Genomic DNA, 57,237 nt, shown 5'->3' with positions numbered 1-57,237 from the left:
CATTGTATAGGCTATAAGTAGCGCTATAATCTCCAGATCCTGTTAGAGAATGTGTTCCCACAGTAACATCTATTGGAAAAACAATTTCTATTTCTTCATCTTCATTACTTGCTTTGATAAAAATAGAAGGATTGTTTACTCCAAATGGAATTGCATCGTGATCATCTGTGACCATTTGGATACCATTTATTTTAGCAATAAGAGATGCATTAAGAAGACATGGGTTTATCAAAGGATCTTCTTCTTCAACGTTTATGATAATTTCTTCTTCTACTTCTTCTTCCTCTTCTGGTTCAGGAACAAAATTCTCTATAGGTAGTCTGTAAAACCATCCATTTTTGAAGCTCATCGATTTTCCGTTACTACCTTTTAAGTCTTCAAAATAGAAATTACCGGAAACACTATTATTATAAATTTCTGTAATAACTATCTGTCCGTTACTTACTCCATCTTCCGAGATGAATTTTACATCATCATCTTCAAAACTAACTTTATTAATAGCTTGTTGTTCTAACCTATAGGTTCCGATATTAGTAGAGGATGTTGTAAAGTTTATTGATTCTGTGCCGGTATTTCCAACAATTACTAATGTGCCATCATCATGAATAATTGCTTTTCTGATATCAGGTCTAAATAATTTTCCGTCGATTGTAGCTTGTAATCCTGGTGTGTTAAATTCCACATCATCTGTGCAAGAATTAAAAATTAAGCAGATTACTGCCAGTAGTGGGGTAATTTTTTTAATCATACGCTTGGGGCTTTAAAAATCTAATTATGGAAAAACCATAATCAAATGTTCGTGTACAAACATATAATGAAAATCTTAAGAAAACAATTTTTTTCTGATAAAAAACACATTTTTTGACGATTAATGATTAAAAACATCGATGAAATACACAAAAAATGAATTTACACTCATTTAAAGTAAGTTTTTACACTTGTTTTCATGTGGTTAAATTTCATAGATTACTACTTCGTTTTAGGATGTCAATCTTTAAAGATTTTATAATAGATAATTAAAGCAAATCATTTTAGCTCTAATTTGCTAAAAATGATTACATTTGCGCACTTAATTATAATCGGGGTCGAGTACCCAAAAATTAATTCATATGTCTGTTAAAATAAGATTACAGAGACACGGTAAAAAAGGAAAACCTTTTTACTGGATCGTAGCAGCGGATGCTAGAGCAAAAAGAGATGGTAGATTTTTAGAAAAAATCGGTACGTACAATCCAAACACTAACCCAGCAACTATAGATTTAAATGTAGATGGTGCTGTAAAATGGTTACAAAATGGAGCGCAGCCTACTGATACTGCTAGAGCTATCCTTTCTTATAAAGGAGCGATGCTAAAAAATCACCTTGCCGGAGGTGTAAGAAAAGGAGCTTTAACTGAAGAACAAGCTGAGGAAAAATTCAATGCTTGGGTACAGGAAAAAGAAGGATCTGTAGATGCTAAGAAAGATTCTTTAGCTAAAGCAGAGGCTGATGCTAAAGCAAAAGCACTTGCTGCAGAAAAAGAAGTAAATGCTAAGCGTGAAGCTGATGCTGCAGAAGCAGAAGCTGCTGCCAAAGCAGAAGAAGCTGCGGCTAATGCTACAGAAGCAGAAGCAACTGAAGAAGCTAGCAACGAGGAAGAATAGTTGCATTACTGACGATGAAGAAAGAAGATTGCTTCTATCTAGGCAAAATCGTAAGCAAATTTAGTTTTAAGGGCGAGGTGTTGATAAAACTTGACACTGACGAACCTGAAAGTTATGTGAAAATGGAATCAGTTTTTATTAATTATAATAAAAACTTGGTTCCATTTTTTATTGAAAAAAGTTCACTTCATAAAAGTGATTTGCTTCGCGTGAAATTTGAAGATGTAGATTCAGAAGAAGATGCGGATGATCTGATGAAAGCAGAAATATATCTGCCAATGGATCTTTTACCTAAACTTGAAGGAGATAAATTTTATTTTCACGAAGTGATAGGTTTTAAAATTATAGACAGTACTTTTGGAGAAGTAGGTGTTATTAAGAGTATCAATGATAGTACAGCTCAGGCACTTTTCGAGATTGATCGTAATGGTATTGAGATTTTAATACCAATGAATGACGAATTTATCGATAAAGTAGATAGAGAGAATAATACCGTTTTTGTAAATACTCCAGAAGGATTGATAGATCTTTACCTTTAGTACATGTCTAAACCATTCCAGTTTAAGCAGTTTACAATACATCAGGACCGTTGTGCTATGAAGATAGGTACCGATGGTGTTTTACTGGGGTCTTGGGTTCCAGTATCTGATGATGTAAATTCAATCTTAGATATAGGTACAGGAACTGGGGTTATCGCATTAATGATGGCTCAGCGATCTTATGTAGAAACTATAGATGCTATAGAAATTGACGATGATGCATATGAGCAAGCCGTGGAAAATTTTGAATCCTCGGATTGGGGAGATCGATTGTTTTGCTACCACGCTTCTTTTCAGGAGTTTTTTCAGGAGATAGATGATGAGTATGACTTATTAATTAGTAATCCTCCGTTTTATACAGATGATTATAAAACAACTGACAAGAGTCGTGATGCAGCTAGGTTTGAAGATGCGCTACCTTTTGAACATCTTTTCGTAGGAGTTTCTCACTTACTATCAGAAAAAGGAAAATTTGCGGTTATACTTCCTTACAAAGAAGAAAAGAATGTCATAGATATAGCAAAACAAGTAGGGTTACATCCTCAAAAAATTACCAGGGTTAAAGGAAACCCTTCTTCCGTAGTTAAAAGGAGTATGATGTTATTCGGATTTGATCAATTTGATTTTGAACCCGAAGAACTGATTATAGAAAAAGCCAGGCATCAATATACTAAAGAGTATATCGAATTGACCAAGGAGTTTTACCTTAAGATGTAAGAAGAGCTAATAAAAAAAGGAGCATTACTACAATGCTCCTTTTCTCCAAATTCAATCACTCTACGAAGTCTAATTTATATTTCTATAAATTAACACTCTTAAGATTTTTGCAGTACTTAGTCTTTAGCGACCCAATTTCCATCGGCATCACAATGAACTTCTACTGTTTCTCCGTCTTCTTTGGTAAGTTCTAATTTAAACTCAGACGCATCTTCTTTAGCTGCAGCTTTACTAATAGTCGCTCCAGCAAAATCTTTTGCTACAGCATCAAGTATAGGTTGTGGTAAGTTTTCAACAGCTAATTCAATATATTTTTCCTGAGCAGTAACTTCTATAGTTTCATCAGAAGACGTCTCTTGTGCACTAATACTTTGTGTTCCTAATAAAAGTCCAAAAGCTACTACTGGCAATACAAATAAATTTTTCATTTTGTTCTTAGGTTTTAATTATTCTTTATTTCGTTGTTTAAATAAAAGGAATAATTATGCCATAGGGTTTTTGGCAGAACAAATACACTTAACTATTTGAAAATCAATTTTTTAAACAAAATATTAATAATGTTAAGGGTATCTAAAATGTGTGGAAATCAGATGTAGAATGCGGAATTTGTACACAATTAGATGCCTTATAGAGTATCATAAAAAGAGGATTAAACTTAATTTGAAGATATTGAAGACGATCTTACATTTTCTTATTTAACTAAGTATGATATTATCTAAATTCTCCATGCAGATTTTATTTAATATTCATAAAGAATGCTATCATCAGAATTAGAGACATTTAGCACAACTTGATTTCCTTCTACCTTTAGGTTAGAGATGTCAAAAGATAACTCTTGCGTAATAAATGCATCACATAGCTCTTCGTTTTTTAAGGATAGCCTTAAGTTTCTTTGTGGTGGATCAGATTCTAATATGACATTAGAGTCGATTAGCTTTAACTCCCAGGTATCACCACTGCAACCACTCGAACCGAAATTAATTGTCAAACAATTATCATTTATTACTAAGTTGTTTATTGTTAGTTGATCACTAGGTGCGTCGATAAACTGTTCTGAACTAATTAAGGTTTCGAATTCACAACTACTTGGGTTTATGTTTTCGTCATCGTTATTGCAGGACAAAAATCCAAACGATACAATTAGAATAATGAAAATAGTATGTTTCATAATATTACCTTTTATTTATAGATATAGAAAATTGTGTTTAGTTGCGTAAATTATTCTATATTTTTCATCCTTCGCACTGAATTATGTGATTAAGTATATAATTCTGAATTTATGCTGGATAACTACGATCAATAAAGATAAAAGTCAAATTTGTTTTGTTTGTGAAGCTTAAAACATTAGTTGACACTTTTTCTAGTAATAAGAAATAATCGAATGTGTTTTTTGATTATTTTTTAATTAATCTCACTATTTTTGAAAATATCATAAAAATTAATTGCATATCACTATGAAACCCGATCTTTTTGAAGCACCCGATTATTATAATTTAGATGAACTTTTAACGGATGAGCATAAGTTAGTACGTGACGCTGCTCGTAGTTGGGTAAAACGAGATGTATCTCCAATTATAGAAGAATATGCTCAACGTGCAGAGTTTCCAAATCAAATTATTAAGGGATTAGCAGAAATAGGTGCATTTGGACCCTATATTCCGGAGAAGTATGGAGGAGCAGGATTAGATCAGATTAGTTACGGATTGATTATGCAGGAAATAGAAAGAGGAGATTCCGGAGTTCGTTCTACAGCTTCAGTACAATCCTCGTTGGTTATGTATCCAATTTGGAAATACGGTACAGAAGAACAACGAAATAAATACCTTCCTAAGTTAGCGTCAGGAGAGTTTATGGGATGTTTTGGTCTAACTGAGCCAGATCATGGATCAAACCCAGGTGGTATGACTACTAATTTTAAGGATAAGGGTGATCATTATTTGCTTAATGGAGCTAAGTTATGGATATCCAACGCTCCTTTTGCTGATATAGCAGTGGTTTGGGCAAAAAATGAAGAAGGAAGGATCCATGGGCTTGTCGTAGAGCGAGGTATGGAAGGTTTCTCTACACCAGAAACTCATAATAAATGGTCACTTCGTGCTTCCGCAACGGGAGAACTTATTTTTGATAATGTGAAAGTACCTAAAGAAAATCTATTGCCAGGAAAAAGTGGATTAGGAGCTCCTTTAGGATGTTTAGATTCTGCTCGTTTTGGAATTGCTTGGGGTGCTATTGGAGCAGCTATGGATTGTTATGATACAGCGTTACGCTACTCTAAAGAACGAATTCAATTTGATAAACCTATTGGAGGAACGCAGCTTCAGCAAAAGAAACTAGCAGAAATGATTACTGAAATTACCAAAGCACAATTACTTGCTTGGCGATTAGGAGTTTTAAGAGAAGAAGGAAAGGCTACTACAGCACAAATCTCTATGGCAAAACGTAATAATGTAGATATGGCGATAAAAATTGCCAGAGAAGCTAGACAAATTCTTGGGGGAATGGGAATTACTGGAGAATATAGTATTATGAGGCATATGATGAATCTGGAAAGTGTAATTACCTATGAAGGAACACACGATATTCATCTTTTGATTACAGGAATGGATATTACAGGAATTGCTGCTTTTAAATAAGATTGAATCTTTAAAATAATGACGTCTTAGTTTTTCTAAGACGTTTTTTTATGGATATTTGCCGCTTTAAAAAAATCAATCAATGAAAAAAGTAGTTTTTATTATCGTGTGTGTTTTATGTATGTGTTCATCTTTTGCTCAAGATGTGGCAAAGGTAGAACCAGTACAATTTCGAATAAATTTTTTAGCTCCAGGAGCAGAAGTTGAGTTTGGTGTTACTAAAAGTTCTACTATATTATTAAATGCAGGTTTTTTGTGGGGTATTGGATCAAGCGAAGATTTTAACGGAAATGTAGAAACTAATTTTGCGATTCTTCCTATAGTTGATGGACAATACCGATACTATTACAACTTGAAACGAAGAGAAGAAAAAGGTAAGAATATTTCCAAAAACAGTGGTAATTTTATAGCTCTAAAAGGGACTTATTATTTTACAGAGAGTTTTCTTGAGAATCTGGAAGGTAATGAAGAGGATCTTTTTACAGACGAAAGTGATCTGTCTGTGATTGGATTAGCATATGGAATACAACGAACATACTTCGATTGGCTTCATATAGGTTTTGAAGGAGGTATAGGTTATGGACAAACTCGTACGGATAACGTAATATTACCTATCTTGTCATTCACTATTGGATATGCTTTCTGATTAATTTATAAGGGATTAAAAATATTTAGATATATGAAAATATTTGGACATCGTGGAGCAGCCGGATTGGTTGCCGAAAACACATTAGAATCTATAGCCGAAGCTTTAAAATATAATGTAGACGGAATAGAAATCGACGTTCATAAATGTAAATCAGGAGAACTAGTAGTCATCCATGATGAAACATTACAGAGAACAACTAATAGTAAAGGAAAGGTTTCAGAATTCACTTTACAAGAATTAAAAAAATGTAGAACTAGAGAAGGATATAGGATTCCAACGCTTGATGAGGTACTGGATTTTGTGAATGCAACATGTACTCTTAATATAGAACTAAAAGGAATTGGCACTGCTGTTCCTGTAGTAGAGCTTCTGGAAAAAAGGATCAAAGATTCAAAATGGGATTATGATCATTTTATCTTATCTAGTTTTGATCATTCTCAGTTATTTCAAATAAAATCTAGAACTTCTGCATTTAAATTAGGAGTGTTAACGGAAAAAAATATCCCTTCAATATTAAAAGTAACGGAAACGTTAGAAGCATTTTCTGTACATCCACCGATTTATTCTTTACAAAAAGAAGAAGTCACGTTGGCTAATGATAAAGGTTATAAAGTGTATACCTGGACTGTAAATGATCCATCTAAGATAGAATCATCAAAAATCTGGAAGGTCGATGGTATCATTACAGATTTTCCTAATTTTGCTTAATGCAATATGATCTCTTAGTAATTGGTGGCGGAGCAGCTGGTTTTTTTACTGCAATTAATGTAGCAGAAAAAGATCCAAGTCTAAAAATAGCTATTCTCGAAAGAGGAAAAGAAGTGCTGTCCAAAGTTCGGATTTCTGGAGGAGGACGATGCAATGTGACACACGCAGAGTTTATTCCTGATGCTTTAACTAAGAACTACCCAAGAGGAGAGAAAGAACTAAAAGGGCCTTTTCATACTTTTATGACAGGGGATACTATGGAATGGTTCGATCATCGTGGTGTGGAATTGAAAATAGAAGATGACGGAAGAATCTTTCCGGTTTCCGATTCTTCGCAAACGATTATCGATTGTTTTTTATCAGAAACTAAACGCCTAGATATCGAGATTCTGAAGAATCATTCCGTAAAAGATTTTTATCAGGAAAAGGGAATCTGGAAAGTAAGTACTAGTCAAGGTAGTTTTGAAACGGCAAAACTGATGATCGCTACAGGAAGTAATCCTAAAATTTGGACAAAACTTAATTCTTTAGATCATCAAACCATCGATGCAGTTCCATCATTATTTACTTTTAATATAAAAGATAATAGAATTAAAGGTTTACCGGGAATAGCAACGAATGCTTCCGTTCAGGTAAGGAATTCTAAATTATCCAGTGGGGGCCCGTTGCTTATTACTCATTGGGGGATGAGTGGCCCGGCGATTCTTAAACTTTCTGCTTGGGGAGCAATAGAATTAAATTCAAATCAATATAATTTTGAAATCATTGTTAATTGGATGCAGGATTATTCTCAAGAAGAAGCATTGGAGATGCTCAAAGTGCTAAAAAATAAAAACCCAAAACAACAAGTGTCTAAATATGCCCAATTTGAACTGCCTAAAAGACTTTGGCGAAGTTTAGTTGACGCTTCGGGTATTGAGAGTGCAACTAGATGGGCAGATACCAATAAATCTCAACTAAGCAGGCTTTCTGAAGAATTGACTAAAGGTGTTTTTAAGGTAAATGGGAAAAGTACATTTAAGGAAGAATTTGTTACTGCGGGAGGAATTGATCTGAAAGAGATTAACTTTAAAACTTTTGAAAGTAAAAAACATAAGAATTTGTATTTTGCTGGAGAGGTATTAAATATAGACGCTATAACCGGAGGGTTTAATTTTCAGAATGCGTGGACAGGTGGTTATATTGCTGCTCAGGCTATTATATCAAAATAAATGAATACATATATCGCTTTACTTCGTGGAATTAATGTAGGTGGCCATAAAAAGATAAAGATGGCTGATCTGAAAGAGATGCTGGAAAACTTAGGGTTTAGCGCTGTAGTAACATATATCCAAAGTGGGAATGTTGTCTTTAGAGATGCTTCGGAAAATATAGATGTGTTAGAGGCTAAAATTCAGAATGCCATCAAGAAACGTTTTGATTTTGATGTCCCTGTATTAATAATTACTCAAGATACTCTTAGTGGAATTCTTAATAAAAACCCTTATACAAAAAGACTGGAAAACGGTAATATTGATGATAAAAAAATGTATTTCATGCTCCTGTGTGATGAGCCTGATCCTTTTGCTGTAGAAGAACTTTCTAAAGTATCATTTGACCCTGAAGAATTTATGATTACTAAAAATGTAATTTACTTATTTGCTGCTAATGGTTATGGAAAAACAAAACTTCATAACAACTTTTTTGAAAAAAAACTAAAATGCAAAACTACCACTAGAAACCTCAGGACATTGAGTAAGTTATTGGAATTAAGTTTTTTAAAAAATTAAGTTGTTTTAATACTTCTCGGAAATCTGTGTAAAATTTTGTATCTTAAAAAGGTTTAACCATTACCTTATTAACTATGAAAAAAATTACACTAGCACTTATTATTATTTTCATTTGCAATAGCACTTTTGTTGCTCATGCTAGCATAGAAGAGCCTATTAAAAAGCTATTGATGGATTATATTAATAAAATTAACGATCTAGAAAGAGGGGCTAAAAAAAACGATGTTTTGTATTTATTTGATGAAAAATATAGCGGTAATACTGTTTATGTTAATTTATCAGGTGCTTTAGTTAGGAAAAACTATGATAAGAAAAATATTTCTTCGCAATTAGATGATATTATAAATGATGATAATTATAGTTTTAAACTCACTTTGGATAAAATTGTTTTTCAGAGTCAGAAAGAAAATGCTGGAATCATCTCGGCTGTGGTTAGTTTTGAATCATTTATTAATAAAAAACTTGCTGAAAAGGGAACTATGTTGATGGATATGGTTGGCATTCAGGTTGATGAAAGATGGCGAATAGTACAAAACAATATGGTAAGAGTTTCTGAAGCTAAAGATATCGGAGAATGTGTTTGCTACATGTATGGAAATGGAGATACTAAGTTTGTTACTGAGGTCTATTTTCCTGCAGGATTGGAGTATGATCAAAAATTAGAGTCTTTTCAGATTACAAGGAAAGATGGAGTTAGGCTTATAAAATCTCATAGTGAAGAGTTTTCCTGGAAAGGAAATGGAAGTTTGTATTATAAAGGAAAATCTGTTGGTAAGACAAAAGATCCAAAACTAGCGATACAAGCAGCCGTTAAGAATTTGTATAAGGATTCGTGTATTAATGTGGTATTCAACTAAACTGTTATCCATATTTTTTAAAAAACTAGTAATCAATATCTCCTGTCCAATAATTATTCGACAGGAGATATTTAAATTTTAAAGATCAACGAAAAATCAATCTCTTAAGAATCCCTTCCAAGAGATTTCTATAGCTTGATTAATGTGTTTATCTAGTAGTTTTACTTTTTCATTTTCGTGAATTTTTACAATGGATACCACGTTACCAAAAAATAATTCTTCCATCACCATAGAATTATATGATTTAAAAACTTTTTGGCGGATACCAGTTTTAAAATAATTCTCGATATCACCATAATATTGTCTTGCCTTATCTTTTAAGGATTGAGGAATCTCTGGTGATCGGGCTATTTGTTCTGAAAAAACAAAAGCAAGAGGATTGTTCACGAAATAATGAAATAAATTCAGCCACATAATTGAAAACTGCTTTTTTATATCATCTTCAGGGATGTTACGCATCACAACAGTTCCAAAATCTTGAGTAAGCATTAAATAAAGCTCTGTGATAATTTCTTCTTTATTCTTAAAATGATGATATACAGTTCCATTAGCAACACCAGATTCTTTAATAATTTGCGAAAGAGAAGTTGCCTGTATTCCTTGTTTTGTAATTAATTCTAAAGTTGTCTGTAAGACGATTGACTTTTTGTTCATAAAAATTTTATTCCTTCATTCTTGGTTTAGTTAAGTTGCCATATACTAAAATTTAATGCAGTTGCAAAAGCAACCCAAATCAAGTAAGGGATAAGTAGGTAAGCGGCTGTAGAGTTTACAACTTTAAACCACTTGATTGTAAACAATAACAGGATAAACAGGGCAAGTATATCCACAAGTGCAATCAATGGATTGCGCATTCCAAAGAAAAAAATGGACCACGCAGCATTGAGTAAAAGTTGAAACCCAAAATGATATAACGCAGTTTTTACCCATTTATGATAAAAACCTTTACTCCAAACAATTCCTGCTGCAATTCCCATCAAGATATAAAGGATTGTCCATACAGGACCAAAAATCCAATTAGGAGGAGTAAAAGATGGTTTTTCTAAAGCTACATACCAGGTGCTAATGGATGTTTGAGTAGCAATATTGCCTAAAAAGCCTATTAACAGGCATAATAATACAGCAACACCTATGCGTAGTAACTTTTTTTTCATTAGGATTAGTTAGTTAAATACTAAAATAACAATTTATTTTTACTAGCTTACTCTTAAAACCACTTAACAGCTTATCTTTGCCAAAATAATTTTGCATTATGGGCAATTATAGCCAATTTGTCTCTAAAATATCTTCAGTAAAACTGGATAAAGGATCTATTTCTTGTTCGTCACCTAGTAATATAGCTTTAGTTAAATATTGGGGAAAGCGACCAGTGCAGTTACCGGAAAACCCCTCGATAAGTTTTACTCTGGATGTTTGTAAAACAGAGACTACATTGAAGTATGAAAAGTTAGAGAACGCTTCTGAAGATTTTCAGTTTGAACTTCTTTTTGAAGGTAAGCCAAAACCGGATTTTAAGCCAAAAATCCAAAGTTTTTTTCAAAGAATTTCTGAATATGTCCCTTTCTTAAAGCATTATAAATTTATTATAGATACGAGTAATACTTTTCCTCATAGTAGTGGAATAGCTTCTTCTGCGAGCGGTATGAGTGCCTTAGCGTATTGTTTGATGCAATTAGATAAACAAATAAATCCGTCGATGACTGATGAGGAATGTATACAAAAAACTTCTTTTTTGTCTAGATTAGGATCAGGAAGTGCCAGTAGGAGTATAGAAGGACCTATAACTGTATGGGGAAAGCATAACGAAGTTCCAAAAAGCAGCGATGCATATGCAATTAGATTTCCATATGATGTACATCCAAACTTTACTAATTATCAGGATACCATTCTTCTTGTAGACAAGGGTGAGAAACAGGTGAGCAGTTCTGTTGGCCATGATTTAATGCATGGTCATCCTTTTTCATCAGAACGATTTATGCAGGCAAATAAAAATATCATAAGATTAAAAGATATTTTGATGTCAGGAGATTTAGATGGATTTATTGAAGTGGTCGAAAGTGAAGCATTAACGCTACATGCGATGATGATGACTTCTCTGCCCTACTTTATATTAATGAAACCAAATACATTGTCCGTAATTAACAAAATTTGGGAATATCGAAAAGAAACGGGATCTAAGATTTGTTTTACATTAGATGCTGGAGCAAATGTACACGTATTGTATCCAGATTCTGAGAGAGAGGAAGTGATGAATTTCATTAAGAGTGAGTTAGTTGTATATTGTCAGAAAGGGCAGTATATTTGCGACAAAATAGGATTAGGTGCTAAATTGTTGTAACTTTATCCTAATTAGTTAGACAAATTGGATATAAGGAAAGCAAACTGATGAAGGGACCACTATTTTACTCGAAAATACTTTTGTTCGGCGAATACGGAATAATTAAAGATTCTAAAGGACTCTCTATTCCTTACAATTTCTTCAAAGGAGCTTTGAAGGTAACCGATAATCCAGATGAGCAAGCTGTTAAATCCAACAAAAGTTTATGTGATTTTACAAACTACTTAGAGACAATTCAGAATAAAGGTGTTGTGAAATTCGATCTACAGAGATTGAAAGAAGATGTTGAGTCTGGAATGTATTTCGATAGTAGTATTCCTCAAGGATATGGAGTAGGTAGTAGCGGGGCACTAGTGGCCGCGATTTATGATAAGTATGCAGATGATAAAATTACGGTTTTAGAAAACCTTACTCGTGATAAACTCCTGAAACTTAAAGAGATTTTTGGGTTAATGGAATCATTTTTCCATGGTAGTAGCTCAGGTTTAGATCCTTTGAATAGTTATTTGAGTCTTCCGATCCTTATTAATTCTAAAGATAATATAGAGCCAGCAGGAATTCCTTCACAAAGTGTTGATAATAAAAAAGGAGCTGTGTTTTTATTGGACAGTGGAATTGTTGGAGAAACTGCTCCTATGGTCAGTATCTTTATGGAAAATATGAAACAAGAAGGTTTCCGTACAATGCTTAAAAACCAGTTTGTAAAACATACAGATGCTTGTGTTGATGATTTTCTTCAAGGAGATATCAAATCATTATTCTCAAACATCAAACAATTATCTAATGTTGTTTTAGATAATTTTAAGCCTATGATTCCTAAACAATTCCATGCATTATGGAAAAATGGAATTGAAACTAACGACTACTATCTTAAATTATGTGGTTCTGGTGGTGGAGGTTATATTCTAGGATTTACTCAAGACTTAGATAAAGCTCAATCTGCTCTTAAAGATTATAAATTAGAGGTGGTTTACAACTTTTAATAGGTACATATTAGGATGCTTTCCAGAAAAAATAAACTCATTCTTCTAAAGTTATTGAGTCTATTTTCTATTGTTAGAGGTTATAATATTCTTGTAATTGTCTTGGCGCAATACCTCACTTCTGTATTTATTCTTGCTCCCCATATACCATTAAGAAATGTTCTTTTTGATACTAATTTGTTTGTCATTGTATTAGCATCTGCTGGAGTAATAGCTGCAGGATACATTATCAATAACTTTTATGACCGAGAAAAAGATCTTATAAATAGACCTCAGAAAACTATGCTAGATCGTTTAGTAAGTCAGCGAACCAAATTAACCGGGTACTTTGTGCTTAACTTTCTTTCGGTAATACTTGCTAGTTATGTTTCGTTTAGAGCAGTTATGTTTTTCTCCTTGTACGTTTTCGGGATATGGTTCTATTCCCATAAACTTAAAAAAATGCCTTTTTTAGGAAATTTTGTAGCTTCGACATTATCAATAACACCGTTTTTTGCTGTATTTATCTACTATAAGAATTTTGATGAAGTTGTTTTTGTTCACGCTACCTTTTTATTCCTGATGTTGGTAATGAGAGAAATGGTTAAAGATCTGGGAAACCTTAGAGGTGATGTAGCTCAAAATTACAAAACTATTCCTATTATATATGGAGAGATGACTTCTAAAAGGTTGATTAGTTTACTTGTACTTGCTTCTTGCTTTCCTATTTATTTGCTATTAACAAGATATGAAATAGGCTTTATGTACCTTTATTTTTATATATGCTTAGCATTGTTGTTATTATTTCTGATTGCTCTATGGAAATCAAACAAAAGAACGCATTACGTTTGGTTGCATAATATTCTTAAACTGATTATTGTATCTGGTGTGTTTAGTATCGTATTAATCGATGTAAATATGATTTTAGATAGGATATTTTGGTGAAATTCATAGAGATCTATCATATATCGTACGAATTCAGGATAAACTTTGCACAATAATGATGTGGGCGTGACCACAAGGGTCTGGCTTTCTGTTACAATTCCTCGTACTTCGCCAGAAAAAGGCTCAGGCTGCAGGATTTTCATTACAATCCATCACGCAAAAAGAGACATTTGTAGTAGGTTTTCTTATGCATAAAACGGATTAAAATATCGTTCTGTAAATCACTGAAATGTTTCTTATTCGTTTCATTATATGTGTTATAATATTTATTTTAAAATAAGGGTATTTTCCCCTATATAAGATGTTTTCTTTTTAGGGTAGTTTTAGGGAAATTATAGAAGATAAATACAAGGTTTATTTTCTTTAATTAAATATCATTTATAACCTTAAAACTTATTTAAAAATGAAATCAAATTCGAAATTATTAAATTACGTATCTCATCTATTATCAGATGATGATGCGTTAAAAACTTTTTTAGTAGATCCTATAACCGAAGCGGAAGGAATTCACGGGATTACTAAAGCAGAACGTGCAGTTTTACGAAGAACTATAGCGCATTTAAGTAATAATTCTGCCAATGGATATACTGTAAGTCGTCATTTGGGGTCATATAGGAGATCTTTGCGACTTTTACAAAATGTACTACATAATGTAGGATCAAAAATGGTACAAGATGTATTAACTGATCCGCAGTCCGAAAATGCAACGGCATTATATCCATTCTCAGTAGTTTACAATCTTCCTTCCGGGTCTAATGGCCCCGTAGATTTTACTTGTAAAGGGAATGATTTTGTGGATCAAAATTATGGAGGTCCTTATGCCATTTCTACTCCGGCATACACAGTACAATTAAGTAATCAAAATCCAACAATTAAGGAGGTAATGGATGAGGTAAATAAACAGTATTTTTCATCTCCTGTGATGCCTTATACTACAGTAACAATTGATGGTGACTTATATGTAAAATCATTTACACCGTTATCCGTATATGAATTAACTGCTGATCTTAGCAATTCTTGTTATGATCTAACAACGAATCCTAGTGCAGATTATGTTTTCTGGTTTTATTCTATTAATGGAAGGGCAAATCCAAATACTTCGGGATCAATAGGGACCTCTTTTGCATATCAAAACTTAAACCCGGGAGATACTGTTTTTTGGCAATTGATTGCTCCTGATGCTACTTATGGATTTCAACCTTGCGCTATAACAAGCGGGAATAAATATGTAAAGAAATAAGCTACAATACGAATAAAAAAAAGAAAGAGCGCTTTTATTAAAAGCGCTCTTTTGAATTATAGATTTTACTAAAGAAGTTTAAGCTTCAGGATTCAATACTTTTAATTTTAATTTGAATACTTTGTTTCCTGTTCTAGTGATATCAGCATCTACTTTTTTGTAGTTTAATCTGGTTTTTACATAGTCATCTATTGCCTCTTTGTCCGAATCAACACTTAAGATTACAATTTCACCTTTAGCATTTAAGATAAACTCTATACTAGCGTTAATTTCGTTACGTTCTAATTTAATCTGCGGCTTTTCTAATAAAACAGCGATTTCACTTCTTAATTTTTCCTTGTTTGTTTCTTTTGTGTTTTTGTCATTTGCAAAAACTTGAGTTGATACTAAAACGGCTACTACTAATACGATTAATTTTTTCATTTTACGTGTTTTTGATTTGAGTTTTAAGATATTGTTTGTCTTAATTTTACAAGACAAATGTAGATTCAATGAATAGCTTTTTTTGAGTTTACATTTTATTAGAATGTGTTCCTAAGTTTACGATTATGTAAAAAAGCATGGGTTTTAACATAAATTGAACTTTGAATAATATATACTTTTTATAAGTTTACTTTAGGAGTATGAAGGTGTATTGATTTTTTTGGTATTAAATTCTTAAACCTTGATGTTATTGAAGTGCGAATAATTAAATTTTTGCAGCTACGCTAATGTTAACTTAACGTTATCAAAGGGTTTAACCGTAATGTCAATGTTTGAATTTAAGTAGTTGAAAGTCAATTTTTTAAATGTTAATTATTCGTTAACTAAATCCTTAAACTTTGTGAATCTTAATAGCAAACCTGAATTTATAAACGATAAAATAGCAGATTCTTTATGAAAGATCAATTACTTACTGTTGCTTTGGCACAGATATCTCCAGTATGGTTGGATAAAGCAGCCACTATAGAAAAAATAAAGAAATCAATTACCGAAGCTGCTTCTAAAAATGCTGAACTTGTTGTGTTTGGAGAGACCTTATTACCAGGATATCCGTTTTGGGTTTCGCTAACAGACGGTGCTCAATTTGATAATACCATCCAGAAGGAAATCCATGCCCATTATGCTCAGAACTCGGTAGTAATAGAACAAGGTGATCTGGATACAATTTGTAGTTTAGCAAAAGAGCACAAAATAGCAGTTTATTTAGGTATCATAGAACGACCACTAGATAGAGGAGGTCATAGTTTATATGCTTCATTAGTATATATAGATCAACAAGGAGATATTCAATCTGTACATCGTAAGTTGCAACCAACATACGAGGAACGATTGACTTGGGCACCTGGAGATGGAAATGGACTTCGTGTACATTCGCTCAAAGCGTTTACTGTAGGAGGTTTAAATTGTTGGGAAAACTGGATGCCATTACCAAGAGTTGCGCTATATGGACAAGGAGAAAATTTACATGTTGCTGTTTGGCCAGGAAGTGATTATAATACCAAAGACATTACTCGTTTTATAGCTAGAGAATCTAGGTCTTATGTAATTTCAGTTTCAAGTTTAATGCGCAAAGAAGATTTTCCTTTGACTACACCACATTTAGACAAAATTCTGAAAAAATCTCCTGATGTTTTAGGTAATGGAGGCTCATGTATTGCAGGACCGGACGGAGAGTGGATTTTAGAACCTGTACTAAATAAAGAGGGGTTGTTAATAGAAACCCTGGATTTTAATCGCGTATTACAAGAACGTCAGAATTTTGACCCAGTCGGGCACTATTCTAGACCAGATGTTACACAATTGAGTGTGAATAGAGAACGTCAAAGTACTGTTTGGTTTGGTGAAGAATAGTTGTTATTTCTAACAACTAAACAGCTATCTTTGCAAAAAATGTAAGATATGAGTCGTGGAGACAATTCCAATAGAGGAAAAGGAAGTGGAAGACAAGGAGGAAATCCAAAAAAGAAATCATATACTAGAGGTAATGCTCCTGTAAAAAAAGCAAATAACTCACCAAAGAAGATTTCGAATTCTGATGAAATTCGATTAAATAAATTTGTGGCTAATTCTGGAGTTTGCTCCAGAAGAGATGCAGATCTGTATATTAAGACGGGTAGTGTTTGGGTAAACGGGAAGCCTATTACCGAAATGGGTTATAAAGTAAAGCTTACTGATGAGGTTAAATTCGATGGACGTCTTATAACTCCAGAGAAAAAAGAATATGTATTGCTTAATAAACCTAAAGGTTTTGTAACCTCTACTAGCCCAGAGAAAACCAGAACAGTAATGGATTTAGTAGCTAATGCTTCTAGAGCACGACTAAAACCTGTAGGTAGGTTAGAACGTAATACAACTGGATTACTTTTGTTTACGAACGATGTAGATTTAGAAAAAAAACTAACGCATCATAAAACAGGAGTTCGTAAAATCTTTCATGTAGAGTTAGATCGCAATCTTAAGTTCGAAGATTTTCAGAAAATAGAAAAAGGGATCAAATTAGAGGAAGGTTATATCCAGGTGGATGAGATTTCTTATATAGAAGGGGCTGCTAAAAGTGAAATTGGAATTCAATTGATGTCTTCAAAAAACGGAATTGTAACAAAACTTTTTGAACACCTTAATTATGGTGTAGTGAAATTAGACAGAGTTATTTTTGCAGGATTAACTAAAAAAGATCTTCCCAGAGGTCATTGGCGAATACTTACCGAACAGGAAGTTATTAATTTGAGGATGATGTAAAACATATTTATAAATAGTAAAAAGAAAAATGAGCAAGATTATTAGTCTTGCTCATTTCTTTTGTTTAATACCTACTCAACAATTCCTGTAGCTCATCATAATACTGCTTAGAAAGGTAAATACCATTATGCCCGGCACCTTTAATGAGTGTAAGTTCGATTTTATCGGGATATAGTTTTTTTAATCGTTTAGAATGTTCCTCTGGCTTAATCAGAAAATCTTTAGAACCATGAAAAACACGAATTGGGCACTTGACTTCTCCTAAAAACTTGTAGGATGGAATTTCATAATTGATTAATGCTTGCGGAACAGGAGCGATATTAGCTATAAATTCGTTCCAAGCATAATACGGAGCTTCTAAAATAAGAAGTTTAGGATTATTCTTTGCTGCAGTATATGATGCAAATCCTGTTCCTATTGAATACCCTAATATAATAACATCTTTTTCTTCATAACGAGTAAGCACATAATCATATATTTTTTGTGCGTCATTATATAATTCAGATTCTTCCTCGTAGAAGCTATCACTTTTACCATATCCTCTATAATCTACAAATAAGACATCAAAGCTATTTTCTGTGTATAAATATGCTCGCTCTCCCCATTCATGAATTGCTCCGGCATTACCATGAAAGTATAAGATTATACCTTTACTAATGGAATCAGTTTTGAATAATAAAGCATTTAGATTCACATCATCTTCTACAGCAATATTAACTTCTTCAAAGGGCTGATCAAAAGAATATGTATAATCCTTTGGTAATATTTTAGGGTTAAAAAAGAAGCGTTCTTGTTTTATATATAGAAATATATATCCGCAAAGAATTAAAACAATAATAAATACTATAAATCGTAATAATCGTCTTCCTATTTTTCTGAAATTAATTTTCAAAATGTCGTTATAATTTTTTTAATACAAATAAGTTTGCTGGAGACTCCGTATGGAGTATAAAACCTTTTTCTTTTTCGTCAAAAAGCTTAATAGTTTCAGACCCTAATAATTTCAAAATTTTATTAGTAAACGTAGAACTGAAACTTATTAAAAAAGAATTATCATATTCATGTTGGATTTCGAAATCTCCTTCATCAATTTTTTCTGAATCTTCTAGTAAGATAAATTGATTTTTAATAAACTTAATTTTGTAATTACAGTACAATCTATTAGAGTTAGATTCACAATAATGTTTATTAGTCATATATTCACATAGATCCCAATCGTTTTCTAACGATGCTATTATAGCAACAGAAGTGTCTTGAGAAAATAAAAAACTACTTATAAATAATGTTATGAGTAGATAGCATATTTTACTATGTAATGTAAATCTCAATTATAAACAGATTTTAAAGAAGTTATTTTTGTGTTTTTAAACACTTCGAAAATAAAAATACCAAATACCACACTATATTCTAGAGCAACAAACCATAAATTTTCTTTAAAATCAGGATGTATATACGCGGTATAGCTAAATATAATAACAAAAGACCACCAAATAGGAAACTTATATTTTGTAAAAACACAAAGCGCTAAAGGGACTGCGAGATACCAGGGATGTACAGTAGTTGATAAAAAATAATAGCTGCAAATACCAATCACCATTACCGTAATTAATTCTGTTGTGCTTTTATTTTTCCTTAAAAAAGTAAGCATTAATAAGATTCCAATTATAATTAACGGTAAAATCTTACCAACTGTACCAATGATATTCCAGCCAATAGTTTGATAGCCTATCCAGCGAATGATGTAATAAATACTAGCATTGAATTCAAAATTCTGAAACCAAAGACTAATCGTTTTACCGAAATTTGCAATAAATTCAGAAGATAAGAAAGGAGCAAAAAGAAGTACAGTTGTGATAATAACGATACTATAAAATCCAATAAGTTTTAAAAAACCATCCGTGAGACAGAGCTTGTCAAAGCCTTTTCGTTTTCCCAAGATAAATGTTTGAAAGAATAATGGTAAAAATAATAATGGAATCAACTTTACCGATACAGAAAGTGCCAAAGAAATTGCAGCCCAATACCAATATCCTTTTTGCAATAGATACAAAGACCAGATGATAAAAAATATCATAACTGCTTCGAAATGGAGATTGCCGGTAAGTTCTATAATTACGAAAGGATTTAACAGGTACCAAAAGATTCTGTTATCAGGAATATGAAGTATTTGTAATAATTTCCTTCCAAAGAAAAAAGTGCCAACATCTGCTAGAATAATAAGTAATCGCATAACAATTGCTGAGCCCAGAATACTTTTTCCAGCAAAAACACCTGCAATCAGATAACAAAATTGACTGATTGGAGGATAATTAGTAAAATGACTACCATTAAGCGAGCCCATACCTTCATAAAGCTCTTTAGCTTGGGTAATTGGTGCATTACCTTGTGCAATCCATGTTTCGGGTAGTGATAAGTATGGATTAAACCCTTCTAATAACATGCGACCATCCCAGATAAATCGATAAAAATCTTGAGATAGATTAGGTATGGCGAATAGAAATAGTATTCTAAATCCTAAAGCTATACCAGCTAAGAATTTAAAGTTTTTAGGATTGGTTTTAATAATTTTGTAGGAAAGAAAGAATAATCCAACCCACAAACTAAACATTTTTAAAAAGTCAATACGTTCTAGTTGATATGCAAAACTCCAATAAAATAAGGCACAAACTAAAGTAAAGATGATGGAAAACTTATGGTATTTCCAAAGTGTAACCATTATATTTTAGAAGTAACGGATTTAAAGAATACAAATCCAAATCCGAGGAATAGCATGATATGAAATAAAAACAATCCAAAATCCTGAAGCTTAAAAGCACTATATAAAGCAAATGCAAAATAGCACATAAGGAATGCTTCTATGATTGTATTTCCCGAAATGTTTTTATTCACGTATTTATTTCCCTTCCAGGAATCTTTAAGTGTGTTTATATTAAATTTTGGCGTTCTGACAAATTCACTTTTCTTTCCGAAATGACCCTCTAAAACAGCCATTGAATTATGCACAGAGAATCCCATAGCTATAGAAAAGAAGGTAAAAAACATCTTAATATATTCTATAAAATTCCAAAATCCGCCTTTATGAATTTTCTTAAAAGTATGCCAGTAGCAAAAGAAAAATATCACTGTACTTAATGCAAAAAAGGCAATCACATTAAAATACCAGCTAAACATTGGATTACTATTTTTAATGTACATTACTGGAACACTTAATATAGCAACTAATAGTACTAATAAAAACATACTACTATTTAGCAAGTGAAAGAAACTATGGAATTTTGTTTTAAAAGAGACCGTTTTGTCTTTTAGCATTTTCCAATACAGTTTCTGGAAATTTTCTGCGGCACCTTTGTTCCATCTAAACTGTTGTGAACGGGCAGCACTTATAACAACCGGCAATTCTGCAGGAGTTTCTACTTCTTCAAGATACTTGAATTTCCATTTTTTAAGTTGTGCTCGGTAACTAAGATCTAAATCTTCTGTTAATGTATCTCCTTGCCAGTTTCCGGCATCCTCAATGCATTTCTTTCTCCAGACACCTGCAGTTCCATTAAAATTAATAAAGTGATCTTTATAATTACGACCTACTTGTTCCATAGTGAAATGAAAATCCAATGCAAACGCCTGAATTTTGGTCAACATAGAATAATCTCTATTGATATGCCCCCAACGAGTTTGTACAACACCAATACCGTCGTTTTTGAAATAGGGTATTGTTTGTAATAACCACTTTTTACCAGGAAGGAAATCGGCATCAAAAATTGCTATAAATTCACCTTTAGCAATTTTTAAACCCTCTTTTAATGCTCCAGCTTTAAACCCTGTTCTGTCTTCACGACGAATATGTTGAATGTCTAAACCTGTTTTTTGTAATTTCTCAATATGAGAGGCGGTGGTATGTACAGATTCATCTGTAGAGTCATCCAGTACTTGTATTTCTAACTTATCCTTAGGATACTCTAATAATGCAATGTTATCTAGTAATCGTTCCATTACATAGAGTTCATTATACACCGGTAATTGAATAGTTACGTAAGGAGTTTCTTCTTCTTTGGAAAGGTCAAAAGTAGGAGAATTATCATCCAGTTTACGAGACTTAAGATAGTTGAAAAGTAAATTCAACTGTGCTAAACTGTACAAGAAAATTATTAGTAAAGCTACTGTATAAATAACAATGATAGCAATATCCATTATGCAAAGCTATATTTAAAAATCCAACTTAAAATCTTAACGCCTGCAAAGATAGCACCTTTTATGGTTCCTGAAACTTTTGAGACGCCTATTCTCTTTTTATAACGAACAGGAACTTCTGTATAACTAAAACGCTTTTTTATTGCTTTTAGTTGCATTTCTATTGTCCAACCATAGGTTTTGTCTTGCATATTTAATTCCAGAAGCTTGGTATACTTAATTGCTCTAAAAGGACCTAGATCTGTGAATTTTGCTCCAAATAATAGTTTCATTAAACTCGTAGCAAGCCAATTTCCGAAAATCTGTGGGATGGTCATAGAACCTGATTCTCTTAATTTTTTATCTCTTGCGCCTATGACCATATCGATATCTTGATTGATAATAGGTTCAATAATCTTTGTCAATTCTTCGGGATAATCGCTGTAATCTCCATCCAGAAATACGATAATTTCTGGAGTAATTTTTTGCGAAGCAACATACTCTAAACCTTTAAGACAGGCATATCCATATCCCATTCTTTCTTCTCTTAATACAATAGCACCAGCTTGTCTTGCTACTACTTCGGTATTGTCTGTGGAGTTATTACTCACCACAATTATTTCAGAAACTTGGTTAGGAATTTCATTAATTACATGACCTATAGAGTTCTCTTCGTTATAGGCAGGTATGATTACTTTGATTATGGGATTCATTTATAGAGAAGCATTGGGATTGTCTTTTTTAAAGCTAAAAACATCCGTCCATTCTCCCGTTTTTCGATCATCCACGTATTTTTCTGCTTTAAAGAGCTTATCATTTTTATATAATAGGCAGTACCCGTTTTTTTTATTATTTCGGTATTGATATTTTCTGATAGTCTGATTTTTCTTATTACCAGCGGCAATATCGTAAATAATCCACCATTTTTCCGCTTTATTATTTATAAAATGTCCTTCTTTAATGAGTTTGTTTTCTAAGGAATAGAAATACCAATATCCTTGTCTCTTGTTATTTCTATAATGTCCTTGTTCCAAAACATTACCATTAGTATGATATGTATACCAATACCCAGTCTTTTGATTGGCTATTTTCCACCCCTCAGATTTGATGGATCCATCGTTGTAATATTCTTTATGGTATTCTTTTTCAACAGAAGTTTGAAAAGAAAAGAACAATAGGGAAATGACAATATAGATAGTGTATTTCATCAGGTTTAGCATTGGTTACCTGCTTAGACGAAAAGGATTTGATTTACCTACAAAATATTTTTGAAAATTAAGTCATCATATTTCCAGAGCGTAAGTATAAACTCGTTTTTTTTATTTGCTCACCTATGAATGTGTATTTTATCGATGATTTTTGTATATTCGTCGATACGCAAGAAAGAGATACTATATATTATAATGTTCTTTTTTTTTAAATATAACAACATTATATGAAGTTGAAGCTATTGACATTTGATAGTACCTGGAAATATGATAGAGTATTAGCACCTTTTTTTTGTGTTATATTTCCTGCTACCGCACTTCATGGATATATTGAATATTTAAATACCGGATTTAGTCTATATTTCTATAGAGATATTGTTAATATTATCATTCTTACCTTAGGATTAGTAATACTTAAATTTAATCTAATAACTAAAAAGGAATTAATAGTAATATCCCTATATACAATTAGGATTGCCATTGATTACACTTTTGTTATTGGTTATTTCGATCCTGATTTTGCGTTTGAATATAATTTCATACATGTTCAAATGATTTTTGCTACGGTAATATTTGCGGCAGGTACGTTGATTCAAGCGAGACACCTTTTTATACTAAATGCGATGAATATTCTATTTATCATTTGCTGTGTGTTAACGACAGGCAAAGAGTATTCAATTTGGAGATTTATCTTTTGCGGAGTTTTAGTTTCTGGAGGAGGTTTTATAGCCTATGCAGGTAAAAAATTCGTACAATCGTTATTTAAAAAAATTAAGTCAGCAAGAGCGTTAATTGAAGAACAAAATACAGAATTGAAAAGAATGAATGCTACAAAGGATCAATTATTTAGAATTATTGGCCATGATCTAAGAACTCCTTTTCATCAAATGAACCTATTGGTTGATCTTATTACAGAAAGTAAGGATGAGAATGAAAAGCAACAATACCTTAATCTTATACAAGAATCTGCTACTAAAGGAAATGAACTGTTAGAAGATTTATTAAGTTGGGATGATAAAACTGCGGATCAAAAAGATATAAATTTAGAAGAGTTGTCAATAGCCGTAGTTGTCAATAAAACTTTTGAGTTTTTTAAATTTAATAGTGATGTTAAAGAAATTGAATTAATTAATGAAGTGCCCGAAGACATAAAACTAAAGATTAGTAATTCTATGATGGAAACGGTTTTTAGAAATTTAATTGGGAATGCTATCAAGTTTTCACATCCTAAATCTAAGATTATAGTCAATTGTAGTATTAAGAATAACGATATAGATATATCTGTTGTTGACCGAGGTGTAGGTATAAGCTCTGATCAATTGAAAGTTCTATTTTCTGATGAAGTAAAATCAACTTCGGGAACCGCTAATGAAAAAGGAACTGGGTATGGGTTAGGAATCGTAAAAAAACTTGTGGAACGACAAATGGGATCGCTTTCTATAGATAGTGAATTGAAAAAAGGAACCAAAGTAGTCCTTACTTTTCCTATGGTAGCTTGATGCTTTTATACAATCCTAAAAGCTTTTTCCTACCTATAAGTAAGTTCCAATAACTACCAATAATTTTATACAACGCTTAAAAATAATGCAGAATTCTTATTGTACAGTTGACCAATGTAAAAGCTAAATAGTTATACAAGTGCTTATATTTTTCTTACTTTTCTGATTTTTTTAGACTAAAATGTGTTTTTTGTCGATTTTTTTGTTAACTTTAACGATATAGTTAAGATTTAACTTCTACTTCTATATAAAGTTTAACGGGGCTAAATAAATTGATATTGATATGAATATTAGTAATACATCCCGAAAATTACCCAAGTTCTTTCAATTTGACAAAGTGTTGTTCACTGTAATGTTTATTGCATTGCCAGGAATAATATTAGATGGTGTAGTAGAGTATAATGAAGGAGGACTAAGTGTCTACTTTAAAAGAGCCGTTATTACATTTACAATAGTTACTATTGGTTTGTTACTACAGAAAGGAGGCTTTATCAGAAAGTCCAGATTACTTACGCTTTCGGTATATACCATTGTTTTAGGAATGATGTCTTCTCTTTTTTACGGAATATTAGACCCTAATTTCGAATTTGAATCATTCTTTTTAAAAGTAGAAGTAATCGTATCCCTACTCTTCTTTGCTGTGGGGATGTTAGTGCATTTTAGGCATATTATCTTTTTGCTTACGATTAACTTTATTTTCATCACAGTATGTATGTTTTGTTATCCTAAATTTCCAATAGAGAAATTAGCATTTTATTTTGTGATTGTAAGTGGAGGTGGTCTTATGGCATACTTTTGTCAACGATTACTTGTACAGCTATCCAGAAAAGTAAAAGAGGCGAATAGATTGATAAGTATCAAAAATGAGGAACTTAAAGAAATGAATCAATCAAAAGATGACCTCTTTAGAATCATTGGGCATGATCTTAGAACACCTTTTTATCAACTTAGATCTCTTATAGATATGGTAGATGAAGTGGATAATGTTCAGGAACGAGATCAGATAAAGAATATGATAAAAGAGGCAGCAGACAAAGGAAACAACTTATTAGAGGATTTACTAGAATGGGGTAATATTTATAAAAAGCAATCACAAGTTTTGCTAGAAACGAAGAAGATTTCTGTTATTGTTGATAAGGTTTTTGCATTTTCTGATTTAAAAACAAAAAATAAAGAAATTAGTTTAATAAATGAATTGCCCAAAGACCTTAAGGTTACTATAAATCCTGCAATGATGGAAACGGTTATGAGAAACTTAATAGCAAATGCCATTAAATTTTCTCATCGAGGATCTGATATTATTGTAAAATCCGAAAAAATAGGAGGACAAGTAAGAATAGCCATAGAGGACAAAGGCATAGGAATACGTAATGAGAGTCTTTATGATCTTTTTACTACAGAAAAGAATAATTCTACAACTGGAACGGAAAATGAAAGAGGTACCGGATTTGGACTAAGTATCGCTAAGAAATTAGTAGAAAAGCAAAACGGAGTTTTAGAAATAGAAAGCGAGTATAATAAAGGAACGACAATTAATCTGTATTTTCCGCATACGATGAGTGCTTAAAATTTACAGCCTAACCTTTACATAAAAAACAGCCTACTCGAGTAGGCTGTTTTTTTATCTATTGAAGTTGTTATTGAGTTTATTTTTTGTTTACAAAATCCATTAGATCCACATCATTTCCTAATAAAACTTCATTAGAATTGATTCTTCCGTCTAAACTATCGTTTTCTAGTTTTAATACACCTCTTGGACATACTGCAGAACAAATTCCGCAACCCACACAACTTGATCTTACTATATTTTCTCCTTTTTGTGCATAAGATCTTACATCGATTCCCATTTCGCAATAGGTAGAGCAATTTCCACAAGAAATACATTGGCCTCCATTAGTTGTAATTCTGAATTTAGAAAACAATCGTTGCTGAATTCCTAGAATTCCTGCCATAGGACAGCCCATACGACACCAAACGCGATTTCCTAAAATTGGATAAAAACCAGTACCAATAACTCCAGAGAAAATAGATCCGATACCAAAGCCATAAAAAGCTCTTAGCGCACTATCCGCTGCATAACTTTTATCGTTCAAACCAAAAGAAAAATATTTTGCTTGAATCTGTATCTGACTTAGGTCTACAAAACTAATCAAAACAAGAAATGCAATAGTAAAGATGAAAAATCCAGCAGCTCCAGTAACAGCACTTTTATTAAGTTGATTTCTTTTGTAATAAAGAATCCCCACAAAAAGTAAGGTTAGAAATACACCTACGCTGATTAAAAACACATTTTTTGTAAACCAATATTTTGTAGAATCGTATCCTAAAAATGTAGAAATAGTAGCTACCGTCATAATAACAGAAAATACCAATACCGTATGAATCATCCATCTTTCTAATTTCCATGCACTCACACTTTTATCAGATAATTGACGAAACGAATCTCCCGCAGTTTCTGCTAATCCACCGCAACCACAAACCCAAGAGCAATACCATCTTTTTCCATATTTATAAGTCAGCCAAGGCGAAATTACAAATACCATCAGAACGGCTAATATTAAAAAGAACAATCCTATTGTTTGTGCATTAATAAATTGATCTACTCGCCATTGCTCGAAGGCATAATAATTAAGAGGCCACATATTCTTTAGATCATTATAAGGCAAAGAAAAAGTATCAGAATTTAAACGAGCCATTAATTCCGGTATAACAAAAGCAAACGCTGTTTGGAAAAATATAACACTCATAGTTCGTAATTGCTCATAACGATTGTGTTTATACTTCATTAAAAACTTTATCCCAAAACCAATAATGGCAATTGTATAAAGTGTCCCATATACGAACCATTGACTAGCTGGATTACCGCTAAGTAAACGACTTAAAGGGTCAAATAATCCTACTAATCCTGTATTCGTTCCATCTACTCCTTGCCCTAACCCTAATAACTCGGCAAAAAAGTACAAAACAACATAAAAACCTGTAAGTATTATTCCTGCAATCCAAGCAAGAACTCCTCGTGATGACATCGATTTAAACCAAACTCCATCATTTTTTATGCCCTCTAATTTTTTGTCATAAGCTCCTTTTGAAAAAATGATAATACCTATTGTTAAGGCTGATAAGGATATCGTAAGCCATAGTCCTTTGTTGGGTAGATTTAAATTAAAAGAAGCTAATAATAATATTAGTAATCCTGATATTCCTATAAGAACACCAATTTTTTGAATTGTATTTAGGCTTTTAGGAGGTTGTCCTGTTAATGCCATATTTCTTTCTACTGCCATGATTTATGCGTTTATTGTTTGTTGCTTTTGAAAAGCATTTAAAATATCTTTTTCGAAATGTTTAAAAAATTCTGGATCAAAATTGGCTTCTGCCAGATGGTCCATCACATAGTCTACATCCTTTTTATCTGTTAACCATTTGTCAAATGTTTCATGACGCATTCGTATTCCAAAAGTATTTATACCAAGAAATTCTCGAGTTTCTTTATGGTAGGAAACCGTAATACATTTTGTATCATCTTCATGTATCCAATGAAATTGTGCTTCATATTCTTTGGGTTTACCAAACACCCATCCATAAGTTTGATACTCAATATCTAGAAACTTAGCACTATTAAACCAATGTCCCGGTTTATATTCTAGCTTATTTCCGCAGATAGTTTGAGCAACTGTTTCGCCCATCATTCTACCGGTGTACCAAACAGCTTCTATAGGTCTTCTGTTTCCGATAGCTTCGTGCTGTTCTGCGCAATCCCCAATCGCATAGATATTAGGAATGTTTGTCTCTAAGAAACGATTGACTTTAACACCTCTTCCTAGTTCGATACCAGAATCTTTTAAGAAATTTACATTAGGTGATACACCAGCAGTTAGGCCTACAACATCACAATCAATCACTTCTCCAGTTTCCTGAATTACGGCTGCTTTCACCTTTCCGTTATCATCTGCAATAATTTCCTTAAGATTCATCCCTAAACGTAGATCAATATGATGATTCTTTATATGTCTATTGATCATTCCACTCTCTCCTGCAGGAAGAACGCCATTCCAGAAACTATCTTCTCTTACTAAAAAAGTAACAGGAATACCTCTGGAGTTTAGCATTTCTGCTAGTTCTATACCAATCAATCCACCACCTACAATTACTGCTCTTTTGCAAACTTTATTTGTGGGAGCATATTTTTCCAGATTTTCCAGATCTTGTTTGTGATACATTCCCATTACACCGTCCAAATCCTGACCTGGCCATCCGAACTTGTTTGGTTTGGAGCCTGTGGCGATAATAAGTTTGTCATATTGGAGGTTTTCTCCACTTTCGAAAATTAACTGACTTTTTTGATGATCTACTTTAGAAACATATCCTTTTTTCAATTCAATTCGATTTTTTTTCCAGAACCAATTTTCATAGGGTTGGGTATGTTCAAATTTCATGTGTCCCATATAAACATACATTAAAGCGGTGCGAGAAAAGAAATAATCTGTTTCGGCAGATACAAGGGTAATTTTTTTATCAGACATTTTCCGGATATGCCTTGCAGCAGTAACACCAGAAATTCCGTTGCCGATAATTACAATATGTTCCATAAAGATTTGTGTTAGTTGAATTCGATTTTTAGCTTAAAAAATAAGCTTAGGTTTTTCAGTCGTTCATAAATATAAGAACTTAAAGAGAATTAATAATTTAGAATTAATCTAAAAAGCTGTGCTTCTGTAAGTTTTAGAAAGGAATTCGAACGGTGATTTCTTTCAAACAAATTCAAAATAATTTGTAAGTAGCAAGTATGCCCTTCGACTCAATGCCAGTTGCCAAGGTAAACACAAACCATATTAACTCATATAAAAACAGCTTCATTTAATGAAGTTTATAAAAACATTAAATCATGAAAAAATTAATTTTCTTATTGACTTTTCTTCCAGCCGCTATTGGTTTTGGACAAAGTACAACTGATTTTTTTACGAAGTCAGATACTTTTTTCAAAAAGCATGTTACTAACGGAAAAGTTGATTATAAAGCTATAAAAAATGACCCTACTGCATTAAATGAATTATTAGATATAGCAGCAAGCATAAATGTTTCTAAAAACGACTCCAAAACTTTTCAATCGTTTTTTATAAATGCATATAACATAGCTGTTATTAAGGGGGTTATAGATAATTATCCAACAAAATCTCCATTAGATATTAAAGGTTTTTTTGATAAAATCAAATATACTTTAGGTGGTAAGACAACTACCTTAAACGATCTGGAAAATAAGATACTACGTAAAAACTTTCCAACTGAAGCCCGCTTTCACTTTGCCTTAGTATGTGCAGGACTCGGATGTCCTCCTATTATTTCTGAAGCATATAAACCATCTATTTTAGAAAAGCAATTACAACGTCAGACAACAATTGCTTTAAACAATCCTAATTTTATTAAAGTAAAAGGAAAGAAAGTTCAACTTTCTCAAATTTTCGAGTGGTATAAAGGTGATTTTACCCAAAATGGTTCTGAAATAGATTACGTAAATCAATTTAGAAAGGAAAAAATCCCGGCTAATGCAAAAGTATCTTATTATCCATACAATTGGAGTTTAAATAGTATCAAGTAATAAAAATCAAATCATTAACAAATTAGGGTGATGATCATCTAAATTGTTTTAATCATATAATCTATTCATAACATGAAATCTACTAAAAATCTTATAACTACACTTTTTTTATGCCTAACAATCACTTTTGGATTTGCTCAGGATGATGACGACCAAGGGTCAGTTATACAAACATTAACGCCTTCTAAATTAATAGGTAAAGGACAGTTTGATATCAAATGGTTCAATAATTTATATACAGAAACTAAAGATCTTTTTGGCCCTGGAGGCGACAAAAGAGATATTCCTAGAAATACTTTTTTCACAAGTACTTTAGAAGCTTATACAGGAATTGGTTCTAATAAAAGATGGAATATTGGTGCAATTTTAGAGTTTAGATCTAATGCAGTTGGAGGTAGAGATGCATTAGATGTTTTTCAGTTTGATGGAGAGCGAGGTTCTGCTAGATCAGGGTTAACTTCGATCGCTCCATCTGTAAAATTTGTGCCTTTTAAAAGTGTAAATAATTTTTCTATTCAGAGTTCATTTTTTATTCCATTAGTAGATAATGAGTCTGAAGATGGTGTTTTCCTTGATCAAAATGGATTTATTTGGCAAAATAGATTCTTTTATGACTATACTTTTCCAGGAAATAAGTTTCAGATTTTTGGAGAGATTAATTCTGAATTGAACTTTGGAGATGAAGAAGATAGTTTTGCTAATGACAGTTTACGTCTAACACCTGGAGTGTTTTTTAGTTATTTTCCCAGTTCTAAATTTACAGTATTAGCATTGGCTCAACATTCTGAACTAATTGATTTAGGGAATGATTTTGATCAAAATTTTACAGCATTAGGTGGAGGAGCTAAATATCAGTTGACAAAACAACTTAATATCGAAGCTTTGTATACCAAATTTGTAAGAGGAGAAAGGACTGGTTTAGGACAAACTTTTAACATTGGATTAAGAGCTGTTTTTTAATATAAAATTGTATTTTCAGCGGTATAAAAGATATATATGAAAAGATTTTTTATACTGCTGATTAGCTTAATCTGTTGCAGTTGTTCTGGTCAGGAATCTAAAGTTAACGGCATTAGTTTTGTAGCTTCACCTAAAGAGATAAACGAAACCAATATAGATCCAGTTGTAAAAGTAAATGCAAATTGGGCAGCTGTAATGCCTTTTGGTTTTGTTAAAAATTTGAAAGAACCTTCTGTTGTCTTTAATATAGAGAGACAATGGTGGGGAGAACGAGCGGATGGAGCAAAAAAGACTATAGAGTTACTACATCAAAAGAGGATCAAAGTAATGATGAAACCTCAGATTTGGGTATGGAAAGGAGAGTTTACAGGTAATATTTCTATGGATTCGGAAGAAGACTGGAGGAGTTTTGAGAATTCTTATGAGGATTTTATTATGTTGTATGCTCGATTAAGTGAAGAAATGAAAGTTCCTATTTTATGTATTGGTACTGAATTACACACTTTTGTACAAAAAAGACCAGAATATTGGAGTCAACTCATAAAAAAAATAAGGTCAGTATATAAAGGAAAGTTGACGTATGCAGAGAATTGGGATCAATTTGCCAATGCTCCGTTTTGGGATCAGCTAGATTATATAGGTGTGGATGCATATTTTCCGGTTTCTGATAGTAAAACACCTACTGTAGAGGAGTTAAGAGACGGTTGGCAACAACATAAAAGTAAAATAAAGATGCTACAGAGTTCTATCGGAAAACCAGTTTTGTTCACCGAATATGGATATAGAAGTGTTCATTATACAGGAAAAAAACCTTGGGATTCTGAGAGGACGAATGGAGATATAGATCTAATAGCTCAAAACAATGCTTTAACAGCATTGTATGAGGAGTTTTGGGAAGAACCTTGGTTTGCTGGAGGATTTCTTTGGAAATGGTATCATAATCATGATGAGGTAGGCGGCGAAGATAATAATAGGTTTACCATACAGAATAAACCGGCAGAAAAGTTAATACAATCATTATATAAAGATGACTAAAACCAATTATATAGTATTCACGTTATGTTGCATTTTATATGGATGTAATAATGATGAAAATACTATACAATTGAATACATCTTTAGCTTCACTGGTAGATGCTAATGAAACAGAAGTTGATAATGTAATTGCTTGCGCATCGGGATCTAAATCAGATCACAATACTATTATTACCTATGTATATCCAAGGCCCGGTATAACGGATATACGATATTATGAAACTTCTGGAATAGATGTGAATAAAGATAATTATCAAAACTATTTGCAGATTGATATAGAACCTTCGAACTTTTTTAACGGATATCTTAAAAAATTTACCAGAATTATTACCGAAGAAAAATGGGTGATCATTACCTTTTTTGAAGAGGGAAAGTTACACTTGTCTAATCCAATTAGATTAAAGCACATTACTAAGCCTACTGAGTTTACAGATGAGGTAGCTATTATTACAGATATGGAGGCTATGCCATTTTTTAGCTGGAATGACGGATTTATTGATGATAATAACATATATTTTCAGGTAATTTCGGATACGAATGATCAATTGCTTTCTGGAACGTATACTTTTCAAAAACAGTTTCAGTACTATAAACTAGAAAATGTAGTTTTAAATATTACACAAGGAATACCACCACCACTAGACCTAATGAACTCTTACAATTTTACTTTAATGGGAGTAAGTGAAGATAATTGGGTGAATTTACTTATTGAAAAAAACTTTACACCTTAGCGTTATGAAGAGGTTCATTGTATTAACCACACTATTTTTTTGTTTTATCAACTATGCACAAGAGTTAAAAATTGTTGATCTCAAAGTACAAGGGAATAAAAAAACGAAGGCATCTTTCATCAAAAAAATTGCAAAAGTAAAAGCGGGAGCAACGCTGGATTCGATTGCAATCGAAGAGGATATCAAAAGAATTAAAAGATTACCATCAGTTGCTCATGCGTATTATCAGGTTTTTGAGGCGCAAAATCAAGGAGAGTATAATGTTTTTTATACGATAGAAGAAAATTTTACTATCATCCCCAGTGCCAATGTGTATACTACTAATGATGACGAGTTTGCCTTTAGAGTTGGTTTATACGAATTTAACCTTTTTGGTCAAAATGTTACGTTTGGAGGATTTTATCAAGATGATATATATAGTTCTTTTGGGTTAAACCTTAGAGCACCTTATTTGTTTAGTAGTAAAATCGGTCTCGCGTTTAATTATCAAAACCTCACCACTCAGGAGCCTGTATTTTTGGATAATGGTACTGCAGATTATAGATATAATAATACGTCCTATGAATTACTGGGATTGTATGAGTTTAATTTTCAGAATCGAGTAGAGTTGGGAGTAAATTATTTTAATGAAGATTATAGTTACAAAAGAGGAGCTACAGGTCCAGGGGTGCCCTTAGATTTTGATGTTAATAAATTATTATACAAACTAATCTACGAGTACAACAATCTTGATTATGATTTTCAATATGTATCAGGATTTAAAAGCATAGCTAATTTTCAATATGTAATCAGTACAGAAAATGTTTTACCTGATTTTTTAATCGGCTGGAATGATTTTTTGTATTACCATAGAATAGGAGATAAAGGGAATTGGGCATCACGTTTACGTCTCGGATTGGCAACTAATGACGATTCGCCTTTTGCACCTTTTGCCGTGGATAATAACCTTAATATTAGGGGAGTCGGAAATACAATTGATAGAGGAACCGGTGTAATTGTATTAAACACAGAGTACAGACATACATTATATGACAAAGATTGGTTCGTGTTGCAGAGTAATGTTTTTGTAGATGGAGGTAGCTGGAGGAATCCTGGAGGTGACTTTGGTGATTTTGGCGATACACAAAACTTCAGAATATATCCAGGTGTGGGATTACGTTTTATGCACAAGCGTATTTTTAATGCAATCTTTAGAATAGATTATGGATACGGAATTACCGAGGATGCTACTAATGGGTTTGTTTTTGGAATTGGACAATATTTTTAAGTATAAATAGAGGGTATGAAAATAACCTCTATTTATACGGTTTATCGAATGATTATTCAATACCTCCTCCGGTAAGACAAAGATGAGTTGCTTGTGTACCTAAACAACATCCATTTGGTAATGGATAACCACCACAGGATCGACATTCTCTCGGAGTGTAGATAGGGCAACTAGCTTTGTTACTACCGCCATTTACAGATCTTTGTTCTTCTTTACTAAGAGTCTGAGCGTCTTTTAGATTTAAAATGCTTTTTAACATAATTAAAGTTTTAAGAATGATATTTCCCCAAACATTTAAAGACATTTGAGGTATATGTCTATAAGATTCTTAACGAAAAAACGGGGAATTTGTTGCTTTTTTATGTTGGTTATGATTTCTCTAACGATTTTTCTTTTTGGTTCAAGAACTTTTATAAAACATAGCTCTCATTAGTTTTCTCCTAAGGCGGAGGGGTGTAATTAATAACGATGTTACTAGTGGATTATTAAAAAACTTTAAAATCCAAGGTAACAATTCCATACTTCCGTACACATTCTTATGGTGGCTCTCTAGAGAGTCGAACACTTATAAGAATAGTAATCATAAAAAATTAGAAGTATGGCATTAGAGAATCTAATTAGCATAAGCTTTACAGAAGAAGAATTAACACAACTAGACCAGTACCTAGATGGTATCAAACAAATCTTAAACGGGAAGACCGTAAACCTTACCGCGGAGCAACGGACCCAATATGGGCGTATTGCTAATCAAAACAAGCTGATAGTAGACAAATCCAAAAATTATATGGAACAGCATCCGGATTGGGTGCCTAAATTTTTAGATAAAGAAGAGTTTGATAAAGATTACTTGGCACGTACACAGGTAGAAAGCCGAGTACAAAAACTAGAAAATCTGGGACAACAATTGATCGACACTAAAACGCTACTGGATCATGATAATTATTCTAATGCATTAAGCTTTTATCGTATGGTACGCTATCTAGCGGGAGAAAACGAACCTGGAGCAAAAACAGTGTATAATGATATGAAAGTTTTGTTCCAAAGATCCACCAATACCAATGTAGACACAGAATAGTAATTTGTTATAAATCCTTTTAAGGTTTCTCAAAAGGATTTTCTATGGGAGTATGGGAGTAAAGAAGATCGTCTATGGCATCTTGAACGGCATTGACCCTTACATTACACCTTCTAGCTATTTCAGAGATTCCCCGAAGCGTTATTAAGGTCTTTCGAAGGATTAAAAAGGTTCTTCGAACTATCATTTTTTGGATCAGAACCCCTAAAATTTGGGCAAGCAGCCCCGAAAATAAGGCTTATAGCCTTTATGATAAGCCTTGCAAGCTTTGCCGATATCAAAATATTCGTTGGTATACTCTTTCTAAGAAGTATTTTAATTCTTCGAATTACCTTTTTGAGGGCTAAAAGGAGGTGCGGAATGAGGTAAGCCCTATAACTAGATGCGATGATAAAATAAAAATATTGGAGTTAAAAAATGAGAGGCTTATTTACAGATTTCCGTAAACAATGAAAGGGGAATTCACCTATTTTTGACGCCGTTAAAAAAAAGAGTTATTTCCCGTATTAAGGGAGGGAATATTTAATTAAAAAACAAACAGATGAAAAAAAGAATTGTAAACTTTTGTTTAATAGTGATTGGAATACTATTATTAAACAGTTGTGAAAATGAGCAATTAGTAGATACTGTCTCAGCATCACAACAACTACCCACGAATACATCGATCGCTGTAGATAAAAATGAAATCCCAAATGTCGTAGGTTTTCTACAAAATAAAACAAAAGACGGATTAGAAATTAAACTTGCTGGCAAAAGTAATACAAGCTATACAGGAGAATTAGACTTAGAAAGTATAAAAGCAATTATACACGAGCAAGGTTCTGAGACCTATACTTTTAATATAAAAGATCAAAATAGATATCAGTCATTTAGTAACCTACACGCGTCTATACGAGACGGGAAACTATATACTTATGTACTTACGTATGAATTTGATAAGAGTTTTTATGATCATTTTGATTTTGCCAGATACTCTGGTACGATCACATTATCTAATCTAGAAGGAGAAATACTTAATGTTAGTAGGCTCGAAGAAGGAGCTCAAGTTGATACATTAGCCAAAACACATCATGATTGTTCTACAGTAACTTTTAGGCCTGGGGATAGTTATTGCGAAAGACCGTATGCAGGAGCTTGTGATGGTCCACCAGAGTATGACTACACCCACTGCGAATCTATATTAGATAGTACAGGAGGACTTCCTTGGAATAACTGTATGAGTTGTGATGATACAATTACTGGACCCGGTTCTAATTATAACAATAATAATGGATTAGGAGGAAGCAGTAATGGCGGAGATGGTAGTCTTGGTGATAACCAACTCTCTAATGTGATTATTTATGATGGTCGTTTTGTAGATAATCTTTCTAATTTATTGGGTAGGCCTATTGGTCTTGCAGAGTCTGGTTGGATTTTTAGTTCGCAACAAAACTATGAAGTAGCTACAGAGATTACTAATCTAATAAGCAGAGATAATTTGTTTTCAGACGTAACTAATCCAGAAGTCATAGCTTTAGGTAATACAATATTAGATGCTAGTATAGCTAATAATTTAACTACTGCTCAGGCATTATCTTTATTGAATCTTATAAAAGAAAATGGGGACTCTGCATTATCTTTTACTTTCTTTACTGAATTAATAAAAGCTAATACATCAGAGAATGCTCTAGAAAGGGAGATTGCCAATGGCATAATTCAATCAATAGAAAACAATACCATCTTTGATTTTTCTCCTTACATAAATCCTAATGCACAAACTACATCAACTGGCCCTACTGGAATTTGTCCTAGCCCTCCTTGCGACCCAACAGATGATTTTGAAGTTGTTTTTTCTTATGGAGGCGAGCTAATACAAGGGCTTAGTGATGCCTTTTATAGTAGTATACTTAGAAGTTATGAGTGGTGGGTAAGTGATGAGAGAGAAGGTAGATGGGTAAGACAGGTGTTGGAGTACAAAGAAATAGATTTTGATCAAGATATTGATGATGAAACCTTAGGGGAAATGTTTATTGTACGATATGATGGAAATCAATTAGTGATTAAATGGGATGCAGGTTTAGGAGTTGATTTAGTAGACTTAGGTTTTGATATTTTAGATGTTGCCACTATTATTTCGCCATCTCGTGGTGGTGGAGCTTTTTTAGCTGTAAACGGAGGAGCCAGAATAACAGCTGCTACCATGAAAACATATTTGGCTAAATTAAAAGAAATTGCAGAAACAACATTAGCCAGAGGTAGAGGATACAGCTCATTTGATAAATTTAAAGCTGTAGAAGGTAACGCATCTTCTGGTAATGCTTTGCATCATATAGTAGAACAAAATGGATATAAAAGATTAAATCAACAAAAGTTTGGTAAAACAAATATTCATAATACTAAGAATATTATTGATATTCCTAATGGAGCAGGAGAACTTCATAGAAGAGTGACGGGGTATTATAATAGTATAACACCATTTACCAACGGAAAAACAGTAAGAGAATGGCTAAGTACTCAAAGTTTTCAAGAGCAATACGATTTTGGGATAAAGGTTTTAAGAGAATTAGGATGGGACGGGATAACGGGCATTATTGATTAAATTTAATTAGATTTACTGCTATGGATTTTAGAAATATTAAAGAAGCAAAAGAAGCAATTATTGAGTATATCGAATTATATTCAGAATGCTCAAAGAGAGGGGATTACAAGGGCGCTAACAAGAATGTTAAGAAAATTTTATCAACTAAAGATTTTATTGAAGAAAACTATGGACTTGAAACATTAAAAGATTTATTAGATTCAGATGATGATAAAATTTTAGTTTGGATCGCTAAGTTTTTATTACCTATCTATGAAGAAATTTCCATAGCAGTTTTAGAAAAAGTCATTGCTTCTAATATTCCTGATTCTTCTTTTAGTGCTGAGATGATAATGAAAGAATGGAGAAAAAATCAATAATTTTTTAGAATAGATATATAGACCTTAATTTCGGCGCGTCCATATATTCGCCATAGACAAAACTATTTATCAAAAATTGATATATGAAATACGAATTATCAGAAGAGACTAAGCAAATTTTTTTACTACAAATACACGAGATAATAAATAAGACCGTTTATAGTGTCATAAAAAATTTTAAGGATTCTAAGAGCGACTTTTTATTTGATCAGAGTCTATTGAAAGAAGAAGAGCAGTTTTTTAATAAGATTAAAAAATCACCATTAGCTTGTTCTATTATTGAGGAGCTTTTGAGAGACGGATTAGATTCTGCTTTCTTCAATCTTACTAATCTTATTGATGGGATTAGTGCCCCGAACCCAGAGTTTGGAAAATGGAATGAAGTTTTACTAATTGATAAGCCAAAAGATTTTGAAGAAGATCCTAATTTTATGAAAGAATCTTTTCATGAGGCTTATGATATCTGGGAAAAAATGAATAGCCTGAATAAGTAATAAAATTATGAAATCTAATAAAGAAATACTAGATGATTACGGAAAAAAAATAATCTCTGAGTGTTATGATCCTGGAATTACTTATATAGATCAATTAAGAAAAAAAGAAAACCCTCCATTCATAATAGCCGAAGAAGCGAATTTTATAAAAAGTCTTAGTGATGAGCAAGTCAAGGGCTTAAAAAAAATTGTACATCGTACACAAAATAACTTTTTATTTGCATTATTCAGAATTTTCGAAGAAAAGGATGAGGAGTATAAAATGTTATATAACGATGAAGGTAGAGTAGTAGATTTTGTTAAAATTAGCGAAATGCTTAAAGCAGAACATCTTATTGAAAACGGTTGGATTGCACGTTTTAGTGAATTTGTAAAGGATGATGAGGTTATATAACTAAAATATCAATGAATATGGTAAAGCCAGCCTTTGTAAAATGAGGTTGGTAATACTATAATTTTAAAAATAATGAAAAACGTAAAGAAATTAAAGTATAGTATCTTATTCGTAATACTATTACACACCACAACGACAATAGCCCAGGTACAATGGATTGATGACTTTAAGTTAGGGCGTGCGATTGCCATAGAACAAAAAAAATGGATGGTAGTAGATTTTTGGGCCAGTTGGTGTGGTCCGTGTAGAAGAATGGATGACAAGCTTTGGCAAACAACAGCTATTAATACCATAAAAGATAATTTCGTATTTGTAAAAGTAAATTTTGATAGAAAAAGAGAGTTCGCCAAATACTTTAATATAAAATCGCTTCCGACGGTATTAATTATGGATCCTAATAAAGTGGTTATTGATAGAAAAACAGGATACAGACATACAGATGAGTATATAAACTGGTTTAAAAAAATCCCAAATCTCGATTTAGAAAACGTATATACTGCCATGATCCCCATGATTCAGAATCGAAAAAGTAGTTTGGCGCATCTTAAGCTTGGGGTAGCGTATCAGAATCTTGCTATGGATACGTCCAATGCTTTGATCAAAAGCGTATTCATAAAACAAAGTAATCAACAATTCAAGGTGATTCTAAAAAAAAGCAAAAATGAGGAGCTATTAGACAAGGTTCAATTATATAAGTTACTCAATAAAGCTATCGCTGGCAAAAGTAAAAGTGTTCTTAAAAAACTAAACCAAAAGACTCCTGTAAATTATACATCAGAGCTAGTACATTTTATAAAATGCTATTGCTACCTTAAAGAAGGTAACGATAAAGCCCTAGCTATCGAAAAACAACAGCTTAAAAATCCTGATATGTTGGCTCTGTTAGAACAATAAACTTGATAAAATTCCTAACGAAAAAACGGGGAATTTGTTGCTTTTTTAGATGCTTTAAAATTAGATTTTTCGCATTACTTACAAGAGGTTTTTTTGCAAAACTACTTAAGTGATCTTTGTATTTTATATCTAGTTTTGCTTCATTTCAGTCAATCCTTCTTTTATGGAGATAACATTAGTATATCCTAGTTCTTTTCGTGCTTTTTCATCGTTAACAGAAAACTCTCTTCCCATTAATCTGATCATTATAGGAGCAACCGGAGGTTTTGATTTTAATCCAAAAATTTTCCAAACAATATCACAAGCATTGGCAATAAAAGAGGCAAAACCTAAAGAAATATGATCATCACCCGGATATATACCTTGAGATTGTAGAAGTGATGTAAAGAAATCTTTCATAGGTCTGCGTTCTCCATCAGTAACAAAGTAGGCTTCCCCTCCTTTATCTGTTTTTATGGCCGCCAAGATAGCGCTCCCTAAGTTTTTAATGTGTATTGTAGAAAGTATTTGATCACCTTTTCCTAACCATTTCCATTTTCCTTCTTTTGCTTTCGCAAAAATCTCATCATAATGATGATTATTGTTTCCCCAAATAGCTGGGGGTCTTAAAGAAATAGTTTGGAAAGTTTTGGTGTTAGCAGAGAGTACTTCTCTTTCTGCAATCGCTTTAGTTTTTGGATATAATGCTTTTGGAAGTTCAAAACCACTATCTATTTCTTGAGCGTTGATTATAGGAGAACCTGCTATTACGGGAGCGGCACTTATATAAATAAACTTGGCGACACTATTCTTTTTGGCCATCCAAAGCAAGTTTTCGGTTGCTTTTACATTGATGTCGTAAAACTTTTTCTTATCATAGGAGAAATCCATGTAAGCTGCAGAATGAATTACAATATCACAGATTGATAAAGATTTGTCTGTATTTTTGGATAAAGAAGTAAGATCATCTAGTACAGGTGTAGCGCCTAGTTGTTGTATTTTTTGCGCAGAACTTTCACTTCTGGCTAATGCGTGAATCTGATGTCCGTTCTGAATAAGTAAAGGGATTAAATTTTGACCTACAAAACCAGATCCACCAGTTATAAAAATATTCATATATATTGTTTTTGTCAAAGCTATATACTGAAACAGGTGGATTGTTTACCCAATAAGACACTTAGTTATCCCTAAAAGACACTTATTATTTAACTTCTGATGGAAGTATCTTAAATTGTTTTTTAAAAGCTATAGTAAATTTTGAAGGGTGTGAGTAGCCAAGTTGATAACTGATTTCCGAAATAGTTTGAGACCTCTGAATAAGTGTACGATATGCATATTGCATTTTTGCTTGTAAGTGGTATTGGTAAGGAGAAGTCCCAAAGATCTGTTTAAAAGTATTCTTAAATTTTGTCAAACTCATTGCGGATTTCTGAGCAAGTTCTTCATTAGTCCCAATATCACAAGCGAAAGGATCCCGTAATTGTCCAGCTATCATAAATAGTTTTTTTAAATCATCTGAATTAATGTTTTCTGTAGAATTTAAAGCATCACGTTTAATAAGCTTTTCAATAAAGAGTGCTAAAAAACTTAATAGATTGGCATGCTTCTGAAAGAGGTTAATTTCTGGTAATATGCATTTTCTGAGATGATTTTCTGAATCAAGATCTAAATCTTCATATATCAATTGGCTTGAAGAAATTACTTCTTCAATATGTTCTAAATCTTCCTTTTTCTCAACATAACTTCTCAACATAGTTTTAGGGAATTTTACTAAAACTATGTTGAAAGGTACTCCAGTAGGACTTATGCTAAATACATTAGTACCTGGTTTATAAAATAACATTCCTGAAGAATTATCACGCTGTATCTCTATATCTTTTCCGTTAACTGTTTTATTAACTGATTGTTCTGATAGATTAATATTTAGTAAATAATAGGAGCTATTTTCTGTATTCTCCGAATGTGTTTCTACAGGTAGGTTTAATGAAAATTGCATGTGTAATAATTCTAAATTTCCATCAAAAATTATTTTTTTGGCAGTTCCAGAACCTAATTTTTTGGGAATGATAAAACCTCCTTTATTTATTTTGGCATCCAATTGACTTGCAAATTCCTGTAGGATGTCTTCATCTACTTTGATATTGAGTTGCATTCTCTAAATATAGTATAAATACAAATCTTATTTAATGTTATTTAGAAAATACCAATGTACCCTCTAATATAAACTCATCTGCAATTGCATTTTCTTTCATACGTTTAAAAATACTAGGCGAGTTATGGTTAACTCCATATTTGGTACGATCGATTGCATATTTAAATTTAAGAACGATACCGGATTCATTCTGTTTTAAGGTTGCTGGAATATTCTCTGTATTTGTTATCCCTTTGATAGTTAGTTTTCCTATTAAAATTATTGTATCGCTTTTAACACGTGCTTGGTTATTAATAGAAAAAGTAGCTTCTGGATATGTTTTTACTTCAAAAAAATCTTCATTCTTTAAATGACTTTTAAGGTTATTGTTTTCATGATCAATGCTTTTCATATTAATGATAATATTCAATGACGACATTGCAGCATCCGTCATAGAAAGAGTACCTTTTTTAGCGGCTATAGTTCCTTTTAACGAATAAGAGCTAAATGCTGCTTTACCTGTCCAGAACAGTGTAGATTTTCTGGTGTTTAACTCAAAATTTTGGGTATATGCTTTTTGTAATCCGACGTGTAGACAAAGAGTAATTAATAGTATTTGTACTATTTTCATTTTAGATATTTTTTAGTTTAAAAGCGTATTCGTAGTTTCAATTTTTTCATATCCGCAGACAGTTTTACCATCTTTTGTAACTCCAATAAAGTACCACATAGCCCATCCTCCAAAAAGAGAGTTATCTGTGCGCCAATTTTGTGACCAGGTGTATGGTTCAGATTGCTTCAAAATTCCTTTTTTAGTTCCAAAATTTTTGTTTAATTCTTTTAGCGAATAGGACTTTCTTAAATTCCAGGTGTCGTTATAAAATAAATAGGCTCCATACTCAATGATTTTAATCTCACTTTCTCTGCACAAAATAGCGGTATTGTGTTTCCAGTAATATCGATCATCAATCTTAATAGGATCAATGATTTTTGGAAAGTTGTTTACTTCAATTGCTCTGGGTAAGCTTTTTAGTTTTTCGGGTAGTTGATCATTTATGGGAGTCCCATATTGTATTTGAGCAGTCAATGAATTTAACGTGAGTGCGATTAATAGTACAATTATTGTTTTCATAATCTTATTATTTTATTTTTTCAGCAATCCAAACGGCTAAAAACCCTCTCTCAACAGCGTGTGTAGAACCATATAGTTTTCCGTCTTTGTAGTAAAAGCTAGTATTATAACTTCCGCTATTGTCACCAGAAATGAGGGCAACATAAATAACGTCTCGTTGTGTATTAATTTTTCCTTCTTTTATTTCAACTCCTTCTCTATAAAATGTTCCCTGTACTGAATTAGCATCTATTTTGTTTATGCGCATCATAGCAAAATTGGTATCTGTTTTATCCTGCGGACTCATATCCAATTGCCATTCGCCAACTAGTAACTTTAGATTTTTATTGTTTTCCTGGGAAAAGCTTGAGAGAGAAGTCATGAAAAGAATAAGTAGACTTACTTTTTTTAAGATCGTGAGATGTTTCATTTTTCTGATTTTAGAATTTATTTGAAACAAATATTGATCAAATGCAGAAAAGAATCGTTTCAATTTGCTAAATGAGACGGATTTTTAGAGAAATAAATGGCGCAATTTTTTAATTGAAACCTTTATTATTTTGATTTCAGAGCACTTGGAGGATTTCCGGTAATTTTCTTTACAGCTCTGTTAAAAGAGGCTTTAGAATTAAAACCTGCTTCATATGCTAAAGCAAGAAGAGTAAGATTGTCATTTTTGGGATTATCAAGCAACCTTTTTACTTCTTCAAAACGAAGTTCGTTGATGTAATCAGTAAACTTTTTTTGATATAGGGTGTTTAAGCATTTAGTAACCAAATAAGGCTTTACGGAAAGTTGTTTTGACAGAGAAGCTAGGGTGAGTTCTGGATTTTTGTAGAGTAACTCTTCTTCCATTTTGGCCTCTAAAGTTTTAGCAATGTTTTGTAATTGTTCTTTTTCTTTATCAGAGATGATCGCTATTTCTTTAAAAGCAGATTCTTTTCTTCGAGCAAAACCTTCTAGACCTAGCCAATAAGTGATAATTGCCATTCCAATAAAGACTGGATGCCCGTAGAAAAAATTACTAGCAAAATTGAAAAAGAAAAAATCAATTAATATCCCAAGTACATAAATTATAGAGAATATTTTCATTACTAAAACAACTCTCTTGATCCACTCAATTTTTTCTGGAAGAATTTTATACCCTTCTATCTGAATAGTATTACTAAGTATTTTTTCTGCTTTGATACTATAAAAAATGATTAATGCTCCAGAAATGATAAACATTGTAGGGTAATGCATCCATACCACATAGCCCCAATATCCTAACCAGGATAGGCTCTCACGAGTGCCATCCCAATAAAAATTTTGTGTTTTTATAAAAAAGCTCCATAAAAACTCTATCAATACAGGTAAGAAATGAATCCAATCTTTACGTATCAATCTGAATTTTGGATTGACATAGCTTTTTACAAAAAAATAGATAAGTGTTCCGTAAATCCAATTGTATTCTAATAGTATGTGATACCAGAAATCGTATCGCCCCAGCCCAAAAATGTTTAGAGTTTCTACTATAAGTCGATAGGAGAAGAAGAATAGTATAGTAGCTAGAAACCGATTAGCAATATAATGTAGTCCTTTTTTTTGCCATAAAATAATGCCAAAAATGATTCCTTGTAAGGCACCAATACATAGTAATATGATCAAAAGTATCTCTAATGTTTCCACTGCACTAAAGATATAGAAGAAGATTTAAGAAACAACTTTTTCTTTATAATATCGATACAAATCCTCTGATGAAGCACCTAACCATCTTCTCATATGAATATTAAGAAAGTGGTATTGTAATCGCCAAACGCCAACTTCTCTATAGCGCCTAGCGGAGGTAACAACATATTTAGGGATGATAACAAATTTGTTTATTGCAAAAAGTCGATCAACTAAATCATTGTCTTCGTATACTACGTAAGCTTCATCATAGCCATTTATTTTTTTGAATAATGATGCTGTGATAAACTGACTTTGATCTCCTCCACGACATCGTTTACTTTCGAACTGTGTTAACCAACCCAGGAAACGAAGCCACCAATGATTAGAGTCGAATTTCATTCGGAAACATCCGGCTTCATTTTCTCTATAAACTTCTTCTACAATATATTGATCGTAGTTTTTTGGAGGAAAAGAATCAGCGTGCAAGAAATAAAGGATATCTCCAGAAGCTTTAGCGGCTCCGGCATTCATTTGTTTAGCACGCCCTTTTTCTGAACAAACTACTTTAATCGTAGTGCTTTGTGTGTTCGAAAAGTTTTGTACGGTTTTTATAGATTCGTCTACACTTCCACCATCTACAATAATAATTTCTTCGATAGTGTCTTTAGTATTTGCAACTTGTATCAAATGGGAAAGCAGCTTACAAATTGTAGCTGCTTCATTTAGAATTGGGATGATTATTGATATTTTCAAAAGTTTGGATATTATGCGAATATAAAATTACTCATTTAAACTCCAATCGTATTTTTTATATCCTTTCTTTTTTTGTTTATCAATCTTAACTTCTGAATACTTATTGATAAAAGCCTTAGCATCTTCTCCATCTACTTTGAAATCTTTTTTAAACCAACTGAATATTTTAGATACTTCAACTACTTCTTCAGTTATTGTATTTCTTTTAGGATCATTTATAAAATTCCTAGTTAGAGTTTCTAACGCATCATCTACATTTCTAGCTGTAAATGCTCTATTCCATACTATTGGACAAGAGAATGAAGCACAATTAATGGCAAAATGAATTCTAGGGTCTCCAAGTTTTCTAAGAATTTTATGCTCTAATTCATTTAAACTATGCAAAACACCATCGATTTTGAAAAATTGCCTATCCCAAGGATCTTTAATGTCTTTGATACTCTTTAATGGGTAATTATCTATGATTAATTTTATGGTATATGCATTGTAAGCATTGATCCAGTATGCTAGTGTTTCTTCTTTACTCCACGCATCGGTTGGAGCATTGTCTGAAAGGTATGTGAAATACGCATACAATTGAGCACTATCCCTCATAAATCCTTTGTAATCTACTTTTCCGTCTTCAGAAACATTAATTAACAAAATTTGATCCCAGACTGCGTGATCAAGTTTTTGTTGTGCCTTTGATTGAAAAGATAATAATGCAAGTAATGTTAATATAATTATTTTAGGGCTCTTCATTTTTTATATTCTTTTTACAAATGGTTAATTGTTTTCTACTGTGATTTAACTTTTTTTGTTTTCAAATAACGAAATCTTTATTAAATATTCGTTAAATACTTGGTGTTAGTCCAAAGTTTGTGCCACTCCTTACAATTTTGTAATTGGTGGTTTTAGCGACGCTCATTTAGACTCCAATCATATTCCATATATTCTCCATCCATTATTTTGTCGATTTTTTTGTCTGAGTATTGGTTTATAAATGATACAATATCTCCTTCTTTAAAATCATCTTTATACCATTGGAATACCATCGAGATATTTACTTTCTCATCTGTAATTACATTTTTTGCAGCGTTATTTATGAATTGATATGATTTGTCTTCTAAAGCCTCCATAATGTTCTTGGCAGTGTACGCTCTGTTCCATAGTTTAGGAGAAGATTTTGTGGCACAATTAAGTAGGAAATGAATTCGGGGTTCATTCATTTTTCGTAAGATAGTATGCTCAATATCATCAAGACTATACGGTGTGCCTCCAACAGTTATTTGCTTTTGTTTCCATGGGTTTTCAATATCGTTTATGGATTTAACAGGATAATTGTCGATAATCATTTTCATCGCAATAGCATTGTACAGGTTTATCCAATAGGCAAGTTTTTCTTCCTTGCTAGAGTTTTCTGTTGGATAATTTTCAGATAGTGATTTGAAATATTTGTCAAATAAAAACTTATCTCTTATGAAACCAGGGTAATTAACTTTTCCTTCATTAGAAACATTGATTAATAAAATTTGATCCCAAACCATGTGGTCAATATGATCTTGAGCTTTCGTCTGGAAAGATTTTGACATAAGTAAGGCTAATACAGTTGTTTTTAAAGCATTCATTTTTAAAATTTTAGTAGGTTATTATTAGTAAATTTGGTTTAATTTTTTTCAGATAGTATCTAAGAGGTAACCTTAGTGTTAAACTACAACCTGAAAAATTTTAAACCTTGGTCTGTGTTTTGGTTTTATTCTTACATATAATTTTGAATTACAGTAAAATAGAGTGGTTTTTGTCATTTGATACTTGTATTTTGTTATTGTAGATTAAGGTTGGATTCCGTATTATTGCAATCGAACTATTTTAATATGATTAGTACAGTTTTAACACTCCCTTGTGGCGTGACATTAAATAATAGATTGGTGAAATCTGCCATGACCGAACGCATTAGTAATAATAGGTATGAACCTACAGAAGGACACGAACAATTGTATAAAGATTGGTCGGAAACTGGAGCAGGACTATTAATTACAGGTAATGTTGTCATAGATCGTAAACATCTGGAATCTGCAGGTAATGTATGTTTTGACGATGATAAAATGTTACCAAAACTAAAATTCTGGGCTAACGCAGGTAAAAAACATGGAAATCATATATGGGTTCAGATTTCTCATTCCGGAAGACAGACGAATAGATTTGGTACCAATAGACCTTTAGCACCATCAGAAGTGCAGTTAAAGAAATTAGGGCTTTTTGGCAAACCCAAAGCAATGAAAGAACAGGATATTCAAGATGTGATCCAACGTTTTGTTAAAGCTGCTAAACTAGCCAAGGAAGCTGGTTTTACAGGGGTTCAGATTCATTCTGCTCATGGGTATCTATTAAGTCAATTCTTATCCCCCATTACTAATATGAGACCAGATCATTGGGGAGGTAGTATAGAAAATCGTAGTCGATTATTACTCACCATTATTAGAGATGTTAGAAAAGCTGTTGGAGCTGATTTTCCAATATCTGTTAAGTTAAATTCAGCAGATTTTCAGAGAGGAGGATTTACCGAAGAAGAATCACTGGAAGTAATAAAGATGTTAGATCAAGAAAAGATTGATCTGCTAGAAATATCTGGAGGGACTTATGAAAAACTAGCTTTCTTTATATTGAATGAAGAAGATTCTGAACTTAAAGAAAGTACCAAACAAAGAGAAGCATATTTTATTGATTTTGCTAAGAAAATTAGAGCTATAAGTAAGTTGCCGCTAATGATTACCGGTGGTTTTAGATCCTATGATTTTTGTAATGAAGTATTATCCAATGGAGAGGTGGATTTGATCGGTATGGCACGTCCTTTTATTACCAATCGAGAAGATATATCTAAATTTCTAGAAGGAGAATTACCAAATCTTAAAAACTTGGTACTCCGCACTGGATTAAAACAATTCGAAGATGCCGCGGAAGGTGGTTTTTACGCTAGACAACTTATTCGGTTTTCTAAAGGAAAAGGATTAAAAACTAATATGAACCCACTTTGGTGTTCTATGTTTTTAATATTATATGAATTCCGAAAAGCAATGGCTAAGAAACTGGCTTAAAAAAATAATCCCTAAAACAGTTAACAGTTTTAGGGATATAAAATTTTTGTTTCAAAAGCTTAACAACATCCGCCACCGTCATAGTGGTAGGTAGATTCGCTAATGAAAATATCATCTCTTCCCAGATCTGCAAGAGCACCAGCAGTTTTATCACAAACCGCAATAGGCTGGTTTTTTAATAATACGTGTCCTTTTTTATCATCAAAATAATCTTCATCACCATAATAAATGGCGGCCTTACCAGTAAAAATACATGGTCCGTCTTCTGGCATAGGATCTTTGATTGCAGCAACTTCGATAGATTCTATATAGATTAATTCATCGGTTTCATAATTTTTAGGATCCAAAATACGATATGGTTTACGTGCTCTAATTTCTATAGTTCCAAAACCAACATCTGTTAATGCTTTAACGTACTCGGCAATTGGTAAACTACCACTTAGGCATAAAGCTCTTAATCGTTCATCGTTTCTTAGGGTATCATTCATAGGTTGCTCACAAGTGGGATCACTCATCACTAATCTACCGTGAGGTTTTAATACTCGATACATTTCCTCGATCGCTTTTTTTAAATCCTCTGCTTTAAAAATATTGAACAAACAATTTTGAGCAGCAACATCGATACTATTATCTTCTACAGGAAGATTTAGAGCATCACCAAACCTTAGGTCGACAAACTCACTCTTGAACCATTCATTTTGTTCTTCTGCTTCTTTAAAATTTTTGCGAGAAGCATCTAGCATTTCTTGTACTACATCAATACCAATTACACCTCCTTTTTGACGAGAGAAATATGAAAATTGTAATAATTCCATTCCACCACCAACACCAACATAAAGTGTTTTTGGATTGTTGGTTAAATCACGAGCATTTACCGTACTTCCGCAGCCATAATTCATTTCTTGCATGATTTTTGGGATTTTTAATCCAGGTAGTTCCCAAATAGGATTTGTGGTACAGCATAAACCTACATCAGGAGTTAATGCTGCTTCTTTGTATACATCATGCGTGGTTTCTAAATAGCTCATATTTTTGTTTTCTTTATTTTGAAGGGATACTTACTTAATTCGTTAATGTTTAGAGAGATTTTATCAATTCTTTGAATAAAAGGATCATTTCTGGTTCTGCTTTTCCAGCCATAGCGATAATCTCGTCAATATTTACAGGTTGTAGATTGTCTGGGTCGCATTCGTCTGTAAGAACAGATACTGCTGCAACTTTAAGATCTAAATGATTAGCTACAATAATTTCAGGAACTGTGCTCATTCCTACCGCATCTGCTCCAATGATTTTAAGATAACGATATTCTGCACGAGTTTCTAATTGTGGCCCTACTACAGAAGCATATACGCCTTTGTGTAGATTAATGTTATTTTCTTTAGCGATGGATTCTAATTTTGCATTAATTGTAAGATCATAAGGAGCACTCATATCTGTAAAACGAGTGCCTAATTGTTCCACTCCTTTAAATGCTAATGGAGATCCTCCCTGAAGATTAATATGATCATCAATCAGCATTAACTCACCTTTTTTAAAGTCTAAATTAATCGCTCCGGATGCATTAGAAACCAAAAGTGTTTTGATTCCTAATTGGTGCATAATTCTAACGGGATAGGTCACATCTTGTAGAGAGTAACCCTCGTAGAGATGAAAACGTCCTTGCATTACCACTACTTTTTTACCTGCTAAATTTCCATAGATTAATCTTCCTTTGTGGAATTCTACTGTGGCTGTAGGAAAATTAGGAATGTGATTATAACTTACTTCTTTTATAATTTCAATTTCATCCAGTAATTGTCCTAATCCTGTTCCTAAGATGATACCTATTTCAGGATTGTCAAATCCTTTTTCTTGTAAGTATTCGGTAGTTTCTTTAATGTATTTAGTCATTTTGATAGCTTAATAAATGTTGAAAAACTGAGATATCCTTTATATCTTCATAATAATCTATATCATTACGTTCTTCTAATAGTTTAATATTTGTATGTTGTAAATCGTTTAATGTATTTTGAAGAACTGTATTTGTTCCCCAAGATTTGTTTTGAAAAACTTGAGAAGTTAACTTTTTCATACCTAGTAAATAATACCCTCCATCTTCTGCGGGACCTATTACATAATCATTTTTTTTTAGCGCATAGAATGCGTTCTGTATATCAGATTGACTTAGGTCATACATATCACTCCCAATAATAATAATATTGGTATAACCTGCTTTAAACCCATTTTTGAAAGCGTTATACATTCGCTCACCAAGATCTTCTCCTTTTTGTTGTTGTTTTTCATAAACAGTAGGATTCCAGATATCGTTCTCTCCAATTTTTGTAGAATAGTATACTTGTTTTGCTACTGTAAGATTTTTGGTAATCGATACCGTATGCTCTAACAATAGCTCATAAACTTCTAGAGCGGCATGATCCCCTATGGTTGCCGCTAATCGAGTTTTACATTTACCCAATTCAGGATTTCGGGTAAAAATCATTAATAGGTTCTTTTCTTTCACTGTGTATATACTTTTTTTCCTTTATGTAACCATTTTCCCCACTGTTTGGAAAATGCATGTATTTTATCTGTTTCTTTTCCTAAAGAGTCAATCACTTTATTGTTGGCATTTTTCCATTCAAAAATTCCTCCATATAAATTATAAACATTTTGATAGCCTACTTTTTTTAATTTTTCTGATATATCTTCTGATCGTATTCCTAAGCTACAGTATACTACAATCTTTGATTTTTTATTTACATTTTGATTGGATACAGTATTAATATCAAAATGATCATACCCTACATAGATTGCATTTTGTAGATGACTAGTATTATATTCATTTATTTCTCTAGCATCTAATAAGATTACTTCGCTTTGTATCTCACTTAATTCTTTTACTGAGATATATGGAATGCTTTCATTATTGTATTGATCCAATAATGCATCAAGCGAATCTTGGCTAATAGCTAAAAAAGGAAGTAAAATTAATAATGGTACTACTATTATTTTTCTCATATATAGCAACTTGTCTAGTTAATATGTCTATCTGATGTAATTGATTGTTAAAGTGCAGATCTATTTATAGAGACCAGTTTTTAAACCTGTATTCAGGTCTATTTTATAAAGCTTCTTTTTGAGATAGGTAATAATAAGATCTAAAAAGTGTAAAAACTGGAATTCGAAAAAATAGGAGAACCTTTATTGTAAAAGGATTCGAGATAACAGGTTTTTTTTGTGGAATTAATATGTTTTGATATCTCTGTTAAAGAGTTTGTAATATAATATATAATAGCCTGAAGGGCTTTAGAAAGAGTGAAATTAAGTTTAGAAATAATTTTTAGATCGTCTACCGTATCAATATCATATAAGACCTCCAGTTGCGCAACTTCAATTTCTGTATTTTTAATTAAAAATGATATACTCTTCGCTAAATGTTTTGACTGCCAGGGAAGTTTTAAGAAAGTATCTATATTGAACTGAGATTTATGCAATCCCATTAGATAAAATCCACCATCAGCTGATGGTCCTAAGACAAACTTACTGTTTTCAAGTTGTCTGGCACTCTCTAATAAATGATGTTTCTTTAAATGAGGTGTGTCATTTCCTATAGTGATTATATTCTCGAATCCAAGATCATAGGTAGTTTGGATTGCATTTACAAAACGTTCTCCAAAGGTTTTTCCGTTTTGATTTTTTTCTGTAAATACAAAAAACGGAAGCCTGGAGCTTTCTACAACTGCAAGTGTTTTTTTAGTAAGCTCTGTAAACAGTTTTTCACCTCCAACAATTGATTTATGCAGAAGCTCTTCCTTAGAGGAGTTTGCAAAAATTAATATGGCGGTCTTTCTATTCATTTATCGCTATTTACTATGCAACTGTTCCTTGACAACTACTTCCTGCGCCAGCAGTACAACCGTAACAGTGTTGAGAGATAATAATATTTCTGTTTTGTAGTAGTTCTTCATTATACTCACTAATATGTTTTACTTTACTAGCAACTTTAAGATCTAACATTTGGTTAAAATCACAATCATATAACCAACCATCCCAACTTATAGAAATAGTATTAGTACACATTACATTTGCTACAGCAGATGGATTATACGCTTCTACCAGTGCATACATATAATCTTCATAATTTTCTGAAGCAATTAGATAATCTAAAAATCTACTGATCGGTAAATTAGTAATTGCAAACAAATTATGAAAGTGAATTCCAAAATCTTCTAATAAAGCTTTTTTAAAATCTTTTTCCATGGACGCTTGATCACCTGGTAAAAAAGCACCAGATGGATTATAAACCAAATCTAATCTCAAGCCACTATCTGGCATGCCATATCCACGTTCATTAAGTTCCTGAAGTGCTTTAATAGATTTGTCAAAAACACCATCTCCTCGTTGTTTGTCAGTTTTACCTCTAGTCCAATGAGGCATTGAGGAAACTACATGTACATTATGTTTTTTGAAAAAATCAGGTAAATCATAGTACTTTTTATTTGCTCTGATAATGGTAAGATTACTTCGTACAATAAAATCTTTGATTCCGGCTTTACTGGCTTCTTCTACAAACCATCTAAAATTAGGATTCATTTCTGGAGCACCTCCTGTTAAATCTAAGGTGTGAGCTCCTGTTTTCTTAATAACTTCGAGACACTGTTGCATGGTCTCCTTAGTCATAATTTCTTTTCGATCAGGACCTGCATCTACATGACAATGTTCGCAAACCTGGTTACACATATATCCTACATTAATTTGGAGTATTTCCAATTTATTAGGGCGCAATGTGTCATATCCAATTTCGGCAATTTTATCAGCGAATTTTGGCAATTCTCCATTTGCAAAAATACCATTATTCAGAATCTCTAATTGTCTATTAGAGTTAGCCAGTTCGTTATTTCTTTTCTTTAGTGACTTAGTAGCCATACATTGTTTTTAGCGGTAATATTCTCTTTTTGATAAAGTAAAGCGTATGAATGGTAATCTGTTTACATTGACAATTTTTCGTATTTATTCATCATCTGCACACCGTGTACCAATGTAGCTCCACTCTCTATAGCTGCTCCAGCGTGCACGGCTTCCATCATTTCTTCTTTAGTAATTCCTCTCTGAAGTCCATCCTTCGTATAGGCATCAATACAATAAGGACATTTTACTACGTGAGAGACTGCTAATGCAATTAAAGACTTTTCGCGTGCAGTTAATGCACCTTCTTCAAAAACTTTTCCATAGTAATCAAAGAATTTAGTTCCAAGTTCTTCACTCCATTCTGTTATCTTTCCAAATTTTCTTAGATCCGCGGGATCGTAATATGTTTTAGACATGCTGTGTCATTTTTTAGTTACAGACATTTACTGTTAGTCGTATAGAATTTACCAAAACTTACAATAAACTTATATTTATTTTATAAGGACTAAAATCATCATTATGCGGTTAAAATAAAAGCTAATGTTAAATAATTAAGTCTTTTTTTTACAAATTGTTGGTTATAAAAAGATGAAAAGACTTGAATTGTATACTTATTAAAGTATTGCTTTAATTTTGATATTGGTTTTTTTAATTGCAATTGTTAAGATAATGAGCTTCTTTTTAATTTGAAAATAGATAGATAATATTTAGCCGTATTTATAAAATTCTTTGATTTAATATATATAATTAATCTTTACTAGGTTTTGTTTCGTAAGCTGGTCAATCATTTCTTCTTTTAACAGTTAGAAAACATAAATGACTGAATTACAGTGTTTTTTTTGAATATTTAAAAATTATCTTTAAACTTTTATTGTAACATGTAAATACAATGTTAAGATTGGTTTATTATAGCGAATTAGGATGTAATGTTGTAGTTTTATCAATATTCATAGTAAAAAATCTAAAATATTTATTTACTCTTTAAATGATTATAGAGTTAATATTTTTTAAGTAAATAGAGAAGATAGATTTGTTTAATCATTTATTGCAAATAACTAAAAAGCAAAATCAGTGAAAATTTATAAAAAATTTAATTTTAGGAGTACTAACATAATTATTACAATAGGTCTTTTATTAATGGTTCCTAAATTTAGTTTTTCTCAAGATAAGGAGAGTCAAGAGTCTTCAGATATTATTGAAAGAAAAGTAGATTCTCTACTTTCTTTGATGACAATTAAAGAAAAAATAGGACAGCTTGTATTATATAATGGAAGTTGGGATGTAACCGGACCACCTTCTGATGTAGGAAACAAAGAAAAATATGAAAAACTGAAAAACGGAGAAGTTGGAGCTATGCTTAATGCTACATCGGTTGCAGGAACTAAAGAATTGCAGAAAACTGTTATAGAAAATTCACGATTAAAAATACCATTACTTTTTGGATACGATGTTATACATGGTTTTAAAACTATGTTTCCTATCCCGCTTGGAGAAAGCGCAAGTTGGGATTTAGAGGCAATCACAAAGTCATCATCTATAGCTGCAAAAGAAGCAACTGCTTCTGGGATTAATTGGGCATTTGGACCTATGATGGATATTTCTAGAGATGCTCGTTGGGGTAGAGTTATGGAAGGAGCTGGAGAGGACCCTTTTTTAGCATCAAAAATTGCCGTTGCTAGAATAAAAGGTTTTCAGGGGAATGATTTATCCAATAAGAATACGTTAGCTGCTTGTGCTAAGCATTTTGCAGCATATGGTTTTGCAGAAGGAGGAAGAGATTATAATACAGTAAGTATTGGTGAGTATGAGTTGCATAATACAGTATTACCTCCTTTTAAGGCCGCGGTTGGTGCCGGTGTTGCTTCTATGATGAGTTCGTTTAATGAAATCGATGGTATACCAGCAACTGGGCATAAAGGACTGCAGAGAGATATTCTTAAGAATACTTGGGATTGGGACGGATTTATAGTTTCTGATTGGGCATCTATTGCAGAGATGATATTTCATGGGTATGCAAAGGATAAAACACATGCTGCAGAACTAGCGATACATGCTGGTAATGATATGGATATGGAAGGAAGAGCTTATGAAACAGGTTTAGAGCAGTTGGTAAAAGAGGGAAAGGTAGATGAAAAACTAATCGATGATGCTGCTAAGAGAATACTTCGAGTTAAATTTAAGTTGGGATTATTTGATGACCCATATAAATATTGTGATGAAGAAAGAGAGAAAAAAGATGTATATACTAAAGAACATATAGAAGCTTCTAGAGATGTAGCAAGAAAGTCTATCGTTTTGTTAAAAAATGACAACGATGTATTGCCCCTTAAAAAAAATATCAAAAGTATTGCCGTTATAGGCCCCTTAGCCGATGATAAAGATACTCCCATTGGTAGTTGGAGAGGTATGGCAACCCCTAATTCTGCAGTTTCACTTCTAGAAGGAATTAAAACTGCAGCTAATCAAGGTGCTAAAATATCATATGCTAAAGGAGTAGAACTTGGAGTGGGTGATAGGAGTTTTGTGCGTGATTTAAAAGTAAATAGGGATAGTTTTGAAGGTATTGAGGAGGCAGTAAAAATAGCTAAAGATGCAGAAGTCGTAGTTTTAGCTATTGGAGAAGAAGCTTTTCAGTCTGGAGAAGCTAGAAGTCAAGTAAGTATTGAGTTAACAAAGCCTCAACAAAAATTATTCGAAGAGATCTATGCGATTAATAAAAATATAGTGGTGGTGCTTATGAATGGGCGTCCTATGGCAATTTCAGATATTGCAGAAAAAGTACCTTCGATATTAGAAACCTGGCATTTGGGTTCAGCATCTGGAAATGCAATTGCAGATGTTTTATTTGGGGATTATAATCCTTCTGGTAAACTACCTGTTTCTTTTCCAAGAAATGTTGGTCAGTTACCATTATATTACAATGTAAAAAATACAGGGAGACCTTCAAACCTTGATGGGATGGTGTTTTGGTCACATTATACTGATGAAAAAAATGATGCTCTATATCCCTTTGGACATGGATTAAGCTACACAACTTTTAAATATAAAGATTTAAAAATAAGTGCTCCGTCTTTTTCTTCTGGAGGAAATCTGTCTGTTTCGGTAACTGTTACAAATACCGGTAAGAGAAAAGGGAAAGAAGTGGTGCAATTATATATTAGGGATTTAATTGGAAGTTTAACACGTCCGATAAAAGAACTAAAAGGATTTGAGTTAATTGAACTAGAACCTAAAGAAAGTAAAACAGTTACTTTTAGTATTAGTGAAGAGACAATTCAATTTTATACAGCAAATAAAAAATGGGAAGCTGAATCTGGGGATTTTAAAGCTTTTGTAGGAGGTACTTCGAATACTGATCTTGAAGTCAATTTTTCTTTTAAAAAATAAAATGATGCAAAAATTATATATAATATTGTTGGTTCTAGTTGTAGCAAGTTGTAGTTCAGAATCAAATAAAGAGGATGAGAAGTCAATGTCAGAAAAATCAATTATAAGTACAGAATTAGATACTAAAGTAGCAACCTTACTTTCTAAAATGACTTTAGAAGAAAAGGTTGGCCAAATGACACAGATTACGCTTGATGTTGTAACAAAAGGTGATAATCAATATAGCTCATCTCAACCTTATGCGTTAGATTCTGCGTTGGTACATAAAGCTATCCATACATATAAGGT

62 protein-coding genes (2 of these 62 cut by a window edge) are annotated in these 57,237 nt (G+C 32.4%); 31 read left to right on the top strand and 31 right to left on the bottom strand.

From position 1 onward, the window contains the following. Window positions 1-748, bottom strand: partial view of a DUF6252 family protein gene (locus tag Q0829_RS17145; RefSeq protein WP_298545472.1) — the 5' portion only. 137 nt of this gene lie to the left of the window's left edge; 748 of the gene's 885 nt are visible here — the first part of the coding sequence; its start codon is at window positions 746-748; the stop codon falls past the left edge of the window. 361 nt (window positions 749-1,109) lie between these two features. On the opposite strand from Q0829_RS17145, the gene Q0829_RS17140 reads away from it, so the two are divergent. The 3 genes from Q0829_RS17140 to Q0829_RS17130 are packed head-to-tail and all read left to right on the top strand — an operon-like array spanning window position 1,110 to window position 2,899. Then, window positions 1,110-1,643: a 30S ribosomal protein S16 gene (locus Q0829_RS17140; RefSeq protein WP_298545469.1), complete on the top strand. Its 534-nt coding sequence runs from the start codon at window positions 1,110-1,112 to the stop codon at window positions 1,641-1,643. Window positions 1,644-1,657: 14 nt separating this feature from the next. Further along, entirely contained in the window at window positions 1,658-2,182 is a 525-nt protein-coding gene (gene rimM, locus Q0829_RS17135) for a ribosome maturation factor RimM (protein WP_298545466.1), read from the top strand. A gap of 3 nt (window positions 2,183-2,185) precedes the next feature. Then, on the top strand, window positions 2,186-2,899 hold the full coding sequence (locus Q0829_RS17130; RefSeq protein WP_298545463.1) for a methyltransferase: 714 nt from the start codon (window positions 2,186-2,188) through the stop codon (window positions 2,897-2,899). A gap of 116 nt (window positions 2,900-3,015) precedes the next feature. Here Q0829_RS17130 and Q0829_RS17125 read toward each other — a convergent pair whose 3' ends face one another. Both Q0829_RS17125 and Q0829_RS17120 read right to left on the bottom strand, forming a co-directional pair. Next, entirely contained in the window at window positions 3,016-3,327 is a 312-nt protein-coding gene (locus Q0829_RS17125) for a hypothetical protein (protein WP_298545460.1), read from the bottom strand. Between the two features lie 311 nt (window positions 3,328-3,638). Next, a complete protein-coding gene (locus Q0829_RS17120) occupies window positions 3,639-4,067 on the bottom strand; it encodes a hypothetical protein (protein WP_298545458.1) in 429 nt (142 codons plus the stop codon). Window positions 4,068-4,353: 286 nt separating this feature from the next. On the opposite strand from Q0829_RS17120, the gene Q0829_RS17115 reads away from it, so the two are divergent. From Q0829_RS17115 to Q0829_RS17090, 6 genes are all read left to right on the top strand, one after another. Continuing rightward, window positions 4,354-5,532, top strand: coding sequence for an acyl-CoA dehydrogenase family protein (locus Q0829_RS17115; protein WP_118460137.1), 1,179 nt, complete (start codon window positions 4,354-4,356; stop codon window positions 5,530-5,532). Window positions 5,533-5,614: 82 nt separating this feature from the next. After that, entirely contained in the window at window positions 5,615-6,178 is a 564-nt protein-coding gene (locus Q0829_RS17110; protein WP_298545456.1) for a DUF3575 domain-containing protein, read from the top strand. Between the two features lie 33 nt (window positions 6,179-6,211). Then, window positions 6,212-6,889 carry a glycerophosphodiester phosphodiesterase family protein gene (locus tag Q0829_RS17105; protein ID WP_298545453.1) on the top strand — a complete coding sequence of 226 codons (678 nt, stop codon included), beginning with the start codon at window positions 6,212-6,214 and terminating at the stop codon, window positions 6,887-6,889. Next, the gene (locus Q0829_RS17100) at window positions 6,889-8,100 is read left to right on the top strand and encodes an NAD(P)/FAD-dependent oxidoreductase (RefSeq protein WP_298545450.1); all 1,212 of its coding nucleotides are present in this window, start codon (window positions 6,889-6,891) and stop codon (window positions 8,098-8,100) included. Before Q0829_RS17105 ends, Q0829_RS17100 begins: the two co-directional genes overlap by 1 nt. Next, on the top strand, window positions 8,101-8,658 hold the full coding sequence (locus tag Q0829_RS17095) for a DUF1697 domain-containing protein (protein ID WP_298545447.1): 558 nt from the start codon (window positions 8,101-8,103) through the stop codon (window positions 8,656-8,658). A gap of 74 nt (window positions 8,659-8,732) precedes the next feature. Next, the gene (locus Q0829_RS17090; protein ID WP_298545444.1) at window positions 8,733-9,515 is read left to right on the top strand and encodes a hypothetical protein; all 783 of its coding nucleotides are present in this window, start codon (window positions 8,733-8,735) and stop codon (window positions 9,513-9,515) included. A gap of 96 nt (window positions 9,516-9,611) precedes the next feature. On the opposite strand, the gene Q0829_RS17085 is transcribed toward Q0829_RS17090, so the two are convergent. Beyond that, complete coding sequence (locus Q0829_RS17085; RefSeq protein WP_298545441.1) at window positions 9,612-10,169, bottom strand: TetR/AcrR family transcriptional regulator; 558 nt, start codon at window positions 10,167-10,169, stop codon at window positions 9,612-9,614. Window positions 10,170-10,195: 26 nt separating this feature from the next. Further along, window positions 10,196-10,669, bottom strand: coding sequence for a TspO/MBR family protein (locus Q0829_RS17080; RefSeq protein ID WP_298545438.1), 474 nt, complete (start codon window positions 10,667-10,669; stop codon window positions 10,196-10,198). A gap of 98 nt (window positions 10,670-10,767) precedes the next feature. Between Q0829_RS17080 and Q0829_RS17075 the strand changes: the two genes are divergently transcribed. The 4 genes from Q0829_RS17075 to Q0829_RS17060 all read left to right on the top strand — a co-directional run bounded on the left by Q0829_RS17075 (window position 10,768) and on the right by Q0829_RS17060 (window position 15,000). After that, window positions 10,768-11,853, top strand: coding sequence for a diphosphomevalonate decarboxylase (locus tag Q0829_RS17075; RefSeq protein ID WP_298545436.1), 1,086 nt, complete (start codon window positions 10,768-10,770; stop codon window positions 11,851-11,853). Window positions 11,854-11,900: 47 nt separating this feature from the next. Beyond that, window positions 11,901-12,836, top strand: coding sequence for a mevalonate kinase (locus tag Q0829_RS17070; RefSeq protein WP_298545434.1), 936 nt, complete (start codon window positions 11,901-11,903; stop codon window positions 12,834-12,836). A gap of 15 nt (window positions 12,837-12,851) precedes the next feature. Then, the gene (locus Q0829_RS17065; RefSeq protein ID WP_298545432.1) at window positions 12,852-13,760 is read left to right on the top strand and encodes a geranylgeranylglycerol-phosphate geranylgeranyltransferase; all 909 of its coding nucleotides are present in this window, start codon (window positions 12,852-12,854) and stop codon (window positions 13,758-13,760) included. Window positions 13,761-14,163: 403 nt separating this feature from the next. Beyond that, window positions 14,164-15,000, top strand: coding sequence for a hypothetical protein (locus Q0829_RS17060; RefSeq protein ID WP_298545430.1), 837 nt, complete (start codon window positions 14,164-14,166; stop codon window positions 14,998-15,000). Window positions 15,001-15,078: 78 nt separating this feature from the next. Here Q0829_RS17060 and Q0829_RS17055 read toward each other — a convergent pair whose 3' ends face one another. Beyond that, entirely contained in the window at window positions 15,079-15,423 is a 345-nt protein-coding gene (locus tag Q0829_RS17055; protein ID WP_298545428.1) for a hypothetical protein, read from the bottom strand. A gap of 453 nt (window positions 15,424-15,876) precedes the next feature. Between Q0829_RS17055 and Q0829_RS17050 the strand changes: the two genes are divergently transcribed. Both Q0829_RS17050 and Q0829_RS17045 read left to right on the top strand, forming a co-directional pair. Further along, complete coding sequence (locus Q0829_RS17050; RefSeq protein ID WP_298545426.1) at window positions 15,877-16,833, top strand: carbon-nitrogen hydrolase family protein; 957 nt, start codon at window positions 15,877-15,879, stop codon at window positions 16,831-16,833. Between the two features lie 48 nt (window positions 16,834-16,881). After that, the gene (locus Q0829_RS17045; protein WP_298545422.1) at window positions 16,882-17,721 is read left to right on the top strand and encodes a pseudouridine synthase; all 840 of its coding nucleotides are present in this window, start codon (window positions 16,882-16,884) and stop codon (window positions 17,719-17,721) included. 64 nt (window positions 17,722-17,785) lie between these two features. On the opposite strand, the gene Q0829_RS17040 is transcribed toward Q0829_RS17045, so the two are convergent. Genes Q0829_RS17040 through Q0829_RS17015 form a run of 6 tightly spaced genes read right to left on the bottom strand, consistent with a single transcriptional unit; the run spans window position 17,786 to window position 23,096 of the window. Then, the gene (locus tag Q0829_RS17040; protein ID WP_298545418.1) at window positions 17,786-18,613 is read right to left on the bottom strand and encodes an alpha/beta fold hydrolase; all 828 of its coding nucleotides are present in this window, start codon (window positions 18,611-18,613) and stop codon (window positions 17,786-17,788) included. A 7-nt stretch (window positions 18,614-18,620) separates the two neighbouring features. After that, window positions 18,621-19,049, bottom strand: a complete 429-nt coding sequence (locus Q0829_RS17035; RefSeq protein ID WP_298545416.1) for a hypothetical protein — start codon at window positions 19,047-19,049, stop codon at window positions 18,621-18,623. Continuing rightward, window positions 19,046-20,437 (bottom strand): mannosyltransferase, encoded by a 1,392-nt coding sequence (locus Q0829_RS17030; RefSeq protein ID WP_298545413.1) that lies wholly within the window; start codon window positions 20,435-20,437, stop codon window positions 19,046-19,048. Before Q0829_RS17030 ends, Q0829_RS17035 begins: the two co-directional genes overlap by 4 nt. Next, window positions 20,437-21,909, bottom strand: a complete 1,473-nt coding sequence (locus Q0829_RS17025) for a cellulose synthase family protein (RefSeq protein WP_298545410.1) — start codon at window positions 21,907-21,909, stop codon at window positions 20,437-20,439. The genes Q0829_RS17030 and Q0829_RS17025 overlap by 1 nt, the downstream gene beginning before the upstream one ends. Next, complete coding sequence (locus Q0829_RS17020) at window positions 21,909-22,601, bottom strand: glycosyltransferase family 2 protein (protein WP_298545407.1); 693 nt, start codon at window positions 22,599-22,601, stop codon at window positions 21,909-21,911. The genes Q0829_RS17025 and Q0829_RS17020 overlap by 1 nt, the downstream gene beginning before the upstream one ends. Beyond that, window positions 22,602-23,096: a hypothetical protein gene (locus Q0829_RS17015; protein ID WP_298545405.1), complete on the bottom strand. Its 495-nt coding sequence runs from the start codon at window positions 23,094-23,096 to the stop codon at window positions 22,602-22,604. It lies immediately after the preceding gene. Between the two features lie 227 nt (window positions 23,097-23,323). Here Q0829_RS17015 and Q0829_RS17010 point away from each other — a divergent pair, with 227 nt between their 5' ends. Together Q0829_RS17010 and Q0829_RS17005 are read left to right on the top strand one after the other, a co-directional pair. Beyond that, window positions 23,324-24,595, top strand: coding sequence for a HAMP domain-containing sensor histidine kinase (locus tag Q0829_RS17010; protein WP_298545402.1), 1,272 nt, complete (start codon window positions 23,324-23,326; stop codon window positions 24,593-24,595). 283 nt (window positions 24,596-24,878) lie between these two features. Further along, on the top strand, window positions 24,879-26,162 hold the full coding sequence (locus tag Q0829_RS17005; protein WP_298545400.1) for a HAMP domain-containing sensor histidine kinase: 1,284 nt from the start codon (window positions 24,879-24,881) through the stop codon (window positions 26,160-26,162). A gap of 79 nt (window positions 26,163-26,241) precedes the next feature. Here the strand turns inward: Q0829_RS17005 and Q0829_RS17000 are convergent, their stop codons facing one another. Together Q0829_RS17000 and Q0829_RS16995 are read right to left on the bottom strand one after the other, a co-directional pair. Next, a complete protein-coding gene (locus Q0829_RS17000) occupies window positions 26,242-27,879 on the bottom strand; it encodes a 4Fe-4S dicluster domain-containing protein (RefSeq protein ID WP_298545397.1) in 1,638 nt (545 codons plus the stop codon). A gap of 3 nt (window positions 27,880-27,882) precedes the next feature. Beyond that, window positions 27,883-29,184, bottom strand: coding sequence for an FAD/NAD(P)-binding oxidoreductase (locus Q0829_RS16995; protein WP_298545394.1), 1,302 nt, complete (start codon window positions 29,182-29,184; stop codon window positions 27,883-27,885). A gap of 296 nt (window positions 29,185-29,480) precedes the next feature. Between Q0829_RS16995 and Q0829_RS16990 the strand changes: the two genes are divergently transcribed. The 5 genes from Q0829_RS16990 (at window position 29,481) to Q0829_RS16970 (ending at window position 34,183) form a co-directional block, all read left to right on the top strand. Further along, the gene (locus tag Q0829_RS16990) at window positions 29,481-30,191 is read left to right on the top strand and encodes a DUF547 domain-containing protein (protein ID WP_298545391.1); all 711 of its coding nucleotides are present in this window, start codon (window positions 29,481-29,483) and stop codon (window positions 30,189-30,191) included. A gap of 72 nt (window positions 30,192-30,263) precedes the next feature. After that, entirely contained in the window at window positions 30,264-31,151 is an 888-nt protein-coding gene (locus tag Q0829_RS16985; protein ID WP_298545389.1) for a hypothetical protein, read from the top strand. A gap of 36 nt (window positions 31,152-31,187) precedes the next feature. After that, the gene (locus Q0829_RS16980) at window positions 31,188-32,186 is read left to right on the top strand and encodes a glycoside hydrolase (protein WP_298545387.1); all 999 of its coding nucleotides are present in this window, start codon (window positions 31,188-31,190) and stop codon (window positions 32,184-32,186) included. Then, window positions 32,179-32,916, top strand: a complete 738-nt coding sequence (locus Q0829_RS16975; RefSeq protein ID WP_298545385.1) for a hypothetical protein — start codon at window positions 32,179-32,181, stop codon at window positions 32,914-32,916. The genes Q0829_RS16980 and Q0829_RS16975 overlap by 8 nt, the downstream gene beginning before the upstream one ends. A gap of 4 nt (window positions 32,917-32,920) precedes the next feature. Further along, a complete protein-coding gene (locus Q0829_RS16970; RefSeq protein ID WP_298545383.1) occupies window positions 32,921-34,183 on the top strand; it encodes a POTRA domain-containing protein in 1,263 nt (420 codons plus the stop codon). A gap of 52 nt (window positions 34,184-34,235) precedes the next feature. Here Q0829_RS16970 and Q0829_RS16965 read toward each other — a convergent pair whose 3' ends face one another. Then, window positions 34,236-34,442: a hypothetical protein gene (locus tag Q0829_RS16965; RefSeq protein WP_298545382.1), complete on the bottom strand. Its 207-nt coding sequence runs from the start codon at window positions 34,440-34,442 to the stop codon at window positions 34,236-34,238. A 339-nt stretch (window positions 34,443-34,781) separates the two neighbouring features. On the opposite strand from Q0829_RS16965, the gene Q0829_RS16960 reads away from it, so the two are divergent. The 6 genes from Q0829_RS16960 to Q0829_RS16935 all read left to right on the top strand — a co-directional run bounded on the left by Q0829_RS16960 (window position 34,782) and on the right by Q0829_RS16935 (window position 39,977). After that, window positions 34,782-35,258, top strand: coding sequence for a hypothetical protein (locus Q0829_RS16960; protein WP_298545380.1), 477 nt, complete (start codon window positions 34,782-34,784; stop codon window positions 35,256-35,258). A 541-nt stretch (window positions 35,259-35,799) separates the two neighbouring features. After that, window positions 35,800-37,836 carry a hypothetical protein gene (locus Q0829_RS16955; protein WP_298545378.1) on the top strand — a complete coding sequence of 679 codons (2,037 nt, stop codon included), beginning with the start codon at window positions 35,800-35,802 and terminating at the stop codon, window positions 37,834-37,836. Between the two features lie 20 nt (window positions 37,837-37,856). Next, window positions 37,857-38,195, top strand: a complete 339-nt coding sequence (locus tag Q0829_RS16950) for a hypothetical protein (protein ID WP_298545376.1) — start codon at window positions 37,857-37,859, stop codon at window positions 38,193-38,195. Window positions 38,196-38,278: 83 nt separating this feature from the next. Then, the gene (locus tag Q0829_RS16945; RefSeq protein WP_298545374.1) at window positions 38,279-38,689 is read left to right on the top strand and encodes a hypothetical protein; all 411 of its coding nucleotides are present in this window, start codon (window positions 38,279-38,281) and stop codon (window positions 38,687-38,689) included. Between the two features lie 7 nt (window positions 38,690-38,696). Continuing rightward, window positions 38,697-39,083: a hypothetical protein gene (locus tag Q0829_RS16940; RefSeq protein ID WP_298545372.1), complete on the top strand. Its 387-nt coding sequence runs from the start codon at window positions 38,697-38,699 to the stop codon at window positions 39,081-39,083. A 72-nt stretch (window positions 39,084-39,155) separates the two neighbouring features. After that, the gene (locus tag Q0829_RS16935) at window positions 39,156-39,977 is read left to right on the top strand and encodes a thioredoxin family protein (RefSeq protein ID WP_298545370.1); all 822 of its coding nucleotides are present in this window, start codon (window positions 39,156-39,158) and stop codon (window positions 39,975-39,977) included. A 129-nt stretch (window positions 39,978-40,106) separates the two neighbouring features. Here Q0829_RS16935 and Q0829_RS16930 read toward each other — a convergent pair whose 3' ends face one another. The 9 genes from Q0829_RS16930 to Q0829_RS16890 all read right to left on the bottom strand — a co-directional run bounded on the left by Q0829_RS16930 (window position 40,107) and on the right by Q0829_RS16890 (window position 47,208). Beyond that, complete coding sequence (locus Q0829_RS16930; RefSeq protein WP_298545368.1) at window positions 40,107-41,072, bottom strand: NAD(P)-dependent oxidoreductase; 966 nt, start codon at window positions 41,070-41,072, stop codon at window positions 40,107-40,109. Window positions 41,073-41,157: 85 nt separating this feature from the next. After that, window positions 41,158-42,108, bottom strand: a complete 951-nt coding sequence (locus Q0829_RS16925) for an AraC family transcriptional regulator (RefSeq protein ID WP_298545366.1) — start codon at window positions 42,106-42,108, stop codon at window positions 41,158-41,160. Window positions 42,109-42,145: 37 nt separating this feature from the next. Next, window positions 42,146-42,718 carry a YceI family protein gene (locus Q0829_RS16920; RefSeq protein ID WP_298545364.1) on the bottom strand — a complete coding sequence of 191 codons (573 nt, stop codon included), beginning with the start codon at window positions 42,716-42,718 and terminating at the stop codon, window positions 42,146-42,148. Between the two features lie 12 nt (window positions 42,719-42,730). Then, window positions 42,731-43,219, bottom strand: coding sequence for a hypothetical protein (locus Q0829_RS16915; protein WP_298545362.1), 489 nt, complete (start codon window positions 43,217-43,219; stop codon window positions 42,731-42,733). Window positions 43,220-43,226: 7 nt separating this feature from the next. Next, a complete protein-coding gene (locus Q0829_RS16910) occupies window positions 43,227-43,628 on the bottom strand; it encodes a hypothetical protein (protein ID WP_298545360.1) in 402 nt (133 codons plus the stop codon). A 125-nt stretch (window positions 43,629-43,753) separates the two neighbouring features. Further along, window positions 43,754-44,866: a helix-turn-helix domain-containing protein gene (locus tag Q0829_RS16905; RefSeq protein ID WP_298545357.1), complete on the bottom strand. Its 1,113-nt coding sequence runs from the start codon at window positions 44,864-44,866 to the stop codon at window positions 43,754-43,756. 24 nt (window positions 44,867-44,890) lie between these two features. Next, window positions 44,891-45,601, bottom strand: coding sequence for a TIGR04283 family arsenosugar biosynthesis glycosyltransferase (locus Q0829_RS16900; protein WP_298545356.1), 711 nt, complete (start codon window positions 45,599-45,601; stop codon window positions 44,891-44,893). Between the two features lie 27 nt (window positions 45,602-45,628). Next, window positions 45,629-46,342: a DUF547 domain-containing protein gene (locus Q0829_RS16895; RefSeq protein ID WP_298545354.1), complete on the bottom strand. Its 714-nt coding sequence runs from the start codon at window positions 46,340-46,342 to the stop codon at window positions 45,629-45,631. A 152-nt stretch (window positions 46,343-46,494) separates the two neighbouring features. Then, complete coding sequence (locus tag Q0829_RS16890; protein WP_298545351.1) at window positions 46,495-47,208, bottom strand: DUF547 domain-containing protein; 714 nt, start codon at window positions 47,206-47,208, stop codon at window positions 46,495-46,497. A gap of 246 nt (window positions 47,209-47,454) precedes the next feature. Here Q0829_RS16890 and Q0829_RS16885 point away from each other — a divergent pair, with 246 nt between their 5' ends. Then, entirely contained in the window at window positions 47,455-48,675 is a 1,221-nt protein-coding gene (locus Q0829_RS16885) for an NADH:flavin oxidoreductase/NADH oxidase family protein (RefSeq protein ID WP_298545348.1), read from the top strand. Window positions 48,676-48,734: 59 nt separating this feature from the next. Here the strand turns inward: Q0829_RS16885 and arsM are convergent, their stop codons facing one another. The 7 genes from arsM to Q0829_RS16850 form a co-directional block, all read right to left on the bottom strand. Continuing rightward, window positions 48,735-49,703 carry an arsenosugar biosynthesis arsenite methyltransferase ArsM gene (arsM, locus tag Q0829_RS16880; protein WP_298545346.1) on the bottom strand — a complete coding sequence of 323 codons (969 nt, stop codon included), beginning with the start codon at window positions 49,701-49,703 and terminating at the stop codon, window positions 48,735-48,737. A gap of 49 nt (window positions 49,704-49,752) precedes the next feature. Further along, a complete protein-coding gene (locus Q0829_RS16875; RefSeq protein ID WP_298545343.1) occupies window positions 49,753-50,565 on the bottom strand; it encodes a purine-nucleoside phosphorylase in 813 nt (270 codons plus the stop codon). Beyond that, on the bottom strand, window positions 50,558-51,184 hold the full coding sequence (locus Q0829_RS16870) for a TIGR04282 family arsenosugar biosynthesis glycosyltransferase (protein ID WP_298545647.1): 627 nt from the start codon (window positions 51,182-51,184) through the stop codon (window positions 50,558-50,560). Before Q0829_RS16870 ends, Q0829_RS16875 begins: the two co-directional genes overlap by 8 nt. Then, window positions 51,172-51,672: a rhodanese-like domain-containing protein gene (locus tag Q0829_RS16865; RefSeq protein WP_298545340.1), complete on the bottom strand. Its 501-nt coding sequence runs from the start codon at window positions 51,670-51,672 to the stop codon at window positions 51,172-51,174. Before Q0829_RS16865 ends, Q0829_RS16870 begins: the two co-directional genes overlap by 13 nt. 140 nt (window positions 51,673-51,812) lie before the next feature. Continuing rightward, window positions 51,813-52,511, bottom strand: coding sequence for a DUF2064 domain-containing protein (locus Q0829_RS16860; RefSeq protein ID WP_298545337.1), 699 nt, complete (start codon window positions 52,509-52,511; stop codon window positions 51,813-51,815). Between the two features lie 13 nt (window positions 52,512-52,524). Continuing rightward, window positions 52,525-53,580 (bottom strand): arsenosugar biosynthesis radical SAM (seleno)protein ArsS, encoded by a 1,056-nt coding sequence (gene arsS, locus Q0829_RS16855; RefSeq protein ID WP_298545334.1) that lies wholly within the window; start codon window positions 53,578-53,580, stop codon window positions 52,525-52,527. 62 nt (window positions 53,581-53,642) lie between these two features. After that, complete coding sequence (locus Q0829_RS16850) at window positions 53,643-53,978, bottom strand: arsenosugar biosynthesis-associated peroxidase-like protein (RefSeq protein ID WP_298545331.1); 336 nt, start codon at window positions 53,976-53,978, stop codon at window positions 53,643-53,645. A gap of 655 nt (window positions 53,979-54,633) precedes the next feature. Here Q0829_RS16850 and bglX point away from each other — a divergent pair. Both bglX and Q0829_RS16840 read left to right on the top strand, forming a co-directional pair. Beyond that, window positions 54,634-56,949 (top strand): beta-glucosidase BglX, encoded by a 2,316-nt coding sequence (gene bglX / locus Q0829_RS16845; protein WP_298545328.1) that lies wholly within the window; start codon window positions 54,634-54,636, stop codon window positions 56,947-56,949. Between the two features lie 4 nt (window positions 56,950-56,953). Beyond that, window positions 56,954-57,237, top strand: the 5' portion of a protein-coding gene (locus Q0829_RS16840; protein WP_298545326.1) for a glycoside hydrolase family 3 N-terminal domain-containing protein. Its footprint extends 1,990 nt past the window's final position; 284 of the gene's 2,274 nt are visible here — the first part of the coding sequence; the start codon lies at window positions 56,954-56,956; its stop codon lies beyond the right edge, outside the window.

It is taken from the genome of uncultured Aquimarina sp., from assembly GCF_947492405.1.
In the GTDB taxonomy this organism is placed as follows: Bacteria; Bacteroidota; Bacteroidia; order Flavobacteriales; family Flavobacteriaceae; genus Aquimarina.
The sequence above is the reverse complement of the archived record's forward strand: the minus strand, read 5'-3'. Positions and strand labels throughout refer to the sequence as shown.

Coding starts and splice junctions, on each gene's coding strand:
- Q0829_RS17140 (WP_298545469.1), top strand. CDS start 1,110: ATGTCTGTTAAAATAAGATTACAGAGACACGGTAAAAAAGGAAAACCT.
- rimM (WP_298545466.1), top strand. CDS start 1,658: ATGAAGAAAGAAGATTGCTTCTATCTAGGCAAAATCGTAAGCAAATTT.
- Q0829_RS17130 (WP_298545463.1), top strand. CDS start 2,186: ATGTCTAAACCATTCCAGTTTAAGCAGTTTACAATACATCAGGACCGT.
- Q0829_RS17125 (WP_298545460.1), bottom strand. CDS start 3,327: ATGAAAAATTTATTTGTATTGCCAGTAGTAGCTTTTGGACTTTTATTA.
- Q0829_RS17120 (WP_298545458.1), bottom strand. CDS start 4,067: ATGAAACATACTATTTTCATTATTCTAATTGTATCGTTTGGATTTTTG.
- Q0829_RS17115 (WP_118460137.1), top strand. CDS start 4,354: ATGAAACCCGATCTTTTTGAAGCACCCGATTATTATAATTTAGATGAA.
- Q0829_RS17110 (WP_298545456.1), top strand. CDS start 5,615: ATGAAAAAAGTAGTTTTTATTATCGTGTGTGTTTTATGTATGTGTTCA.
- Q0829_RS17105 (WP_298545453.1), top strand. CDS start 6,212: ATGAAAATATTTGGACATCGTGGAGCAGCCGGATTGGTTGCCGAAAAC.
- Q0829_RS17100 (WP_298545450.1), top strand. CDS start 6,889: ATGCAATATGATCTCTTAGTAATTGGTGGCGGAGCAGCTGGTTTTTTT.
- Q0829_RS17095 (WP_298545447.1), top strand. CDS start 8,101: ATGAATACATATATCGCTTTACTTCGTGGAATTAATGTAGGTGGCCAT.
- Q0829_RS17090 (WP_298545444.1), top strand. CDS start 8,733: ATGAAAAAAATTACACTAGCACTTATTATTATTTTCATTTGCAATAGC.
- Q0829_RS17085 (WP_298545441.1), bottom strand. CDS start 10,169: ATGAACAAAAAGTCAATCGTCTTACAGACAACTTTAGAATTAATTACA.
- Q0829_RS17080 (WP_298545438.1), bottom strand. CDS start 10,669: ATGAAAAAAAAGTTACTACGCATAGGTGTTGCTGTATTATTATGCCTG.
- Q0829_RS17075 (WP_298545436.1), top strand. CDS start 10,768: ATGGGCAATTATAGCCAATTTGTCTCTAAAATATCTTCAGTAAAACTG.
- Q0829_RS17070 (WP_298545434.1), top strand. CDS start 11,901: ATGAAGGGACCACTATTTTACTCGAAAATACTTTTGTTCGGCGAATAC.
- Q0829_RS17065 (WP_298545432.1), top strand. CDS start 12,852: ATGCTTTCCAGAAAAAATAAACTCATTCTTCTAAAGTTATTGAGTCTA.
- Q0829_RS17060 (WP_298545430.1), top strand. CDS start 14,164: ATGAAATCAAATTCGAAATTATTAAATTACGTATCTCATCTATTATCA.
- Q0829_RS17055 (WP_298545428.1), bottom strand. CDS start 15,423: ATGAAAAAATTAATCGTATTAGTAGTAGCCGTTTTAGTATCAACTCAA.
- Q0829_RS17050 (WP_298545426.1), top strand. CDS start 15,877: ATGAAAGATCAATTACTTACTGTTGCTTTGGCACAGATATCTCCAGTA.
- Q0829_RS17045 (WP_298545422.1), top strand. CDS start 16,882: ATGAGTCGTGGAGACAATTCCAATAGAGGAAAAGGAAGTGGAAGACAA.
- Q0829_RS17030 (WP_298545413.1), bottom strand. CDS start 20,437: ATGGTTACACTTTGGAAATACCATAAGTTTTCCATCATCTTTACTTTA.
- Q0829_RS17025 (WP_298545410.1), bottom strand. CDS start 21,909: ATGGATATTGCTATCATTGTTATTTATACAGTAGCTTTACTAATAATT.
- Q0829_RS17020 (WP_298545407.1), bottom strand. CDS start 22,601: ATGAATCCCATAATCAAAGTAATCATACCTGCCTATAACGAAGAGAAC.
- Q0829_RS17015 (WP_298545405.1), bottom strand. CDS start 23,096: ATGAAATACACTATCTATATTGTCATTTCCCTATTGTTCTTTTCTTTT.
- Q0829_RS17010 (WP_298545402.1), top strand. CDS start 23,324: ATGAAGTTGAAGCTATTGACATTTGATAGTACCTGGAAATATGATAGA.
- Q0829_RS17005 (WP_298545400.1), top strand. CDS start 24,879: ATGAATATTAGTAATACATCCCGAAAATTACCCAAGTTCTTTCAATTT.
- Q0829_RS17000 (WP_298545397.1), bottom strand. CDS start 27,879: ATGGCAGTAGAAAGAAATATGGCATTAACAGGACAACCTCCTAAAAGC.
- Q0829_RS16995 (WP_298545394.1), bottom strand. CDS start 29,184: ATGGAACATATTGTAATTATCGGCAACGGAATTTCTGGTGTTACTGCT.
- Q0829_RS16990 (WP_298545391.1), top strand. CDS start 29,481: ATGAAAAAATTAATTTTCTTATTGACTTTTCTTCCAGCCGCTATTGGT.
- Q0829_RS16985 (WP_298545389.1), top strand. CDS start 30,264: ATGAAATCTACTAAAAATCTTATAACTACACTTTTTTTATGCCTAACA.
- Q0829_RS16980 (WP_298545387.1), top strand. CDS start 31,188: ATGAAAAGATTTTTTATACTGCTGATTAGCTTAATCTGTTGCAGTTGT.
- Q0829_RS16975 (WP_298545385.1), top strand. CDS start 32,179: ATGACTAAAACCAATTATATAGTATTCACGTTATGTTGCATTTTATAT.
- Q0829_RS16970 (WP_298545383.1), top strand. CDS start 32,921: ATGAAGAGGTTCATTGTATTAACCACACTATTTTTTTGTTTTATCAAC.
- Q0829_RS16965 (WP_298545382.1), bottom strand. CDS start 34,442: ATGTTAAAAAGCATTTTAAATCTAAAAGACGCTCAGACTCTTAGTAAA.
- Q0829_RS16960 (WP_298545380.1), top strand. CDS start 34,782: ATGGCATTAGAGAATCTAATTAGCATAAGCTTTACAGAAGAAGAATTA.
- Q0829_RS16955 (WP_298545378.1), top strand. CDS start 35,800: ATGAAAAAAAGAATTGTAAACTTTTGTTTAATAGTGATTGGAATACTA.
- Q0829_RS16950 (WP_298545376.1), top strand. CDS start 37,857: ATGGATTTTAGAAATATTAAAGAAGCAAAAGAAGCAATTATTGAGTAT.
- Q0829_RS16945 (WP_298545374.1), top strand. CDS start 38,279: ATGAAATACGAATTATCAGAAGAGACTAAGCAAATTTTTTTACTACAA.
- Q0829_RS16940 (WP_298545372.1), top strand. CDS start 38,697: ATGAAATCTAATAAAGAAATACTAGATGATTACGGAAAAAAAATAATC.
- Q0829_RS16935 (WP_298545370.1), top strand. CDS start 39,156: ATGAAAAACGTAAAGAAATTAAAGTATAGTATCTTATTCGTAATACTA.
- Q0829_RS16930 (WP_298545368.1), bottom strand. CDS start 41,072: ATGAATATTTTTATAACTGGTGGATCTGGTTTTGTAGGTCAAAATTTA.
- Q0829_RS16925 (WP_298545366.1), bottom strand. CDS start 42,108: ATGCAACTCAATATCAAAGTAGATGAAGACATCCTACAGGAATTTGCA.
- Q0829_RS16920 (WP_298545364.1), bottom strand. CDS start 42,718: ATGAAAATAGTACAAATACTATTAATTACTCTTTGTCTACACGTCGGA.
- Q0829_RS16915 (WP_298545362.1), bottom strand. CDS start 43,219: ATGAAAACAATAATTGTACTATTAATCGCACTCACGTTAAATTCATTG.
- Q0829_RS16910 (WP_298545360.1), bottom strand. CDS start 43,628: ATGAAACATCTCACGATCTTAAAAAAAGTAAGTCTACTTATTCTTTTC.
- Q0829_RS16895 (WP_298545354.1), bottom strand. CDS start 46,342: ATGAAGAGCCCTAAAATAATTATATTAACATTACTTGCATTATTATCT.
- Q0829_RS16890 (WP_298545351.1), bottom strand. CDS start 47,208: ATGAATGCTTTAAAAACAACTGTATTAGCCTTACTTATGTCAAAATCT.
- Q0829_RS16885 (WP_298545348.1), top strand. CDS start 47,455: ATGATTAGTACAGTTTTAACACTCCCTTGTGGCGTGACATTAAATAAT.
- arsM (WP_298545346.1), bottom strand. CDS start 49,703: ATGAGCTATTTAGAAACCACGCATGATGTATACAAAGAAGCAGCATTA.
- Q0829_RS16875 (WP_298545343.1), bottom strand. CDS start 50,565: ATGACTAAATACATTAAAGAAACTACCGAATACTTACAAGAAAAAGGA.
- Q0829_RS16865 (WP_298545340.1), bottom strand. CDS start 51,672: ATGAGAAAAATAATAGTAGTACCATTATTAATTTTACTTCCTTTTTTA.
- Q0829_RS16860 (WP_298545337.1), bottom strand. CDS start 52,511: ATGAATAGAAAGACCGCCATATTAATTTTTGCAAACTCCTCTAAGGAA.
- arsS (WP_298545334.1), bottom strand. CDS start 53,580: ATGGCTACTAAGTCACTAAAGAAAAGAAATAACGAACTGGCTAACTCT.
- Q0829_RS16850 (WP_298545331.1), bottom strand. CDS start 53,978: ATGTCTAAAACATATTACGATCCCGCGGATCTAAGAAAATTTGGAAAG.